The following is a 55,646-nucleotide window of genomic DNA, read 5'->3' on the forward strand; positions in this document are numbered from 1 at the left end:
CACGCCCCGCCCAAAGGTCTCTGGCCGCCTCGCGTCGTTCGACGGGCTCTTGATGGAAGCGGTCGGCCTCACCGTGCCGGTCGGCACCGTCTGCCAGGTCGGCGACCGCAATGCCGCGGTCGAGGCCGAAGTGATCGGTTTCCGCAACGGACGCACGCTGCTGATGAACCTAGGCGGCCCCGCCGCGCTCCTGCCGCAAGCCCCGGTCCGCCCGCTCGGCGCGCCGGGCGAGGCGGAGGTCGGCGCGGCGTTGCTCGGGCGTGTGGTCGATGGCACCGGCAAGCCGATCGACGGGCTGGGCCCGATCCGCGGTGCCGGGCGCTGGCCACTCGCGGGGAAGATGCAGTCGCCGCTCGATCGCGGGCGCGTGCTCGAGCCGCTCGACGTCGGCGTCCGCGCGATCAACGGGTTGCTCACCGTCGGCCAGGGCCAGCGGATCGGGATCATGGCGGGTTCGGGCGTCGGCAAGTCGGTGCTGCTCGGAATGATCGTCCGCGCCGCCGAAGCAGACGTCGTCGTCATCGGTCTGATCGGCGAACGCAGCCGCGAAGTCGCCGACTTCCTCGAAACCAAGGTCGCGGGCGCAGCGCGCGCGCGCTCGGTCGTCGTCGCGGTGCCCGCCAACCATTCGCCGGTGCTGCGCATCCGCGGCGCCTTGCGCACCCATGCGATTGCCGAGGCGTTCCGCGCCGAGGGCAAGAAGGTCTTGCTGATCATGGACTCGCTCACCCGCGTCGCGCACGCCGGGCGCGAGATCGGCCTCGCACTCGGCGAGCCTGCGTCCGCGCGCGGCTATCCGCCGTCCGCGATCGCGATGCTCCCCAATCTGATCGAACGCGCGGGCGTCGACGTCCACAGCGGCGGGTCGATCACCGCGATCTATACGGTGCTCGCGGATGGCGACGACGGCAACGACCCGGTCGTCGACAGCGCGCGCTCGATCCTCGACGGGCATATCGTGCTGTCGCGGCAACTGGCCGAACGCGGCGTCTATCCCGCGATCGACCTCGGTCCCTCGGTCAGCCGCGTGATGACCGACATCGTCGACAAGCCGCACCAGCGCGCCGCGCGCGTGCTGCGCCGCCACCTCGCGACCTATGAGGAGAATCGCGATCTCGTGCTGATGGGCGCGTATCGCTCGGGCGCGGACCCGGCGATCGACGCCGCGATCGCGTGCCATCCGGCGGTGCTCGAATATATCAAGCAGGACCCCGACGAGACCGTCTCGCTCGGCGATTCCGCGCTCGAACTGATCGGCGTGTTTGGCGATGCCTAAGTCCAAGCTCGACCGGCTGCTCCGCGTCCGCACGCTGCAGCTCGGGCTCGTCCAGGCCGACGAAGCGCGCGCGCGCGACAAGGCACACGCCGAGACGACGCTCCACGGCCGCATCGTCCAGCTGTCCGAGAATGTCGCGCCGACGGTCGCGCCGATCGGCGCATCCGCCTTGGGAGCCGCCGCGCATTTCCGCGAACGCCTCCACCGCTCCGCCGAAGCCGCCGAGGGCCGCCTGCGCGCCGCGCAAGCGGTCGCGACCCGCGCCGCCGAAGCCACGCGCGAAGCCCGCCGCGACCAGAGCGCGATCGAGAAGCTGATCGCGCGCGCCGATGCCGAGGCCGCGCTCAAGGAATTGCGCGAGATGGAGGCCATGCCACCGTCTCGCGTGATCCGGCACGATCCTTGCTGAACCGCTGACGGGTGCCGCTTCCGGCCCCGCTGGATGCCTGCATGACCGACCTGACCACCCTGCTGTTCCCGACCGCCACGGCGGCGTCTTCGCCAGCGCCCGCTGCGCCGGCGTCGGTGACGGGCGTGCCCGGGATGGCGGGGCAGTTCGCGCAGACGCTCGGGGACCTGCTGGCAGGCACGCCATCGGTCGCCGCACCCGCCGCCACCGCCACCGCCACCGTGCCGGCCGCCACAGCGCTACCGCTCCCCGTCTTGGGCTTGGTGGGACCGCTGCCCAACGGCAGGCTGCTGGCAGCCGGCACGTTCGACCGGCAACCGCTTGCCGACGACGGCAACGCAGTGCCTGCCGAACCCGCGTTCCAGCTTCTCGCCAACCCGGCATGGCGCGCGACCGTCGCCACGCCAGCCGCCCCGCCCCGCACGCCCGTATCGTTACGCACCGCGCTCGAGCGCGCCGCCGCCCAACTGGCAACGTCCACGCTCGCCAAGGCCGCACGCGGAGCGAACACGACCCCGACGGCAGACGCCCCTGCCGAGGATGCAGACCAGGCGTCTGTCCTATCCGACACGACGACGAACGATCCGGCGGCCCCGCCCCTCGACCTGCTGGCCAGCGTCCCCGTGATACCGACCGCGATGCTGCCAATCACCCCACTCCCACCCGAGCACACGACCGAGGCGGATGCGGCAATGGACTCATCCGGTCCGGTCGTGGCGACATCGATCGAGCACTCCCCCGGCAATCCTCCCTCCGTCGCGCACCCCATGGCCGCCTCGACCCGCGCGGGACGCCCGGCGTCGTCCGATCAGGCTATCCTCACCGCCCTTGGGGCGCTGCCCAATCCGGAGGGCGGCGGCATGGGCGAGGGCGCGGCCACTGTCGTACTGGCTACGCCGCTTCCAATCACGTCTCGGTCGACCCCGACCGCAACGCTGCCAGTGGCGGTTACCGCTGCACCGTCGCCCCCCCAAGCTCGGACTCCCACCACTGTCCCGGCCGCGACCGACGCGCTACCGCTTGCGACCGCAACGACGTCTGCGGCCCTGAACGGGCATACCCCCGCCGTCACGGCTGACATGCCCGCGCATGGCGAAACCGTGCCGGTCCGCGCCGACCGAAGCATTGTGCCGCCGATCGCCGTCTCCACCACCCCGCAACCCGCCGGGCAGGTCTTTGCCGCCGCACTGGCCTCCGCGACGACCTGGCGCGACCGCCCCGTCGCCGATCGCACCGACCCCACAGCGCCCACGCCCCCACTCGGCTTCACCACCGCAGTTGACCTTGGCAGCACGACGCCCGTCCAGCCGACCGGCACTGCCCAGCGTGCGCCGCTCGACCTCACGCAGGACAGCGGCGTGCAGCGGATGATCGACCATATCGAAGTGCTGCGCGACGACGCCGATTCGCGCGACACGCGGATCCGGCTCGTCCCCGACGCGCTCGGCAGCGTCGGCATCGCGGTGCGACAGGTCGGCGAGCGTATTCACGTCAGCTTCAGCGTCGAGCATGAGGCCACGCGCGCGCTGATCGCGGACGCGCAACCGCGCCTGACCGAACTCGCCGCCGAGCGTGGCGTGCGGATCGCGGGTAGCACCGTCGCGACCGACGCCAACCCAGGGTCGTCGCAATCGCCAGCACAGGGACAGGGCCAGCCCCAATCCCAGTCGCAACCGCAATCCCAATCGCAATCCCAGTCGCGCCCCAATGCCCCGCAGCAGCCGCCCCGCGCGGCCGCGCGGGGGCAGCGCGATCAAGAAACCCCCGAGGACCAGCGCCTCGCGTAACCCCCAAGGAAGCAGAGCATGAGTGAGATCGTCGAAGAGAAAGCGAAAAAGAAGAAGGGCGGGATGATGAAGATCATCCTGATCGTCGTCGGCCTGCTCGCGCTGGTCGGCGGTGGCATCGGCGGCACGTTGTTCGCGGTCAACGCCGGATTCATCGGCGGTGGCGGCAAGCATTCCGAGCCCGAAGGCCCGCGTCTCGTCCCCAAGAGCGAGCAGAAGCGCGTCGGCGAGGGTGGCGAAGGCGGCGAAGGCCATGCGACCGCGGCCAACAAGCCCCCGATCGGCACCGGCGGCGACAAATATGCCTCCAATTACTACGCGATGGAGAAGGAATTCACCTCCAACCTGCAGGACAGCGTCCATTTCGTCCAGGTCGGGGTCGCCGTGTCGACGCCTTACGACGATTCGGTGATCGAGAACATCAAGACCAACGAGATCGCGGTGCGCTCGTCGATCCTGATGGCGCTCGGCGACACCACCGAGGATCAGGTCTTCACCAGCGAGGGCAAGCGCCAGCTGGAGCGTCGCGTCGCCAAGGCGATCAACGATACTCTCAAGGAAAAGGAAGGATTTGGGGGGGTCGGTAACGTTTACTTTACCAGTTTTGTTGTTCAGTGACGCATGGTTAACGAGGCATCAGCAACGGCGGACGAACGCCGTGGACGGGCGCGAGGCACGGGCGCGGGCACTGCCAAGGGCGGGGGCGCGCAGCACGTCGCGCTCGGGGCCACCAACCTCAACCCGTTCGGCGACCTGCACACCGTCCAGCATCTGTCGGCGCGGCTCGCGCGCGGGGTGCGCGGGGTGTTCGAGCCGTTGCTGCGCCGCGAATGCCGCACCTGGGCCGAGCCGCTCGTCGTCCAGCGGCTCGCCGACTACCGCGCGGAACGCCCCGATGGGCTGACCGCGTGGCTGCCGATGGCGATGACGCTTGGCAGCCAGCCATCGGGGCAGCCCGCCGGCCAGGCGCTCGCCGTGCTCGACGGGCGGTTCGTGCTCGAATTGCTCGACTTGTTCTTCGGCGGCACCGGCCATGCCCCTGCGCAACTTCCGACCGAGTTCACCCCCGCCGCCGAGGTGATGGTGACTCAGCTCGGCAAGCTGCTCGCCGAACCGATGCGCGCCGCCTGGGAACCGCTCGCGCGGCTCAGCTTCACCCCCGGGCATGTCGAACTCAATCCGGCGATGCTCGCGAATCTCGACGCGGACGATGCGCTCGTCATCACGCGCTTCGGCATCGCGGTCGATACCGCCAAGCCGGTGTTCCTCGACCTGCTCTACCCGGTTTCCGCGTTAAAGCCGCACGGCCCATCGCTGACCGGCAAGGTCCACGGCAAGACCGCCGAACCCGATCCGAGCTGGCGCAATGGCCTGACCCGCGCGGTGATGGACGTGCGCTTCCCGATCCGCTCGGTCCTCGCCGAGCCGATGGTTTCGCTCAGCCTGCTGATGGGGCTGAAGGAAGGCGACGTGATCCCGATCAACGTCGGCTCGGACGTGCCCGTCATGGTCGGCGGCGACCGGCTCGCGCTCGGCACCGTCGGCACGTCGAACGGCAAGGCCGCGATCAAGCTCAACACGATTTGTTACGACATCGACAGCGACTTCAGGGGCGATTTGCAATGAGCGACATGAGTTCAACCCCGTCGAGCGGCTTCCCGCTCGATGCCAGCCTGGCCGCAAACTTCCGCTTGTTGCAGGATGTCGACGTCAAGCTGACGGTCGAGATCGGCTCGACCTCGCTGACGCTGCGGGAACTGCTCGCGCTCGGCGAAACCAGCGTGATCGAACTCGACCGCCAGGCGAACGAGCTGCTCGACGTGCTCGTCAACGGCACGCTGATCGGCCGCGGCGAAGTCGTGATGGTCGGCGATCGCTTCGGCGTGCGGATGACCGAGCTGGTTTCCCCTGAGAAGCGGGCCTGACGCGCGATGATGTGGTCCTATGTCCTCAAGCTCGTCATCCTGCTCCCGCTGGTCTGCGGGTTGATGATCGGTTGCCTGTATCTGTGGCGTCGGTTCGAGGCGCGGATGCCCGGGCAGCCCGCCAACCGGCTGCTCAAGGTCACCGAGACGATGATGATCTCGCCGACCGTGCGGCTCGCGGTGCTCGATTTCGAAGGGCGTCGGCTACTGGTCTCGGTCAGCCGCACCGGGATCACGCTGGTCGATCGCGGAGGTCCGTCGGCGTGATCACGAGCGTTCGTTTCGACTGGCGCAAGCTGATGCTCGTGGCGCTCGCGATCCTGTTCGCGGTCGTCCTGGCGCATCCCGCGCTCGCCCAGACCGCCGCCGCAGCGGCCGCACCCGTTGCCCCCGCCCCCGGCGTGGGTGACGCGGCGGATCGTGCGCTAAAGGATCTCGGCGGCGGCAACGCGCCGCTGTCGCTCAGCCTTCAGTTGCTGATCGTCATGGGGCTGCTGACGATCCTTCCCGGCATCCTGCTGATGATGACCAGCTTCACGCGGATCATCATCGTGCTGTCGATCCTGCGCCAGGCATTGGGACTCCAGCAGACCCCGCCCAACCAGGTGCTGGTCGGCCTGTCGCTGTTCCTGTCGTTCTTCATCATGGCGCCTGTCATCAGCCAGATCAACGCAGTCGCGATCCAGCCGTATTCCGAGAGCAGGATTGGGGCGACCGACATGATCAAGGCGGGCGGCGTCCCCCTGCACGCCTTCATGGCGAAGCAGACGCGCAAGAAGGACATCACGATGTTCGCCGGCATCGCCAAGAGCGGCCCGTACCAGAACGCCGCGGACATCCCCTTCTCGGTGTTGCTCCCCGCGTATGTGACGAGCGAGCTCAAGACCGCGTTCCAGATCGGTTTCCTCGTGTTTCTGCCCTTCATCGTGATCGATCTCGTCGTGGCGACCGTGCTGATGTCGCTCGGCATGATGATGCTGTCGCCGACGATCATCTCGCTCCCGTTCAAGCTGCTGCTGTTCGTCCTCGTCGACGGCTGGGCGCTGACGATGGGGTCGCTCGCCAATTCGTTCGTGAGTTGATCTGATGGACGCACAATATTTCCTGACGGTCGCGCATCAGACGATGTGGGTGCTGGCACTCGCCTCCGCGCCGATCCTGATCCCCGCTTTGCTCGCGGGGTTGCTGACCGGCATGATCCAGGCGGCGACGTCGATCAACGAGCAGACGCTGTCGTTCGTCCCCAAGCTGATCGTCGTCGGGATTTCGCTGCTGGTGTTCGGATCGCTGATCATCGGATTGCTGAGCGATTTCACGATCGGCATCTTCGAGCGGATTCCGGATCTGGTGCGATGATCGCCCGTGCCCGACCTCCGTTCGCCCTGAGCGAAGTCGAAGGGCTTGCACGCGCCCACCATCCGTTCGCCCTGAGCGAAGTCGAAGGGCCTGCGCAGCGCATGAGGCTTCGACTTCGCTCAGCCCGAACGGCGGTTGGGGTGACCGTCGCCAGCCCGGAGTGCCAATGGGCCCGCTAGGCCTCGGCCTCTCGATCGAGCCCCAGATGTGGGCGCTGATCTTCGTCATGGTCCGCATCAGCGCGGCGTTCATCGCGGCACCCGTGTTCAGTGCGGTGTCGATCCCGCTGGTCGTGCGCGTCTCGCTGTCGGGGGCGATCGGCGTGCTCGTGCTGGGGTCGCGGACCATCACCCCGCCCGAGCACATCTTCGCGCTCGCAACGATCCTGGCGGTCGCAGCCGAGGCGCTCGTCGGCCTCGCGATCGGCTTCATCCTGCAGATCGCCTTCGCCGCACCTGCGCTCGCCAGCGAATTGATCGGCACCTCGATGGGGATCGGCTTCGCCTCCGCGATCGACCCGCAGAACGGCAAGTCGACCCCGGCGCTCGGCCAGTTCTTCACGATGATGCTCACGCTGCTGTTTCTCAGCGTCAACGGGCACCTCGTGCTGGTCGAGATGATCGTCAGATCCTATGATGCGCTGCCCCCCGGCGCCGCGTGGCTCAAACCAGCGCAGCTCGAGAATATCGCTTTGTTCGGCGGCTATACGTTCCTTGCAGGACTCCTGCTCGCGCTGCCGGTCGGGTTCCTGCTGTTGTGCCTCAATCTGATCGTGGGGATGATCTCGCGCTCGGCCCCGTCGCTCAACCTGTTCGCGGTCGGCATGCCCGCCAGCCTCGCGGTCGGCGTCATCGCACTCGCAATGGCGTTTCCGACGATGGGGGATTACATGCTCGTGATCGTCCAGGAAGGCCTCGCCGCCGCGCAGACGCTGGTGCTCGGCTGATGTCGGAGGAAGGCGGCGAACGGACCGAAGCCCCGACCGCGAAGCGCAAGCGCGACGCGGTCGAGAAGGGCGACATCCTCAAATCCCGCGAATTCGCGACCGCGCTGATGATGCTCGCGGGCATGGCGTGGCTCGCGGTGATGGGGCCGTCGCTGGTGGGCGCGTGCAAGGAGATCATGGCGGCGAGCTTTTCGTTCGATCACCGCGACATCGAGGATTTCGAACCCTTCCGCCCGCTCGCGCAAAGCGGGTGGAAGGTCGCGCCCGCGCTCATATCGCTGTTCGCGATCAGCTTCGTCGCGGCGATCCTCAGCCAGGCGGGGCTCGGCCACATCGGGTTCAACGGCAGCCTGCTCGCGCCCAAGGCGTCGCGAATCAATCCGGCGTCGGGATTTAAGCGAATCTTCGGGCCGCAGGGGTGGATCGAACTCGGCAAGGCCTTGCTCAAGGTCGCACTGCTCGGCAGCATCGGCTGGTATCTGCTCGGCCAGGTCGCGCACATGTCGATGGGCCTGTCATCGAGCAGCTTCAGCACCGCGGTTGCCGCGCTCACGGGGACGTTCCTCACCGTGCTGTTCACGATGGCGTTCGGCATGGTCGCGATCGCCGGGATCGACGTTCCGCTCCAGCTGTTCCAGCGCCTCAGCAAGCTGCGCATGTCCAAACAGGCGATCCGCGACGAGAATAAGGAAACCGAAGGCTCGCCCGAAGCCAAGGGCGCTTTGCGCCAGCGGCAGCGCGAGATGTCGATGCGCAGCATGCGCAAGAGTGTTGGCGAAGCACATGTCATCCTCACCAACCCGACCCATTTCGCGGTCGCCCTGCGCTACGACCGCATGAACGACCAGGTCCCGGTGGTCGTCGCCAAGGGCCGCGGCGTGGTCGCGCTCGCAATCCGCGAACTGGGTGCGGAAACACAGATCCCGGTGCTCGAATATCCCGCGCTCGCCCGCGCGGTCTATTACACCAGCCGCGAAGGGCAGGAGGTCCGCGACGACCTGTATGTCGCGCTGGCGACCGTGCTCGCGTTCGTGTTCGGCCTCAACGCCGAGGCGGGTGGCCTGCCGCCGCCGATCTTCGTCCCCGAAACCGCGCGCTACGACGAGAATGGCGTGCAGCCGGCGTAAGGGGGCAGAAAAAGCGGAAAACCCCTAAAGTTTCCACCGCCCCCGCCGTTCTACCTTGAGAGCAGAGCGATGGGACCGACCACATGACGACCACGACCAGCGCCACCTCCACGACCGGCTCGACCACGATCGGCCAGTCGCTGCTCAACTCGCTCAACGCAGGCTCGGGCGTCGATACCGCAAGCCTCGTCGCCTCGCTCACCCAGGCGCAGTTCGCGTCCAAGAACCTGCAGCTCACCAAGCAGGACACCACGCTCACCGCGCAGATTTCCTCGGTCGCCAAGGTGCAGAGCGGCATCACCAGCTTCGCCACGGCCCTCACCACGCTGGTCAAGGGTGGCAGCCTCCAGACCCAGCCGACCAGCAGCGACACCAGTGTCCTCACCGCCAGCGCGCTGTCGGGTGCCAAACTGTCGGGCCTGTCGGCATTCGTCGAGGTAACCCAGCTTGCCACGGCACAGACGTCGACGAACACGACCAAATTCGCCAGCCGCTCCGCCGAGGTCGGCACCGGCACGCTGACGCTGACGCTGGGCACTGCACAGGACGCGGCCGTCTCCGGCCTGACCGGCGACACCAAGAGCTTCGCGATCACGATCGACTCCACCAACAACACGCTCGATGGAATCGCCAAGGCAATCAACGCCGCGAACAGCGGGACGACCGCGACGATCGTCACCGATACCGACGGCAAGGCGCGGCTGTCGCTCAAAGGGCCCACCGGCACCGACAAGGCGTTCACGCTCAGCGGCGATTCGACCGGACTGGCGCAGCTCAACGTCGGTGGCAGTGCGCCTGCCAGCACGATCACCGGATCCGCCGCCAACGCCAAGCTGTCGATCAACGGCACTCCGGTCGAACGCTCGAGCAACACGATCTTGGATCTGGTCGACGGCGTGAAGCTCACGCTCACGAGCGTCACCGCCGCGGGCAAACCGGTCGTGCTCGGCAGCGCGACGCCGACCGCGGGACTGACCCAGGCGGTCAACGATTTCGTCGAAACCTACAACCAGCTGCTCGCCGAACTGAAGACCGAGACCGACGCCGCATCGGGCCCGCTGCGCAACGATTTCAGCGCGACCAACCTGCTGCGCTCATTGCGCGGGATGACGCTGACCCCGCTTACCACCGGTGGCGCCGCAGGCGCACCCGACACGCTGTCCGGCATCGGGGTCAAGACCAACAAGGACGGGACGCTCAGCGTCGACGCGTCGCAGCTCACAGCCGCACTCACCAAGACCCCCGACGCGGTCGAGGCGATGTTCGCGGATGGCACCGGCGCGACCGGCGGCGGCATTTCCGCAGCACTCAACGCCATCTCCACCGCCGCGGTCAGCAGAAAGACGGTCATCAACGGCCGCACCGAGATCACCGGCCTCGTCGCCAGCACCGCGCTCTACACCGCCGCCAAGACCAAGGTTTCGGTCGCCGAGGAGAAGGTCACGTCCGACGCTGCGGTCTACAAGGAGCGGCTGACCAAGCAATATGCCGCCTCCGACGCGAAGGTCGCGGCGTATAAGGCGACCCAGACGCAGTTGCAGAACCAGATCGATCAGTGGAACAAGTCCTCATGACGCTCGCCTACGCGTCGCCCTTCGGCCGCAACCCCGAAGCGACCTATCGCCAGATCGAAGTCGCCGGCCAGACCGCCGAGGCGGATGGCCCGGCGCTGGTCCAGTTGCTCTACGATCAGGCGATCCGTGCGTTGCGCGGTGCCGCCTGGGCGGCGGAGAACAACAATTACAAGATGAAGAGCGACAAGGTGACGCGCGCGACCGCGATCCTTTTCGCGCTCGAAGCCGGGCTCGATTTCGACAATGGCGGCACGGTCGCCCCTGCGCTCGCCCGGCTGTATGCGGGCACGCGAATGACGGTCGTCAACGCCGCGGTCGGCAACGATCCTGCGCCGTTCCGCGACGTCGCGGACACGCTCGACGAGATCGGCCAAGCCTGGCGCACCGCGCGCGCGGCGTAGGGTCGGCGGGCTATCCCCTTACTTCGTCATTCCCGCGAAGGCGGGAATCCATTCAACGCCGCGCCCGTTCTGACAGGCCAGCCCGTATGGATCCCCGCCTCCGCGGGGATGACGGTGGTGGGGCTGATGGCGGACACGGAATGACGGCTACGCCTCGCCCCGCTACCCGAACCACCGTTTCACGCTGAAATAGCCGATGATCCCCACCGTGATCGCAATGCAAATGCCCCCGATCACATCGAACGCCCACGGCTCCTTGGCGAACGGCAACCCTTCGATGTTCATCCCGTAGAGCCCGGTCAGGAACGTCAGCGGCAGGAAGATCAACGCCACGATCGAAATCAGCAGCGAGCGTGAATCGATCTGTTCCGCGCGCAGATCGGTCAGCGCCTCGTGCATCAGCGCGGAGCGTTCGCGGATCGCCTCCAATTCCTCCGCCATCCGCGCGGCGCGATCGGCGGCGGAATTCAGATGCAGCCGATCATCGTCGTGCAACCAGTCGCACGGCAGCGCCGCCAGCTTCTCGAGCGCGGCGCGCTGCGGCTGGACGAAGCGGCGATAGCCGATCGCGGTGCTCCGCACCTTGGTCACCTTGCGGCGCAGTTCGAACACCTTGTCTGCATCCAGATCCGCCTCGCAATCGTCGAGCTGGTCGCCCAGCTCGCCCACCTCGGGGTCGAGCTCCTCGGTGATCGCGCTGGCGAATTCGGCGATCAGGTCGCCCGGGTCCGCGATCGTCCCGCCCTCGACCGACTTCACCACGTCGTCGACCGCGGTCAGCGTCCGCCGCGTCACCGAGAACACCCGGCCCGCGACCGCGTAGATCCGCACCGAAGCGAGCGGGTCCGACGCCGTCATTTCCTCGTTCGAGCGGCCGCGCAGGTTGAGGAACGCGCCCTCGCCCAACGCATCGCAGCGCGGGCGCGACTCGGTCGTGGTCAACACGTCGACGACATAGTCGGGCAGGCCCGCGGTCTCGCCGAGCCAGCTTTGCGCCTGCTCGTCGTTGCTCGTCAGGTGAATCCAGATCAGCTCGCCGGTCGCCTCCATCGCCGCGGCGATGTCGAGCCGCTCGGCCTTCCCTTCCGCCACCCGGTACGCAAACCCGCTCATGCCGGCGTGATCCAGATCGTCAGCCCCGCTTCGCCTTCGACCGGGGGCACCTCGGACACGACCCGCACCGCATCCGCGCGCGACCGGTCGAGGATCGCGGACGGCGTCGCCGCAGGCGCATAGATCCGGTCGGCGAGCGCCAGCGCACGCGCCTGCCCCAGCGTCAAATCGTCCGGGTCGTCCGACGTCAACCGGATCGTCACCAGCCGGTCGGGCGAGGCGGTCGCATCGACCAGCCACCCCGGCACCGCCTCGGGCGCCGCCGTCAGCGGATCGAGTGGCCCGCCTTGCGCAAACGCGCGCCCCAGCGCACGACGACGATCATCGAGCGCGGGCAGCACCAGCCGGATCGCGCCCCGCATCGCGTTCAATCGGTCGGCGAGCGGCCCCAGCGTCGCGGGCAGCATTGCCTCGAGCCGTTGCCGCAACGCCGCCGCCAGCCCCGCCGATGCGCCGCCCGTCCCGATCGCGATCAGCACCGGGCTGCGGTCGATGATCGCAGGCAGCGTAAAGTCACAATCGTCGGGCCGGTCGACCGCATTGACCAGCACGCCGCGCGCCTTGAGCCGGTCGATCGCACCGCGCGCCTCGGCATCATCCTCGATCGCCACAATCGCGAGCGACGCCGCGCTATCCTCCCCGACGATCACCGCGCCCGCACGCTCGAGCAAACGCCGCTTGGCATCCGCGGGTTCGCCCACACCGAGCAGCATCACCGGCCGCCCCGCCAGCCGGACGAACAGCGGAAGACTGTGGAGTGTCATGCGTTGGGCTTGAGCCATTCGGGTAGGCGTTCGGCGGCCAGGATCGTCTCGGGGTTGATCCGGTCCGCGACCACCGCGAAGCGATCGCCATCCACAAGAACCTCGGGCACCAGCGCCCGACTGTTATACGTGCTCGCCATCGTCGCGCCATAAGCGCCCGCGGTGCGGAACACCGCAAGATCGCCGCTCACCACTTCGTCGATGTCGCGCCCCATCGCGAAGGTGTCGCCGCTTTCGCACACCGGCCCCGCGATATTCGCCATCATCCGCCGCCCGTTCGGGCGCACCGCTGCGAAATCATGCCAAGCATCGTACAGCGCAGGCCGCGCGAGATCGTTCATCGCGGCGTCGACGATGACATAGGGGTTGGTGACGCCCGGCTTGACCCAGATGACCTTGGTCAGCAGCACGCCCGCATTGCCCGCGATCACGCGCCCGGGCTCGAACATCAGCGTCACGCCCCAGTCGCGCGTCACCCGCGCGACCATCGCGCCGAAGTCGGCGGGGCTCGGAAACACGTCGCTCTCGCGATACGGCACGCCGAGGCCGCCGCCGAGATCGATCCGGTCGATCAGGTGGCCTGCACCGCGCAACTCGGCCATCAGCGCGCCGACCCGACGATACGCCGCTTCCATCGGCGCAAGATCGCCCAACTGGCTGCCGATATGCACTGCGATCCCGCGCAGGTTGAGCCCGGGCAAGCCCGCCAGCCGCCCGAAGATCGCAGGCGCCTGGTCGATCGGCACGCCGAACTTGTTCTCGCGCTTCCCGGTCGAGATCTTGGCGTGCGTACCCGCATCGACGTCCGGATTGACCCGGATCGTCGCGTTCGCGGTTACGCCACGCTCGGTCGCGAGTTGCGCGAGGACGACGCCCTCTTCCTCGAGCTCGAGGTTGAACTGGCCGAGCCCGCAATCGAGCGCGCGGACCAGCTCCTCGCGCGTCTTGCCAACGCCCGAGAACACCACGTCCGCCGCCGGAATCCCCGCCGCCAGCGCACGCGCGAGTTCGCCGCCCGAGACGACGTCTGCACCGTACCCCGCATTGGCGAGCAGGCGGAGCACCGCGAGATTGGGGTTGGCCTTGATCGCATAGGCGAGGTGGACGTCGCCCGCCGCCGCCAGCCCCTCGCGGAACACGCGCGCATGCCGCTGGAAGGTCGCGGACGAATAGACATAGACGGGCGAGCCGACTGCCTCGGCGATCGCCGGCAGCGGCACGCCCTCGCAGTGCATCACGCCGTCGACGAGAGCAAAATGATCCATGAAATCAGCCGATCAATTGGGCGGGGGCAAATCGAATTCGTCGCCGCGCCGTTCCTGGGAATTCTTCAGCAGCTCATCGCTGCGTTCGGGTCGGGCCTGGTTGCTGGGAGTCAGCAACTGCGTGGGTGTCGGTGTCGCCTTGGCCCCATAAGGCGCGACCGGGAGCGGCTGCCCCTCCGCCGGTTTGAGCGCGGAGGACGCGCCACAGCCCGACAGCAGGAGCCCCACTGCAAACCCGCCCAGTGCAAACCCGAGAGCCAAGCGTTTCATCGATGCGATCCTTCCCGCGCCGCCGCCACCGCGGCGCGCACGTTGCTAGGGGCGGTGCCGCCGAAGCTGGTCCGGCTCGCGACCGAGGCATCGACGCTCAGCACGTCGAACACGCGCGCGTCGATCCGCGGGTCGATCGCCTGCAGATCCGCGAGCGACAGTGCATCGAGCATTACGCCCAGCGTCTCCGCGCGGCGCACCGCTTGCCCCGTGATGTGATGCGCCTCGCGGAACGGCACGCCCGCTTCGCGCACCAGCCAGTCGGCCAGATCGGTCGCGGTCGCAAAGCCCGATTCCGCGACTTGCCGCATTCGCTCGGTCTTGAAGGTCGCGCTCGCGACCATCCCGGTCATCGCCGCGATCGACAGTTCGAGCAGGTCGTGTGCCTCGAACACCGGCGGCTTGTCGTCCTGCATATCCTTGGAATAGGCGAGCGGCAGGCCCTTCATCGTCACCATCAGCGCGGTCATGCACCCGAGGATCCGCCCTGCGTGCCCGCGCACCAGTTCGGCGGCGTCCGGGTTGCGCTTCTGCGGCATGATCGAGCTGCCGGTCGACCATTGGTCCGACAGCGAGACGAAGCCGAACGGCTGCGACGCCCACAGCACGAATTCCTCGGCCAGCCGGCTGAGATGCAGCGAGCATTGCGTCGCGGCGGTTAGGTAATCGAGCGCGAAGTCGCGGTCGGATACGCCGTCGAGCGAATTGCGCGTCGGCCCGTCGAACCCGAGCGCCTGCGCGGTCATGGTCCGGTCGATCGGGAAGCCCGTTCCGGCAAGCGCCGCCGAGCCGAGCGGGCACAGATTGCCGCGCGCGCGTGCATCGGCGAAGCGGCTGCGGTCGCGCGCGATCATCTCGTGATACGCCATCAGGTGATGGCCGAGCGTCACCGGCTGTGCGCTTTGCAGATGCGTGAAGCCGGGCATCACGCTCGCGGCATGTTCCGCCGCGCGGGTCAGCAGCGCATCCTGGAACTGACCGAGCGCCGCGTCGACCTGGTCGATCGCGTCCCGCACCCACAGTTTGAAGTCGGTCGCGACCTGGTCGTTGCGCGAGCGTGCGGTGTGGAGCCGTCCCGCCACCGGCCCGATCGCCTCGGCAAGCCGCGCCTCGGTCTGCATGTGGATGTCCTCGAGGACCATGTCCTCGGTCACGCCATGCGCGGCATAATGCGCCGCGACCGTGTCGAGCCCTGCCGAAATCGTCGCGGCGTCGTCCGCGGAGACGATGCCCTGCTGCCCGAGCATCGCGACGTGCGCCTTGGATCCCGCGACATCCTGTTGCCACAGCCGCTTGTCGAACGGGATCGAGGCATTTATCGATCGCATGACCGCAGCCGGACCCTCGGCAAAGCGCCCGCCCCACATCGCATTGGATGTTTCGTTCATGTCTGCATCGACCATCTCTTCGTTCCGCTCGGCGATCGTCCCGGTCCTGCTGCTAGGGCTTGTTGCGGGTTGCGATAAGCAAGTCTCGGGCAACCGGCAAGCGGAGGCGACGCCGACGGCATCCGCGCCGGTCGCGGCAGCCCCCAAAGCCGACAAGATCGACCGCACCCACAAGGGCGATCCCGCGCCGTCGGTCAGCTTCGAAGGCCCCGACGGCAAGCCGATGACGCTCGCGCGGTTCAAGGGCAAGCCGGTGCTGGTCAACCTGTGGGCGACGTGGTGCGGGCCGTGCGTCAAGGAAATGCCGACGCTCGACGCGGCGGCCGCCGACATCACCGTCGCCGCGATCAGCCAGGACAAGGATCGCCCGACGATCGACGCGTATTTCGCGAAGAACGGGTTCAAGCGGCTCAAACCCTATCTCGACAAGAACGTCGCGCTCAGCGTCACCTATGAAGCGAGCCTGCCGATGAGCATCCTGTTCGATTCGACCGGCCACGAAGTGTGGCGCTCGACCGGCGGGATGGACTGGACGAGTGCTGAAGCCAAGGCGCTGCTGGCGGAGGCGAAGTAACACCGCGCCGATCCCTCCCGGAAGTAGCAGCGCGCTCCGCCCCCCCCGTTCGCCCTGAGCGAAGTCGAAGGGCCTTGCGCTACGCAGGGGGCTTCGACTTCGCTCAGCCCGAACGGGAGGGTTTGATCGTTTGGACTATATTACAAACAGCGCGAATCCCGCTCCGGAGCACCCGCCCCACGCGTCTTCCAAGCGCCACCCGGCGCGCGATACTTGTCCCCCGGCGACGTCTTGGCGATCAGGTTACACCCGGACGTGAACGCAAAGTCCTCGACCGTCGCATTGTTCGCCGCCGCTTCGCGCGTGTAGACCGACTTGCGCTGGATGTTGACGTGCGCGACCAGCGCCGCCAGCGCCGGCGTCGACGCACCGACCACGCCCAGATAGCCGTCGGGCTGCTCGCCGATCTGCCCGGCGGCGCGCGCGGCCTTCCAGTCGTCCTGCGCCAGCGCGACGCTCGCCGTTCCCAACAACACTGCCGCGGCGAGCATCGCCGCCATTTTCCACGTACGCATCAGAAAATCCCTGGGTTTGACTGGATCACCGTCTTGGCCTGATTGTCGAGCCGGTAGACGACCTCCTGCTTCACGTTGATGTTCAGGTTGATCTCGATCGGCTTGTCCGGCGCATTGATGCTGACACAACCCGTCAGCGCCATCGTCAGGCCCGTCATCGATATCGTCCATTTCATACGTGTGGTGGTCGGTCGTCCCATGTCCGTCGTCAATCCTGTTTCGCTCATGGCACGATCCTGCTTTCCGGAGGCTGAATAACAGGCGGCCCCACCGTGGGGGCTTTCGCCTGCTTGTCCTGTTCCAGCAGCAAACTCGGGAGGTTGCGCTCGATCAGGCGTTTGGGGTCGTAGAAACTCTGTGCCGAATCAATCAGCTGCCGGAAGGGCGCGCTGATCCGGATATTGAACACCAGCGGCAGCTTCTGGAGCCGGTCGAACAGGAAATTGCGCTTCGCTCCCTTGCCCTGGCTGATCCCCGAGAATTTGACCTGGGTCAGCATCTCGCCCGCCAAAGGCCCGTTCATCACCAGCGACAAATTGCGGTAGCGCAGCGCCTTGAGCGCCTGGAACGCATAATTGCCCCAGAATCCCAGGTCCTTTTGCGAAAGCTCGCCGACATAGGCGATCGACCCGCCGCCTTCCCGCACCACGAGTCGCCCGTCGGTGATTCGCCCGCCGGTCGCATCGAACACCATCGGCAACACCCCGTCGAACACGCCGGTCGCATCGAGGTTCTTGAAGTCGAACTGCTGGAGGAATTGCGCCGCTTCCATGCCGCTCACGTGGAAGGTCATGCGCCGCTCCTGCGCCGATCCGAAGTCGAGCACGGTCGGGTCGAGTCGCAGCGATCCCCCAGCGAACGGCCAGCGCCCGTCCTCGACCGCGATTCGCGTGCCGGGCAGCAACTGATAGCGAATCGTCCCGTCGGTCACCGCGACGCCGGGGTTGATGCTCTTGATCGTCACCAGCTGCCCCGGCGCGGTCGCCAGCGCGAGCAGATCGGTGAAGCGCAGCTCGCCCGCTATCCCCGTCACCGGACCGAAGGCGGCGGCGAGATCGGTGTTGGCGGTGCGGAACACGCCGTCGCTGGTCAGGTCCTGCGGGCTCCAGCGGATATGCCCTTCGCCCGTCACCGTCCCCACGACATCGGCCACCACGCCCAGCGTCAGCGGCGTGAGCAGCTCGGGCTGGAACTTCGGCCCGAACGTGAGTCCGGGCACGGTCAGATCGGCATGGCCGGTGCCGGGGGTGAGATCATGCACGATCGCGACATCGGCGAGCCGTACGTTCTGCGTCGGCTCGTACAGCGCACCGCCCGCGGTGATCCGGCCCGCCTTCAACGCCAGCGTCACGTCGCGCGCCGCCATCGGCCGGAACCGCGCGACCGCCGCCGCATCCGCGACCGCCATCGCCCCGTCGAGCGACAGCACCCCGCCCCCGAACCGCCAGCCGCCCGCCGCGCCCGACAGCACGAGCGGCACCGCCCCGATCTGCCCGCCCGCCCCCGTAAAGCGCCCGCCAAGCCCGCCCGCCGCAAAGCTTCCGGAGAGGTCGGCGATATCGAGCCTCGTCACGCGCTCGGGCGCGCCCAGCCGCAGCGCGACGCCGCTGACGCCGAACCGCCCGTCCGCGAGCGTCCAACCGGCATGGGCGAGCGCAAGCGACACCGGCGACGCGCCAAGGCTTCCCGCCAGCCGCGCGCTCCCGATCCGCCCTCCGCCGCTCAGCTTGCCGCCCGCAAGGCGCACCAGCGCGCCGTCCTGCGGGCACACCGTCACCGCCGAGCGCGGCAGGTCGAGCCCGTTGGTCCGCAGCCGCGCAAATCCTACGGCCGCACAAGCCGGATTGACCGTCAGCGCACCCCGACCGTCCCAGCGCGCATCGATCGGCAGCGCGAGCGCATCGACTCGCCCGTCGCCGATCGGTCCGCTCAGCGCGACGCGGGTCTCAATATGGCTCGCACCCTTGCCCCCGACCGAGAAGGTCACCGGCGCCAATTCCAACAGCGCATTCCCCGCCGCATACGGCGCGACCACCGCGCGCCCGACGATCGGCGCGTCCGGCCCGGCTTGCGCGATCGTCGCGCGCAGCGACGGAAGCCCGCCCCCGGAAACGACCGCATCGCCCTGAAGCCGCAAGCCGCCCGGCCAGCGATAGACGACCCCGCTATCGCCCGACACCGTCGCCTGCGCACCCGACGCACTCGCCACGTCGAGCCGCGACACGACGATCTGGCCGCGCTTGCCGTTGATGATCGCGGAGATCGCCGCCGTCGCGTCGATCGATTGCCCAGCGGCTTGCAACGCGTCCCCCAAGCGCGCAGCCAGCGGCCCGATCGGCGTTCCCGCCCCGACAGACCGCAACGGCGCGGCGCGCGCGAGCAATGCGGCGGGCACCGCAGCCCGGTTCGCGCGCACGCGCCCGTCGAACGCGAACCCGTCGTCGGCATAGCGATACCGGCCCGCGACGCCCGCCCCCGCGGCGCGGACATCGGACGCCGCGATTCCGCCCGACGCGAGATCGACCGAACCGGACACGTCATCCATCGATCCGGCGAACACGACCGGTCCGGTCACGCGATCGGCGTGCACGCCGCTGCCGGTGACCTCCCCCAGCGCCAGGTTCGCCTTTCCCTTGAAATGATCGAGCGTCAGCCCGAGCGCAAGCGTCAGGTCGACGCGTGCCTCGGCAACGCGCACATTATTGCACGTCCCACGCTCCATCGCGAGCGGCCCCGTCACGCTCGGCCGCGCCGCATCGATCCGCAGCGCGAGCGCCGCATCGAGCCCCGCAATCGTGCATCGCCCGAAGTCGAGCGCCGCCGCCCGCGCGCCGAGCGTGCCCTGGAACCCGTCGTTCAACCGCCCACGCCCCGCAACGCGTAGCGCCACCGGACCATAAGGCGTCGCCAGCGCGATCCGGCCATCGGCGATTTCCGCGCGGACAGCGGGTAGCGCGAACGGCTTGCCCGAGGGTGCCGGAAGCAGCCGATCGATCGCCCCGAACGAGACCTTCGCGTCCTTCAGCGTCGCGCGCAATGCGACATGCCCGGCGCGGATCGCCCCCACACCGACGCCCGTAAACCCCAGCGTGGTATCCACCTCGACCCAGTCCGCGACCAGATCGGGCCGCGCAGGGTCACCGATCCGCACATTGGTCAGCCGCTGCGTATGCAAGCCGATCTGCGCGACTTCATACCGCGCGGGCACCTTCGCGGCGCGCAGCGCATCGTCGATGAAATGCTCCGCGACGCGCTTGCGCTCGACCCACAGCACCGCCAGCAGCACGACGATCAGCAGCAGCACGCCAAGCAGAACCCGGCGCGCCACAGGACGACGCCGCGCCGTCGCCACGGGCAAGACCGATTCCTCGGGGATATCGTCCGTCACGCCGTCATCGTCACCCGCAGTGCCTGCCCCGAGACCTTAACCGGACGCGCCGGTTGTTCAACCGCCGTTGCGCTTTGCTTGCCATGCACAGCCACAGCATTGTTGACGGTGCGCGCCGTCGAAGGGCGCAGCGCCGCGCCAGCCGGAGTGCGAACGCGGCTGCTACTGCGCTCAGCCCGTACGGATGGAGGGACTACGTCGCGTACCTATAACCGACCGGTTCGGAACAACCGCCGAACGGCCGAAATTGGTGGAAGCTGCCGTTGCGGCAATGACGGTCCGGGGCGGAATTCCTCGTAACCCGTCCGTCATTCCCGCGTAGGCAGGAATCCATTAGCACCGTCTGTCCAATACTGCGCAGTCAGCCAGTATGGATCCCCGCCGTCGCGGCGATGACGGTAGGGGGAGGCCTGCCCCCTAAAATGTAGGCAACCGACGGATCAGGCTGAACGGCAAAAATTGGTGGTTAGCTGCTGCTCTGATCCTGCTGACGATCGGACTTCCACAAGCCTCGCCCAATCAGAGACACAGCAAGCACAAGCACCGCAATGACTGGTGAAAGAGCCAACGTCAGAATGTAGTCGACTTGAGGTTTGATCGACAGCGGAACATCGGAGAGCGACCCTCCGGGGACAAAGCTAAAAAGACCAATAATCGGCAACGCAGTTAGCAATAGTAGAAGGCCACCAACCTTCAGCTGCCCCCGACTCGCCTCGCGCTTTAAGCGAGCATCGGCGAACAATACGATAGCCAGCGTTGGCGCAAAAACCGTTAGACTGGTTAGCAGGGTCATACCTGTGTGCCTCGTTGCCATAACACTAATCTTAGCAGCAAAGCTCATAGTCCGCTATTGGGCGTTAGCAGCCAAGCCGCTTCATAAAACTACGGCCGAAAGTGAGAAACCCGCCTCTCCCCGTTCGCTTCGAGCGAAGTCGAGAAGCCGGGCACACTGCACGTGTCTCGACGGCGCTCGCCACGAACGGGCCAATGCGAAGAAGCCACCGCTATTTCGACCAGCGCACGAAGATCGCAGTCGGCAGCAGCAACCCGCGCGCTTCCTCGCGCACCGCCATCTCGCCGACCTCGACCGTCCCGCCAAGATCCGCCAACGCCTGCCGCACCAGTTCGCCGATCGCGAGCGCGGACATCCGCACCGCATAGACCGTCAGCACCAGGAACTTGCTCTCCGCATCGAGCAAAGCGCGGCAATCCGCGATCAGCGCCGGGAGATTCTCCTCCAGCCGCCACACTTCGCCCTCCGGCCCGCGCCCGAACTTGGGCGGATCGAGGAAGATCCCGTCGTAGCGCCGCCCGCGCCGCACTTCGCGCGCAGCGAACTTGGCCGCATCGTCGACCATCCAGCGGATCGGGCGATCCGCCATGTCGGACAGGAACGCGTTGGACTTGCCCGCCTCGACCGATTTCTTCGACGCATCGACATGCGTCATCCGCGCGCCCTTCGCCGCGAGCGCGAGCGTACCGACCCCGGTATAGCCGAACAGGTTGAGCACCTCGTCCCCCTCGGCCACGCCTCCGCGCATCCACGCCCATTGCGCGGCCATGTCGGGGAAGAAGGCGAGGTGCCGGAACGGCGTGTTCTGCGCGAGGAACAGCAGTTCCTCCCAGCGCACATGCCAGCCCCCGCGCGGCACGTCCTTCGACAGATGCCACTTGCCCCCGCCATCCTCATCGGACGCACCGATGAAGTCGCCATCGGCTTCCCAGCGATCGGACGCGGGCGCCCACATCGCCTGCGGCTCGGGCCGGATGAAGCGGAAGCGGCCATAGCGCTCGAGCTTACGGCCATGGCCGGAGTCGACCAGCCCATAGTCGGCCCAGGGTTCGGTAATGAGAGTAATAAGCGTCATGCGAAGTTCCTCCCCTCCCTGGAAGGGAGGGGTTGGCGGTGGGTCAGTATGAAGAGAGGGCAGGCTCCGCCACGAGCCGACCCACCCCCGGCCCCTCCCTTCCAGGGAGGGGAGACAGCGGCGTTGTGCCCTGCCGATACCGCCCGGCCAGACCGTTCAGCAAGAAGAGAGACAAGCGTCATGCGAAGCTCCTCCCCTCCCTGAAAGGGAGGGGCTGGGGGTGGGTCGGTGTGAAGAGAGGGCAGGTTCCGCCACGAGCCGACCCACCCCCGGCCCCTCCCTTCCAGGGAGGGGAGAGAGCGACACAGCAACGCGCTGTCATTTTGCCGTCGCCCGCTCGGCGATATACGCGGTCACCGCCTCGAACGTCCCCGGCAACGTGTCATAGCGTTCCTCGCGGTCGAACAAATCGCCGATCCGCGGCGGCAGGCCCGGGCGCTGCCCGGTCGCGCGCTCGACCGCGTCGCGGAACTTGGCGGGATGCGCGGTCGCGAGCGTGACGATCGGCACATCCGCAGGCAAATCAGCGCGGCGCGCGGCGGCAAGGCCGATCGCGGTATGCGGGTCCATCACCTGCCCGCTGCGCTCCCACGTCCGCCGCATCGCCAGCGCCATGTCGTCGAGATCCACGCTGTCGCTCGCGAACAGCGAGGCCGCGCCGTTGCGCTGCGCATTGGTCAGCTGCATCGCGCGCGACGCCTCGAACCCCTGCATCTGCGCGGTGAGCGCATGCCCGTCGCGCCCGCCGAGATCGAACAGCAGGCGTTCGAAGTTGCTCGACACCTGAATGTCCATCGACGGGCTCGGCGTCGGGATGACGCTCCGGCTCGAATAATCCCCGGTCGAAAGCGCACGCGCGAGGATGTCGTTGACGTTGGTCGCGACGATCAGCTTGGCGACCGGCAACCCCATCTTCGCCGCGACATAGCCTGCGAACACATCGCCGAAATTGCCGGTCGGGACCGAAAAGGCAACCGGTCGCTCGGGCGCGCCGAGCCGGACCGCCGAGTAGAAATAATAGACCACCTGCGCCATCAGCCGCGCCCAGTTGATCGAATTGACCGCCGACAGCGCGAACCTGCCCGAGAAGGCGTCGTCGTTGAACATCGCCTTCACCAGCGCCTGCGCATCGTCGAAGCTCGAATCCTCGAGCGCGATATTATAGATGTTGGGCGCGATCACGGTGGTCATCTGGCGCCGCTGGACGTCCGACACGCGGCCCTTGGGGTGGAGCATGAACACATCGACCCCGGCGCGCCCCGCGAGTGCATCGATCGCCGCCGACCCGGTATCGCCCGAAGTCGCGCCAATCACGGTCAATTGCTGGCTGGTTCCGGTTAAAAAGCGCTCAAACAGCAACCCGAGCAGCTGCAAAGCGACGTCTTTGAACGCCAGCGTCGGCCCGTGGAACAGCTCGAGCAACCAGTGCTGCGCATCCAACTGCACCAGCGGCACGACCGCGGCATGCGAGAAGCGACCGTAGGCCTCGGTGCACAATCCGCGGAGATCCTCCTCGGTCAGCGCATCGCCGACGAACGGGAGCATCACCTGCACCGCAGTCTCGACATAGGAAAGCCCCCGCATTCCCGCAATTTGCTCGGGGCTGAACGTCGGCCAGCTATCGGGGAGGTACAATCCGCCGTCGCTCGCCAGCCCGGCGAGGGTTACGTCACGGAAATCTAGTGCCGGCGCAGTGCCGCGCGTGCTGATGTAGCGCATGGGAACTGCGGTTAGCGGGATGCGTCCGACTCGGCAACCGTGCGCCGTCTCAGCGCAAGCGCATAGATTATTGCGGCAATCGCCGCGAAGACGAACCATTGTACCGCATAAGCGAGATGGTTGTTGGGTACCGCCGACAGATCGGGCTGCGGATTGGGGTCGAGTCCGGCCAGCGGCGGGTCTGCCACGAGCATCAGGGTCCGGGGTGCGGCACGCCCGAACATCCCCGCGATCAACGGCTGATGATCGGGCGCATGGCTGATATAGCCGGTGACGAGCCCACCCTTCCACGACGGCTTGGCGTGCGGATCCTTGCCGAACCCGAGCTGGACCGTGAAGCCCGGGCCTTCCGCGCCGGTGCTGCACCGCGCGATCTGACGCCAGCCGGTACCACCGCGCGCATTGCGCCCGCCCTCGACCGAGAAACTGGTCGGCGACAGGCACAAGGCACTGGAACGACGGAATAAAAGGGTGTCGTCGATTGGGATCGCCGGGAAGGCGACCGGCGGCAACACCGTGTTACGTGCATAATGCACCAGCATCGCGGCCTTCTCGGTACGGCGCTGGAGCTGCCACACGCCAAGTGCAACCATAGCCACGATTGCCAGCGCAACGAGGATCGTCGGAACGACAGGCACACGCTTCATGGTGGGGTGATCCGCCCTTCATGCGCCGCGTTGCGATATTCCGCTCCCAGCAACGCCGCCTTGGCGACGCGGAGCGACCCGACCACGCCGAACACCGTGATCGGCAACCAGATAATCAGTTGCAGCCAGATCGGCGGCCCCCACGCCAGCTGGATCCAGATCGCGACGCCCACGATCAGTGCGCCCAGCACCAGCGTGAGGATCGCCGCCGGCCCGTCGCCGACGTTGAACGCGTTATAATCCAATCCACACCGCGGGCATTTCGCAGCGAAATCGAGCCAGCCGCGAAACAGCCCCGGCGCGCCGCAGCGCGGGCAAAGCCCCTTCACCGCGGCGGCAATCTGGTCCGGCGCGACGAAGGTCTCGGCCCGCTCGGGCGGCATCACCCGCTATGGACCGGCGCGCCCCAGCCGCCCCAGACATAGACGGTAACGAACAGGAACAGCCAAACGACGTCAACGAAGTGCCAGTACCACGCCGCCGCTTCGAAGCCGAAATGCTGCTTGGGGGTGAAGTCGCCGCGGTACACGCGCACCAGGCAGACGATCAGGAAGATCGTCCCGATCATCACGTGGAAGCCGTGGAACCCGGTCGACATGAAGAAGGCCGCGCCATAGTTCAGCCCCTTGAACGGGAACGGCGCTTCCGAATATTCGAACGCCTGAATCGAGCTGAAGATCAGCCCCAGGATGATCGTCGCCCACAGGCCCTTCTTGAGCCCGTCGCGATCGCCATGGATCAGCGCGTGATGCGCCCAGGTGACGGTGGTGCCGCTGGTCAGCAGGATCAGCGTGTTGAGCAGCGGGAACTTGAAGGCGTCGATCACCTCCAGCCCCTTGGGCGGCCATTGGCCAACGCCATTGGCGACATCCGCGATCAGGCTGACCTTGCCGTCGAGCACCTGGATTCCCGCCGGAAACAGGGAGAAGTCGAAGAACGCCCAGAACCAGCCAACGAAGAACATGACCTCGGACGCGATGAACAGGATCATCCCGTAGCGGAGATGGAGCTGAACGACCGGGGTATGATCACCCGCGTTCGCCTCGATCACGACCTGACGCCACCAGCCGTACATCACCGCGAGCACGCCCGCGAGCCCGGCGTAGAACAGCAGCCCGCCGCCGACCGCGGAATGCATCCACATGATTCCGCCCGCCGCCATCGCCAGCGCCGCCATCGATCCGGCCAGCGGCCAAATGCTCGGTGGCAGGATGTGATAATCGTGGTTCTTGGCACCGGCCATGTTGCATCCCCGTCGTGTGATCGTTGGATCGATCGAATTTTTCGTACCCTAGCTTTTGGCTTTCGCCGAATCCACCGGGTAAAACGTGTAGCTTAGTGTAATCGTCTCGACGTCGCTCGCATCCGGATCCTGCAGGATCTTGGGATCGACGAAGAAGATCACCGGCATCCGCGCGGTCTCGCCCGGTTGCAGGGTCTGCTGGGTGAAGCAGAAGCACTGGATCTTGGTGAAGTACTTGCCCGCCTGTGCGGGTGTCACGTTGAACGTCGCGGTTCCCGTGATCGGCTTGTTCGACGTGTTGGTCGCGGTGAAGAACGCCATGTCGCGCGCGCCGACGTCGACCGTGTCATACGGGTTTTCGGGCAGGAACTTCCACGGCATGTGCGGCGCGACGTTGGTGTCGAAGTCGACCCGGATCTGGTGGTTCTTGATCGCCCCCGGCGCGACCGTCCCGCGCTGCGTCGTGCCGTTCAGGCCGGTCGCTTGGCAGAACATCCGGTACAGCGGGATGCTCGCCCAGCCGAGCCCGCTCATGAAGCAGATCCCCAGCACCGCGAGCAGCGCGGTACGCAGCTTGCGATCCATCCGGGCGATCCGACTGATCATTGGTGCGGCATCCCCGGCATCCCCGCCTTGATCTTGGCGATGCTGATCGCGAACACGAGGATCACGAATGCGAAGAGGATAATCGCCAGCGCCGTCGCGCGTGCACGCTGCCGCTTGCGGACGAGGGCTGCTTGCGTGGTCGGGTCGGGAAGCTCGTTCATGCCAGGCACCGATCGGTCGCAAGGGTCGCGAAGATCGCGAGGATATAGCCGATCGAATAAACGAACAGCCAGCGTTCGGCCTTCATCGTCGCCGGCGTTTCGGCGCGCTGGACGACGACCCAAACGGTGAGGCCCAGGAAAATCACCGACAAGACCGAGGCGACGATGCCGTAAAGCGACCCCGACAGCCCGAGCGGCCAGGGCGAGATCGCGGCGGCGGTCATCAGCACCGCGTAGAACAGCATTTGCGCGCGCGTCGTCTTTGCGCTCGCGACGACCGGAAGCATCGGCACGCCGCCCTTGGCGTAATCGTCACGGATCAGCAGCGCGAGCGCCCAGCTGTGCGGCGGGGTCCACAGGAAGATGATCGCGAACATCAGCAGCGGCAGCGCCGAGACCGAGCCCGTCGCCGCGACCCAGCCGATCAGCGGCGGAAACGCGCCCGCCGCGCCGCCGATCACGATGTTCTGCGGGGTCAGCCGTTTGAGACCGACGGTATAGACGAGCACGTAGAACAGGATCGACACCGCGAGCAGCACGGCAGCGGGGATGTTGATCGCAAGCCCCATCAGCAGCACCGAGAAAACCCCGAGCGCCACGCCGAACTGAAGCGCGGTCTCGCGCTCCATCTTGCCCGCGGGGAGCGGACGTTTGGCGGTGCGCTTCATCAGCGCATCGATGTCGGACTCATACCATTGGTTCAGCGCACCGGCAGCGCCCGCTGCGAGCGCGATCGCAAGGATCGCGGTGAAGGCAAGCACGGGCGGCAGCGAAGCCGGCGCGGCAAGCATCCCGCACAGCGCCGTGAACACGACCGAACGCATCACGCGCGGCTTGGTGAGCGCAAAGAAGTCGCGCCAGTCGGCAGGAAGGCTTGGGTTCGAAACGGTCACAACAGTCATTTACAAAGATCCTCCCCTCCCGCTCACGGGAGGGGCTGGGGGTGGGCTCGCGCTATCCCCTGGCGGAGTCGTTCGGAGCAGCGCGCGAGCTCACCCCTACCCCTCCCGCACGCGAGAGGGGAGAGAAAAGGTCAGTCGATCCGCGGGAGCGTCTCGAACTGGTGATATGGCGGCGGGCTCGACAGCGTCCATTCGAGCGTCGTCGCGCCTTCGCCCCACGGGCTGTCGCCGGCCTTCTTGCCCGACATCAGCGACATGATAACGTTGACGAAGAACACCACCATCGACGCGGCCATGATCATGTAGCCGATGCTCGCGACCCAGTTCCACTGCGCGAGCGCATCGGCATAGTCCGGCACGCGGCGCTGCATGTTCTGGAGGCCCAGGAAGTGCATCGGGAAGAACATCACGTTCACGCCCAGGAAGAACACCCAATAGTGCACCTGGCCGAGGAACTCGTTGTACATCTTCCCCGACATCTTCGGGAACCAGTAATAGAAGCCGCAGAACAGCGAGAACACCGCACCCAGCGACAGAACGTAGTGGAAATGCGCCACCACATAATAGCTGTCCTGCATGTAGTCATCGATGCCGCCGTTGGCGAGCACGACGCCGGTCACGCCGCCGACGGTGAACATGAAGATGAACCCGATCGCCCACAGCATCGGCGTCTTGAAGGTGAGCGAGCCACCCCACATCGTCGCGATCCACGAGAAGATCTTGATGCCGGTCGGCACCGCGATCACCATCGTCGCTGCGGTGAAGTACATCTTGGTGTTCACGCTGAGACCGGTCGTGAACATGTGGTGCGCCCACACGACGAAGCCGACCACGCCGATCGCGACCATGGCATACGCCATGCCGAGATAGCCGAAGACGGGCTTCTTCGAGAAGGTCGAGATCACCTGGCTGACGATGCCGAAGCCCGGCAGAATCATAATGTAGACTTCGGGGTGACCGAAGAACCAGAACAGATGCTGGTACAGCACCGGATCGCCACCACCGGCCGGATCGAAGAAGGTCGTGCCGAAATTACGGTCGGTCAGCAGCATCGTGATCGCGGCGGCGAGCACCGGAAGTGCCAGCAACAGCAGGAAGGCGGTGACCAGCACCGACCACACGAACAGCGGCATCTTGTGCAGCGTCATGCCCGGCGCGCGCATGTTGAAGATCGTCGTGATGAAATTGATCGCGCCGAGGATCGACGATGCGCCCGCAAGGTGGAGCGCGAGAATCGCCATGTCGGTCGACGGCCCCGGCTCGCCGTAGGTCGAGAGCGGCGCGTAGAGCGTCCAGCCATTGCCTGCACCGCCGAAGAACGGCGACGCCAGCAGCAGCGTGAAGGCGGGGATGAGCAGCCAGAACGACACGTTGTTCATCCGCGGGAACGCCATATCGGGCGCGCCGATCATGATCGGCACGAACCAGTTGCCGAACCCGCCGATCATCGCGGGCATCACCATGAAGAACACCATGATCAGGCCGTGCGCGGTAATCAGCACGTTCCACAGGTGAAGCGAATGATCGAGACCTTGCTCGCCACCGGGCAAGAAGCTCGCCCAGTACCCGAGATACTGGATGCCCGGATGCGCCAGCTCGGCGCGCATCAGGCCCGAAATGCCACCACCGATGATCCCCGCGACGATCGCGAAGATCAGGTACAGCGTCCCGATGTCCTTGTGGTTGGTCGACATGAACCAGCGCGCAAAGAACGACATCTCGTGCGTGTCATGCGCGTGGGCATCGTCATGATGCGCCTCGAAGGCGCTCGGGGTGAGAGCGGTGTCGGTCATGACTCAGTTCCCTGCGGAAGTGTTGGCGGGGATGGCACCGGCGACGGGGGCCTCGGCGGGTAGCGCCTCGGCCGCGGCATTGCCCACTTCGGTCGGCTCGCCAGTTTCTACGGCGGAAGGCGTTTTGGCGACTTCGGCGGCGGCTGCGCCGTTACCCGGCATCGTGCCACCCTTGGCCTTGACCCACTGCGCGAACACGGCCGGCTTCACCGCCTGCACGGTGATCGGCATATAGCCATGCCGCGCGCCGCACAGTTCGGAACAGACGCCGAAATAGACGCCCTCCTTCTCGATCGTGAAGCTCGTCTCGTTGAGGCGACCCGGGATCGCATCGAGCTTGATCCAGAACGCCGGAATTTCCCAGCTGTGGATGACGTCGTTTGAGGTAGTGATCAGCCGGATCGGCACGCCGACCGGCAGCACGACGCGCGTATCGGTCGCAAGCAGGCGCGGCCCGTCGATCGCAGTGCGCGCGCGCTCGCCCTTGCCGACTTCATTGGCTTCTTTCAGCATGTTCGACGTGATCGAGAAGCCCCCGTTGCCGGGGTATTCGTAAGACCAATACCATTGGTTGCCGATCGCCTTGAGCACAACCGCATCCTTCGGCGCGGGCTTGTACTGGGCCTGAAGCAGACCGATCGACGGCAAGGCAAGCCCGAGCAGGATCAGCACCGGAATGCCGGTCCACGCGACTTCGAGGATCGTATTGTGCGAGGTCTTGGACGCGACCGGGTTCTTGGCCCGGCGGAACCGCACGATCACCAGCCCGAGCAGGGCGAGCACGAACAGCGAAATGACGGTGATGACCGGCATCAGCAGCGCATTGTGGAACCACGCCGCCTGACGGCCGGTCTTGGTCACCTGCGGCTGGAGCGAGATATGGCCGGGGACGGGCTGGCCGATCGTCGGATCGATCGCCATTGCCGGTGCGCCATCGACCGCGAGCATCGGGTCGGTCGCTTCGGCGGCAACCGGCGCGGCAGCGGCTGCCGCGGGAGCCGCGACGAGCTCGGGTTTGGTGACGGTCACGACCGGAGCGGCTTGCGGCGCCGCCTGTACTGCGCCTGTACCAATCATCGCGAGGCCCGCCGCCATCACGATCGATTTCATCCCGATCATACGCATCCTCTGCATCTACCCTTTGCGACTCTGTCGGCTTTTCCGGACGACGACCAGGCGGGGATACGCCCTTTTCTTTTAGGGCTATAAGCGGACTAGGCCGATGCCTCAACCCGCGCGTGTCCTTTTTATGGCGCGATCGTTGCCTCCGTCTATCCGGGCGTCTATCCGCGCTCGTAATCAGGCCCGAAAATCACGCGCGCAATCACTGGACCGCATGCCATGACCGAAGACGATGTTCTCGCCGAATTCCGCGCTGCCGAGGCATTGCTGGAGGGCCATTTCATCCTGTCATCGGGTTTGCGCTCGTCGCGCTATCTGCAATGCGCGCGGGTCCTGATGGACCCGGCACGCGGCGCACGGCTGGCCGAGGCCCTCGTCGCGCGGCTTCCGGCGGATGTCCGCGCGCAGATCGCCGCGGTCGTGTCGCCCGCGATGGGCGGCGTGATCGCCGGGCATGAGATGGGCCGTGCACTCGGTGTCCCGGCGATGTTCCTTGAACGCCCCGAGGGCACGTTCGAGCTGCGCCGCGGTTTCCGCCTCGATCCGGGCACCAAGGTCTTCATGATGGAAGACGTCGTCACCACCGGCCTGTCCTCGCGAGAGGCGATCGCGGCGATCGCCCGGGCGGGCGGCGAGACGGTGGCGGCGGGCGCGCTGGTCGACCGGTCGAACGGCACCGCCGATCTTGGCGTTCCTTTCTATCCCTTGATCCGGCTCGACGTGCCGACCTACAGCGCCGACGCGCTCCCACCCGAGCTCGCCACGATCCCCGCGATCAAGCCCGGCAGCCGCGCAGCATGACGCAGGTGCTCCGCCTGGGGGTCAACATTGATCACGTCGCGACCGTGCGCAACGCGCGCGGGTCGGGCTATCCCGATCCGGTACGCGCTGCCTTGCTCGCGGCCGAATCGAGGGCTGACGGCATCACCGCGCACCTGCGCGAAGACCGGCGGCACATCACCGACGACGATATCGCGCGCCTCTCCTCCGAATTGACGATCCCGCTCAATCTCGAGATGGCGGCGACCGACGAGATGCTCGCGATCGCGCTGCGGCACCGTCCGCACGCCGCGTGCATCGTCCCCGAAAAGCGCGAGGAACGCACCACCGAGGGCGGGCTCGATGCGGCGGGGCAGTTCGCGATGCTGGCGCCGCTGGTTTCGCAACTGGGTGCCGCCGGGATCCGCGTCTCGCTGTTCGTCGAACCCAGCGCCGCGCAGATCGATGCCGCGCTCCGGCTCGGCGCGCCGGTCGTCGAACTCCACACCGGGCGCTATTGCGATCTGGAAGGCGAGGCGCAGGCCGACGAACTCCGCCGCATTGCGGATGCTGCCGCGCTTGCCGTCAAGAACGGGATCGAGGTCCATGCCGGCCACGGGCTGACGCTCGCCAATGTCGCACCGATCGCGGCGATCCCGCAGATCCGCGAGCTCAATATCGGCCACAGCCTGATCGCCGATGCAATCTTCGTCGGTCTGGGCGACGCGGTCCGCGCGATGCGCGACGCGATAGATGCGGCACGGTGAGCGGCACCACATTCTCCCTCTCCCCCCCGGGGAGAGGGAGAGCCATGATCATCGGTTTAGGCTCGGACCTTTGCAACATCGAGCGGATCCAGGCGTCGCTCGACCGCTTCGGCGCCCGTTTCGAGAACCGCGTATTCACCCCCATCGAACGCACCAAGGGCGACAGCCGACCGTTCACCAAGGCAGGTACGCTCGCCAAGCGGTTCGCGGCGAAGGAGGCCTTTTCCAAGGCGGTCGGAACCGGCTTCAAGCGCGGGGTGTTCATGCGGGACATCGGCGTCGTCAATGCTCCGTCCGGCGCGCCGACCTTGCATCTGCAGGGCGGGGCACAGGCAATACTTGACGCGTTGACGCCTGACGGTCACGTCGCGCGAATTCATTTGACGATGACCGACGATCATCCCTGGGCGCAAGCTTTCGTGATCATCGAAGCGGTTCCGAGGGACAAGACATGAGCGAGGAGCTGGCCCTGAGCGCAGACGAGACCAAGGCGCGCGCAGACGCCAGGGATGCATCCGCCACCCCCGGCGGACCGCAGACCAAGAAACCCGGCACCGACTGGGCGTCGGAAATCCGCGGCATCTTCTGGTTAGTCCTGGCGGTCCTCGGTTTCCACAGCTTTATCGCCAAGCCGTTCTACATCCCGTCCGAATCGATGCTCCCGGGCCTGTTGGTCGGCGATCAGCTCGTCGTCAGCAAATTTCCGTACGGATTCTCGTTCGTCTCGCCGACCTTCCACTTGCTGCCGTTCATCCCCGGCCGCCTGTTCGGGCATTTGCCCGAGCGCGGCGACGTGGTGATCGTCACGCCCCCGGGGACCAAGACCGATTACATCAAGCGATTGATCGGGCTCCCCGGCGATCGTCTGGAAGTGCGCGACGGCACCGTCATCCTCAACGGCGTGCCGGTGAAGCGCGGCCCGCTGCACTATGTCGACATCCCCAATTACGGCAACACCCCGCTCCCCTCGCCCGAAAGCGGCGTGACGTGCGATTCGAGCCAATATGACGATGCGCTTCAAACCGGCGCGAACGGCAAGAGCACTTGCCGCCTCCCCCTGGTCACCGAGACGCTGCCCAACGGGCGGCACTACGACACGGTCGATCTTGGTGCGTATCCCGGCGACAACTACCCCGCCGTCACGATCCCGGCGAACCACGTCTTCCTGATGGGCGACAACCGCGATCGTAGCGCCGACAGTCGTTTCCCCCTGTCCGAACAGGGGCTCGGCGGACCGGTGCCGTGGGAATATCTCGGCGGTCGTGCCGAGTTCATCACCTTTTCGAAGACCGGGCTTGGCTCGTGGAATCCGCTGACCTGGGGTCAGTCGTTCCGGGGCGGACGCGCTGGCACCTCCTTGCATGCGAGCCGTAGTGAATGAGTGACTCCCCGAGTGCTGGCATGGTCAGCGAACCGGCGCCCAACGAACTGCGCGATCCGTTCGTCCGCAAGGAGCTGACCCGCGCGACGGTATGGCTCGGCACGGCAGGGACGATCGCGCTCGTTGTGCTGCTGGTCCATCCGCTGCTGATCATCTTCGGCGGGCTGGTCTTCGCCTCGATGCTCGACGGCGGCGTCCGGCTGCTCGGACGCGTGTTGCCGATCGGGCGGTCGTGGCGGCTGTTGATCGTCGTGCTGCTGACCGTGGCGTTCCTGGTCGGACTGGTGTGGCTGACCGGGGTCCAGGTCACCGCGCAGTTCGCACAGTTGCAGCAGACCCTGATCACCCAAGCGACACGGACCGTAAGCTGGGCGACCGCCAAGGGGATCATGCCCAAACAGGTCGACATCAACGGAATGATGCAACAGGTGCTCGGGTCGTTCGGGCAGTTGACGTCGTACCTCGGCATCGCGTTCGGCGCGCTGGCCAGCCTGGTGATGGTGCTCGTGATCGGCCTGTTCGTCGCGATCGAGCCACGGCTGTACGGGCGCGGCGTCGAGTGGATGATCCCGACCGACATGCGCCCCCGCTTTGCGGGCACGATCACGGAAATGGCCAAGACGATGCGCCGTCTGCTGGCCGGACGCCTGTTCGGTATGGCGTTGGAAGGCGTGATGACCGGGGTTGCACTGGCGATCGCGGGCGTGCCGATGGCGCTGGTGCTCGGCATCCTGACCGGCCTGCTTGCCTTCATCCCCAATCTCGGCGCGATCGTCAGCGGTATCCTGATGGTCGCGGTCGGCTTCAGCGCGGGGATGAACACCGGGCTCTACGCGATCGGCATCTACGTCTTCATCCAGGCGCTGGACGGCTATGTCATCATCCCGATGGTCGCCAAGAAGACCGTCGACCTGCCGCCAGCGCTGACACTGTCGTCGCAGATCCTGGCGGGCACGCTGTTCGGGCTGCTCGGGCTGACGCTCGCCGATCCGATGACCGCGATGATCAAGGTCGCGCTTGAGCGGAGTTCGGAAGCCGAAGAGCAGGCCGACGCGGCATGACGCCGGTCCTGTACGATTACTGGCGCTCGTCGGCGGCATATCGTGTCAGGATCGTCCTCAACCTCAAGCAGGTCGCCTATGACAGTGTCGCGATCGACCTGACCACGGGTGCACAGCGTGACCCCACCTATGTCGCGCGCAATCCACAGGGGCTCGTCCCCGCGCTCGATATCGGCGGCGCCATGCTGACGCAGAGCCTCGCGATCATCGACTATCTCGATACCGCTTATCCGGCCACGCCGATGCTGCCGCACGAACCGCTCGCGCGGGCCCGTGTCTTCGCGCAGGCCTTGTCGATCGTCGCGGATCTCCATCCGATCGACAATCTGCGCGTGCTGAACCGGCTGACCGATCAGTTCGGCGCGGATCAGGCGGCACGCGAGGCCTGGTACGTCCATTGGATCGAGATCGGCCTGACGGCGCTCGAAGCGATGACCGCGGATGGAACGGGACCGTTCCTGGGCGGAGACACGCCCAATCTCGCGGATGTCTGTCTCGTTCCGCAAATCTACAATGCCCGGCGTTTCGGCGTTTCGCTCGATCCCTTCCCCCGACTGCTCGCCGCCGACACCGCCGCCGCTGCGGTCACCGAGATTGCCGCCGCACACCCGGATCGGGTCAAGCCGGTCGGCTGAGGCCCTGTTCTATCCGGCGCTCGAACCGGCGTTCGAGCACCGCTTGATCGAACAGATCGAGATACGCCGCCGCGGCGTTCTCGCCCGGTTGCGGCACCGGGTTCGGGCGCGACCGCCCCGGTTCCAGCCAATGTTCCAGCGCGGCAACCAGCCCCGCGGCATCGCCCGGCTGGACGACACTGCCGACCGCCGCGCTCGTCACGATCTCGCGAACCGCCACGCTCGAATCGGTCGCGACCACTGGCGTCCCCACCGCAAGCGATTCGCGCAGGACCCCGGGCACGCCCTCGAAATCCGACACCAGCGCGAGTGCGGTCGCCCGCGCGATCGTCGGGGTCGGGTCCGCGACATGACCGGGCAGGATCACCCGGCGATCGAGGCCGTGCGCAGCGACTCGCGCTTCGATCGTCGCGCGTTCGCTGCCTTCGCCAAGGATCATCAGCGACACGTCCCGTTGGTCGATATGCGCAAACGCATCGATCAATCGGTCCCAGCGCTTCTGCGGGGCAAGCCGCCCTACCCCCAGCAGAAAACGCCCCGATGGAATCGCGGGGACAGCACCCGGTATAGCACCGTGCGTAGCGGCGTGTGGCGGCGGATTCGGGATCACGCTGATCCGGTCGCGCGCGATCCTCATCATCACGCTCGCCTCGTCCGCCATCGCGGGGCTCATCGCGACCAGCCGGTCGACGAAGCTCGGATGCCATTTCAGCCACGTGCGATACGCCGCCGCGACCGGCGCGTTGTGATCGCGCCGCACCAGCGCATTGGAAACCTTCGCGACGATCGGCGGACAGTGCGTCCCGAGCCGCAACCGCGTCCACGCCGCCAGCGCGGTATAATGATTGCCCGGACAGAATAGCACGTCGGGATCGATCTCCTCCGTCAACGCAGCGATCGCGGACATGCCGATCATCGTCTTCGTACCGACCATGCGCACTTCGACGCCTGCAGGGATATCGCGCGCAAGCGGGCCTGCGACATCGCCGACCACTAACGTCACCCGACGCCCCTGCTGCGTCCACGCGCCCGCCAGGCGCAACAACGTCTTCTCGACGCCACCGCCGTCGAGCGTCTGCGCAAAAGCAAGGATATGTGCAGCGGGCGCAGGCGGGGACAACATGACAGGATGTTTAAAACACCGCTGTGTCGCAAATGTTTCCCTGCTGATCCTCATTAATGCACGGCCGGTAAACCATCATACGTTATGACGGTCCCGTCGCAGCCGATTTGCGGCGCCGCATGGTTCGGGGTAAGGGCGCGCATCGATCGCCCTGATCCCCTGATCGGCGTACAAGCGGACACTTTCGCCACGTGAACAAATTGACGACCGGGCCGGGCATAGAGGCAGCGACGGGAACACCTGCCGCTCCCCTCTCCATACCGACGCTGCCGGGGATCGCCGGCGCCCCCGATCTTGCCGGCCTCGAGCCGATGACGCGCAAGCGGCGGCGCTGGCCAGCCTATCTCGGGGCAGCAGCGACGCTGTTCATGATCGGGTGGCTCGGGCTCAAGCTGCATGCGATGGGGGTCGACAACCTGTGGTCGGCGATGCCGCGCAACCCGTTGTTCTATCTGTTTTTCGCGCTGCTCTACGTGGCGCCGGTGACGGGCGATTTCATCATCTTCCGCCGCCTGTGGGGCATCCCCGCATCAGGCTATGTCGCGCTCGCCAAGAAGCGGATCGCGAACGACGTGCTCAATTATTCGGGCGAGGCGTATTTCTACGCCTGGGCGCGACAGCGTTCGTCGATGGTCGCGGCACCGTTCGGCGCGGTCAAGGACGTCAGCATCCTGTCCGCGATCGCGGGCAACATGGTGACGCTCGCGATCATCGCGCTCGCTCTCCCGCTCGGCGTCGGACTGATGACCGAATCGCAACTCCACACCGCGATCTGGTCGGTCGTCGGCGTGTTCGCGATGTCGCTGCCGTTCCTGATCTTCTCCAAACGCGTCTTTTCGCTGCCGCGCCGGACATTGTGGTGGATCTTCGGGGTACATTGCCTGCGGTTGATCGCGGGATCGGTGCTGACCGCCTTTGCCTGGCATTACGGCCTGCCGATCGTGCCGGTCGGCATGTGGCTGCTGCTGTCGGCGGCGCGGATGATCGTCGGGCGGTTGCCGCTCGTGCCGAATAAAGACCTTCTTTTTGCCACCTTCGCCACCCTATTGATCGGGCAGGACGCGCAGCTGTCCGTGTTGATCGCGGTGACGGCGGCGCTGCCCCTGCTGGTTCACGTCGCACTGGTCGCGGTGTTCGGGCTGGTCGATCTGATTAGGAAATCCTGACGATGGTGCTGAGGCTGGTGATGACGACGGTTCTCGCGGGCATGTCGCTCGCGGCGGCCCCGGCGTTTGCGGCGCAAGCGGCGATCGGCAGCGACGCGGCGGCCTGCGCCGGCGGCGGCCCCGCGATCCGCGTGACGGTCGACGGGCTCAAGGACCGTACGGGCGAACTCAAGCTCGAACTCTATCCCGCGACCGAGGCCGATTTCCTCAAGGACGATCGCGACTTGATCAAGGAAGGCAAGTTCTTCCGCCGCGTGCGTCTGCCCACGCCCGCCACCGGGCCGGTCGTGCTGTGCATCCGCGTCCCCACGCCCGGACCCTATGCGCTGCTGTTCACGCACAATCGCGACGGCCGCAACAAGTTCAACTTCTGGGCCGATGGCGCAGGCTTCCCGAGCAACACCAAACTCGGCCGGTCGCGGCCGAAGGTGACGCAGGGGCGGATCGTCGTTCCGGAGGGTGTTGTATCCATCGATATTCACGCGCAATATCTGCGCGGCCTCGGCGGTTTCGGGCCGATCCAGGGCGACTGATCCGATGCGCATCGTCGACGTCAACGAATTCTACTCCCCCACCGGCGGGGGCGTGCGGACGTATATCGACCGCAAGATGGGGATCATGGCCGATCTCGGGCATGAACTCATCGTCATCGCACCGGGCCGGGTGCCGAGCATTGAGGAACGCCCGGGCGGCGGGCAGGTCATCACGGTGCAGACTGGGCACCTTCCGCTCGACGCCAATTACGGCATATTCTGGGAAGGCGCACCCGTCACGCGCCTGCTCGACCAGTTGCAACCCGACGTGGTCGAAACGTCATCGCCATGGCGCCTCCCTTGGGTCGTCGGCCAATGGCAGGGGAATGCGGTCAAATCGTTCTTCATGCACAACGACAATATGGCGGCCTATGCGCTGCGTTGGCTGGAGGGGCTTGCGCCGCAGGAACGGATCGAGCGCGCGTTCAACTGGTACAGCCGCTACATGGACAGTTTCCTCGTCCATTTCGACGCGGTCGTCACCAACGGCCCCGCGCTCGAGAAGCGGCTGAAGAACCGCGGCGTGCGGATCGATGCGTCGATGCCGCTGGGGATCGAGCGCGGGCATTTCTCGCCCGAGCTACGCGACGACCGGCTGCGCGCGGCGCTGCTCGCGCAATGCGATCTGCCGCCCAATGGGCATCTGTTGCTCGGGCTCGGACGGCATCATCCCGAGAAGCGCTGGCGGCTGGTGATCGACGCGGTCGAGCGCGCCGGCGCGGACTTGCCGGTCGGGCTGATGCTGCTCGGCACCGGCGTGGAGAGCGCCAAGATCGAGGCGCGGATTGCGGGGTCGCCGCATATCCGGATGTTCCGCCCGGTCTATGACCGTGAGCGGCTCGCGCGGATCGTCGCGAGCTGCGACGCGCTGATCCACGGGTCGGAAGCCGAGCCGTTCGGGCTGGTCGCGTCCGAAGCGATGGCGGGCGGATTGCCGCTGATCGTGCCCGACACCGGCGGCTGCGCCGAAGTCGCCGATCCGCTGTCGTCCGAATTCTACACCGCGCGCGATGCCCAAAGCGCGGCGAGCGCGATCCACCGGCTGTTCGCGCGCGACCAGCGCGTGTTGCGCCGCGCGGCGCTGGTCGCGGCGACGAAGGTGCGCAGCGACCGCGAACATACGATCGAGCTGATGGACTATTACCAGGGGCTGGTCGACGCGAAGCGCGCGGGGAAGCTGCTCAGGGCCGCCTGACGTAGAGCCGGAGGCGCGGGGACGCGACCGGAACCGCGCGATAATCATGCGCGATCGCCCAGTTTTCGAGGCGCGCGTCGAGTGCGGGGTTGCCGCTGCTCCATTTGGCCTCACCCCCGACGAGGATCGCGGCGGGCAAGCGTGAACCATTCCCTACCCCATCCTCTGAACGCTTCCCCGGCGAAGGCCGGGGCCCAGTAGCGGAGGTCGAGGTGGGTGAGCGCAACGCCCGATACCCCTCCGGTCGCAACTGGGCCCCGGCCTTCGCCGGGGAAGCGCTGACTGGAGGCATCGCCAGCGCCCCTAGCCGATCCCCGGACAAGAGGTGCAACCCCGCCTCCGCCCCCGGCGCAACCAGCGCATGGCTGCGAAAATAGAACGGTCCGGTGGCAAAGCGCACGTCCGGCAACCGCCCCGTCGCGGCCAGAAACTGCGGCGACAGCGTCGCCACCGGCCCCGCCACCCCCGCCCGGTCGAACGCAGCTCGCAATGCGCGCCCATCCCGCAGCGCCGCCAGCATCGGCACCCGCCCCGTTCCACCGCCCCCACCAACAATCAGCCCCGCGACGGTCGGCGCAACCCCCGCACAGACGAACACCACCGTCACGATCCGCACCCACCGCACCGGCGGTCGCGCTTGCCACGCCAGCGCGAGCAGCACGAACAACGGCGGCAGGAGCGGGAGCAAATATTGCCGCCACGTCGGAAACGGCAGCACCGCGGCAACCAGCCCCGCCCCCGCCAGAACGGCAAGAACCGGCACCCGCTGCCATCCCCCGCGCACCGCCAGCACCAGCGCGATCAACGCCGGCCCGAGCGCAAGGAACTTGAGCACATCAACCGCTTTCGCCGTCCACGTCAGCTTCCACGGTGTAAGACGGTAATATTCGGCGGGAGCACGCGCCGGAAAGGTGAGCGTACCGAACACGAACCCCGCAGGCGCCTGCGCCCAGGTCCAGCCGACCAGCGCCACGATCGGCAGCGCGCCCGCCAGCACCGCCAACGGACGATGCCGCCGGTCGACCAACGCATACAGCCCATAGCCAATAGCGGGCAGCGCATAGGACACCTTTGCCGCCGCCGCCGCCGCCAGCAGCAAGCCCGTCAGAACCGCCCCGATCGTACTGCCCCGCCCGTCGCGCGCCCGCACGATCAGCACCATCGCGACCCCCAGCAGCGCGGCGGGCAAGGCATCGTTGCGCGCGGTTGCAATGCTGAACAGAAAACAGTCGCACGTCGCGAACAGCACCGCGCCGACCAGCGCAGCGCGCGGCGTCGCCCCCGCCTCGCGGCTCGCGCGCCAGACGCATCCGACCAGCAGCGCGCCGAGCACCACGTTCGCCAACCGCAACACCAGCCACGCAAACGCACCCGCAAACCACGCCAGCGGCGCAAACAGCAATGGTTGCAGCGGCGTCTGGAGATAGGCGTAATCGCGGTACGGCAGGTCGCCGTGCGCGCTCAGCACCGCTGCCGCGACATATTGGCTTTCGTCGTGATCGATCGGTCGCAACAGCGCGAGCAGCGCAAACAGCACCACTACCGCGGCCAGAAGCCGGACGGGCAGACCGATACGCACGGGAACGGTTGGCTCCATCGCGCCGCCGGGTAGCACGCACCCCCGATAGTGTCACGCGCACGCCATATCTTCAGGGCAGGAGCGGCTTTCCGGGACAAGCATAGAGACTCACCATGACCGTTCAGATCGATCGTCGCTCGCTGTTGCTCACCGGTTCGCTCGGCCTGGGTGCCTTTGCGGTGCCTGGCTTCGCGCAGAGCCCCAATGTCACGCAGGCGCGCGGCTTCACCCATTCGGTCGCGAGCGGCGAGCCCGGCAGCGACACGATGCTGTTGTGGACGCGCTACGTCCCTGCAACCGGCGACACCGCGGAACTCCGCGCTGAAATCGCCGAGACTCCCGATTTTGCGCGGATCGTCTCGGGGGGTTCGCAGATCACGGGCGTGTGGCGCGACTTCACCGCGAAAATCACGGTCGACAATCTCAAGCCCAACACGCGCTATCACTACCGCTTCGTCGCCCCCGACGGCAGCTTCTCGCCGGTCGGGACGACCAAGACGCTCCCGGTCGGCCCGGTCGATCGCTTCCGCACCGTCACCTTTTCCTGCTCGAACATGCCGTACGGCTTTTTCAACGCCTATGCCCACGCCGCCGCACGCGACGACATCGACCTCGCGATCCACTTGGGCGACTATTTCTACGAATATGAGACCGGCGATTATCCCGCGGTGAAGGACCAGGTCGCCGGCCGCGTCCCGCTCCCCGCGGGCGAGTTGCTCCATCTCGCGGATTACCGGTTGCGGTACGGCAGCTATCGCAGCGATCCCGACTTGATGGCGCTTCACGCGAAGCATCCGATGATCGTCCAGTGGGACGATCACGAATCCTCCAACGACAGTTGGGAAGGCGGCGCGCAGAACCACCAGCCGAACGAAGGCGACTGGAATGCCCGCCGCGCCGCGTCGATCCAGGCGTATCGCGAGTGGATGCCGGTCTCGGACGAGCCGTGGAAATCCTACGAGATCGGCACGCTTGCCACGCTGTTCCGCACCGAGACCCGGCTGCTCGCGCGCACCAGGCAGCCCGATGTCGCGCCGCTGTTCGAGGCGAGCGATCCCGGCAGCGCGCTGAAGGCGTTCCGCGACGGCGCATGGATGGACCCCGCGGTCACGATGATGGGGTCGCAGCAGGAAAGCTGGCTTGCCCATGCGATGGCGCAGTCGGTGCGGCAGGGACAACAATGGCAGATCGTCGGCTTTGGCACGATCATGGGCCAGACCGTGATGCCTGCGCAGGCGATGAGCTGGCTCTCCCCCGATTCCCCCGAACGCGCGCGCAACTATCTGCTTTCCGGTGTTGCCGCGGCCAAGGTCGGGTTGCCGTTTAATTACGACAATTGGGGCGGCTATCCCGCTGCTCGTGCGCGTTTCCTGCGCAAGGCGCAGGGCCTCGGCGCGAACCTCGTCGTGCTGTCGGGCGACAGCCACAATGCCTGGGCCTATGATCTCGGGCAGGACGGCAAGCCCGCCGGGGTCGAGTTCGCCGGCCACGCGGTCACCTCGCCGGGCTATGAAGCCGCGAGCAAGACCGACCCCAAGGTGATCGCCGCCGCGCTGGTCAAGGCCAACCCCGAACTCAAATGGTGCGACACCAGCCGCCGCGGGTACATGACGATGACGCTGACCCCCGCGACCGTCAGCAACGACTGGATCATGGTCGACACGATCAAGACGAAGAACCCCGCCGGCCGGATCGGCCATACGGCGACTGTCGCACGCGGGCGCAATATCATGGCGTGACGGTTGCCGTCGTGCGCGCCCTGCGGCACACCGGGGTCAGGCCCGGGGGGCGGCCGCGGGGGGCACACGGATTGCGCGTAACGATCAAGGATGTGTCGCGACTGTCGGGCGTGTCGATCAAGACCGTCTCGCGCGTGCTCAACAACGAACGCTATGTCGGCGCGGAAACCCGTGCGCGCGTCCAGGCGGCGGTGGCGGAGTTGAAGTTCCGTCCGAGCACCGCCGCACGCTCGCTCGCCGGGCGGCGCAGCTTCCAGATCGCGCTGATCTGCGACAATCCCAGCCCTTATTATGTCTATGAGATGCAGTCGGGCATCCGCGATCGCTGCGTGCTCGACGGGGTGCGGATGATCGCGCAGCCTTATGATCGCAACGCCACCACCTTGCTCGACGAACTCGAAAGCCTGGTCGACGCGACGCACGTCGATGGGCTGATCCTCACCCCGCCGGTGTCGGACAATCCCGATGTACTCGACCTGCTCGCGCGCAGGGGCGTGCGGTTCGTGCGCGTCTCGCCGGGGAGCGACCCCGCGCTCGGGCCGGCGACCTTCATCGACAATGCGGCGGCGGCGGCGGTGATGACCACGCATCTGCTGTCGCTCGGGCATCGCCGGATCGGGTTCATCGCCGGGCATCCCAGCTATGCGACGAGCGCACGGCGCTTGCGCGGCTACACGCACGCGCTGGAGGCGGCGGACGTGGCGTTCGATCCCGCGCTGGTGCGCGAGGGCAGCTACGACTTCGCTTCGGGCGCGGCGGCGGCGGCGGTGCTGCTCGACCTGCCACAGCCGCCGACCGCGATCTTCGCGTCGAGCGACGACATGGCGGCGGGTGCACTGACCACCGCGCATCGCCGCGGGTTGAAGGTGCCTGAGCAGCTGTCCGTCGCCGGGTTCGACGATACCGAGATGGCCGGGTTCGTCTGGCCCCCGCTCACCACGATCCGCCAGCCGACGCGGCAAATGGCGTATCAGGCGGCGGACTTGCTGCTCGCGCCGGTCGATGCGGAGGCGCCTGCAGAGCAGCGCGAGTTGCCGTTCGAACTGGTGGTGCGGGAATCGACCGGGGTGGTGGCTGGCTGAGGGGACTGCATGGCCGACGGAACGTCTTCCCCCTCCCGCTCGGGCTGAGCGCAGTCGAAGCCCCACGCACAGTGCAAGTCCTTCGACTTCGCTCAGGATGAACGGGCTGGGGTAAGGCGTGCCCCCCCTCCTACCTCCGTTCTGGCTGAGCGAAGTCGAAGCCCCGCGCACCGCGCGAGCCCCCTCACCCGATCAGAAAAACCGCCGCCCCCAGCGCAAACGCAAACGCCGCCACCGTAGCAATCAGGATCACCAACAGCGGCTTCGGCCCCGCCTCGAGCAATTGCGCCAGCGGCGAGCGGATCGCGGTCGCGGTCACCGCCGCCGCGAGCATCGCCGCCGCCGCCTTTTCCGCGCCCGTCGCCACGATCGGCGGGATCACCCCGAACGAATTGATCCCTGCGAGCACGAAGAACCCGACCACGAACCACGGCACGCCAGGCCCCTTGGCCTTGCCCGCCCCGCCGTTCGGATCGAACCGCGCCAGCCCCACCGCGACCACCGCCAGCACCGGCGCGAGCAACGCGACGCGAGTCAGCTTGACGATCGCCGCAATCCCGCCCGCACCGTCGCTGTACGAATAGCCCGCGCCCAACGCCTGCGCGACGTCATGGATCGCAGCACCAAGCAGGAACCCCGCCTTGAGGTCGCTCATCTGGAGCGCATGCGCGACCAGCGGGTACAGCATCATCGCCGATGCGCTCATCGCCGAGATGCCGACCAGCACCAATGTCAGCTGCGCCTGCGTCGTGCGCTTCTCCCCCAGCGTCGTCGCCAGAGCCATCGCGGCGGACGCGCCGCAAATCGCGACCGACCCGCCAGCAAGCAACCCGAACGCGGTATCGAACCCGAACCGCCGCGCCGCGAACACCCCCACCGCCATCGTCAGCACGACGATCCCGACGACGCACAGCAACGCGACCGGCCCGAGCGCGACGATCTGCCCGAAGGTAATCCGGACACCAACGAGCACGATCCCCCAGCGCAGCAACGAGCGCGACGCGAACGCCAATCCAGGCGTCAGCCGCGAATCCGCGCTCAGAAAATTGAGCGCGAGCCCGATCAGCAACGCCATCAGCGTCAGCGGCACGCCGTAATGATCCGACAGGAACCCCGCGGCGAGCGTCCCCATCACCACCACCACCAGCCCCGGCAGATATCCCCGCCAGTCGCGCTTGGGGCTCGCCGAAGCGTCGCCGTACAGGTCGCCGTAGAGATCGGCCGCCATCGGCAGCGGACGGTTCGGTTGCCTGGATGCCATTGCGCTTCACCGCCCCTTTTGCGTTCCCCCGGGCTTGTCCCGGGGTTCCCCGTGCCGCACACCGCACCGTCGTGTCTTGCGGCGCAGTGACCCCAGGGACAAGCTCCGGGGTGACGGAATGCGATCGGTCTAGCCGAACCCGGCGATATCTGACACCGTTGTCGCACCAAAAGATCAGGAGGGAACGCTCATGGCAATGCGAGGCGGGTCGGCCCGGTGGATCATCGTCGCGATGGTGTTCGTCGCGGTGATGCTCAATTACGTCGACCGGCAGATCCTCGCGCTGCTCAAGCCCACGTTGGAGGCGCAGTTCCGCTGGTCCGACCAGGACTATGCCAATATGGGCACCGCCTTCCAGGTCGCGACCGCATTCGCGTTCCTCGGCACCGGCTGGTTCCTCGACCGGGTGGGCTTGCGGATCGGCTTCGCGCTCGGGGTGCTGGTGTGGAGCCTCGCGGGCATGGCGCATGCCTTTGCCACCACGGTCCCCGCCTTCTTCGCTGCGCGCATCCTGCTCGGGATCGCGGAGTCGGTCGGCACCCCCGCCGCGGTCAAATCGGCGGCGACCTATTTCAACCACAAGGACCGCCAGATCGCTTTGGGGATCGGCAATACCGCGCCCAACATCGGCGCGATCGTCACGCCCTTGTTCATTCCGGCACTCGCGCTCGCTTATGGCTGGCAGTCGGCGTTCCTCGTCGCGGGCGGGCTCGGGCTGATCTGGGTCGTCGTGTGGTTCTCGATCAGAATCCAGCCGGTCGCGCTTGATGCGGTCGCGCCCGCCCCCGTTCCGTGGCTCAAGGTGCTGTGGACGCGCGGGACTCTGGCGATCGCGATCGCCAAGGTGCTGTCGGATCAGGTGTGGTTCTTCATGCTGCTGTGGCTGCCCGATCTGTTCCATCGGCTGTTCGGGATGGAACAGGGCAAGCTCGGCTTGCCGGTGGCTTTGGTCTATGTGCTCGCGGCCTGCGGCGCGCTGACCGGCGGGTTCCTCCCATCACGGCTGATGGCGGCGGGGTGGAGCGTCGATCGCGCGCGCAAGGTCACGATGCTGGGGTATGCGCTGCTCGTGCTGCCGGTGGTGTTCGTCCAGAGCGTGTCGAGCCCGTGGTCGGCGGCGTTGCTGCTCGGGCTCGTACTGTTCGCGCACCAGGGGTTTTCGACCAACGTGTTCGGGGTGGTGACCGACATCACGCCCGCGCGCTCGGTCGGCTCGCGCATCGGAATCGCGGCGTTCTGCGGCAATCTGTGCTCGATCGGAATGATCCAGTTCCAGGCTTATGCTTTGGCGCAAGGCTGGGGCTATGCGCCCGCGCTGGCGATCTGCGCGGGGTCGTATCTGGCGGCATTGCTGGCGATCCACCTGCTGATCCCGCGGATCGTGCCGATCGACGAGAGCGAACGCGGGGATGGGCTGGTGGTGGCGCATTGAGGGGCTTTCATATGCCCCTCGCCGTTCGCTCTGAGCGCAGTCGAAGGGCTTGCGCTGCGCAAGAGGCTTCGACTTCGCTCAGCCCGAATGGCTAGACACTTCGGGTGCCCCCCTTCCGTTCCCCCTGAGCGCAGTCGAAGGGCTCGCGCTGCGCAAGGGGCTTCGACTTCGCTCAGCCCGAACGGTTAGATACTTCGGGTGCCCCCCTTCCGTTCGCCCTGAGCGCAGTCGAAGGGCTTGCGCTACGCAAGGGGCTTCGACTTCGCTCAGCCCGAACGGTTTGTGGGAGCGCCCGCACCAAACCCCACTGTTTTCCCGCAAAGGCGGGAGCCTAGAAGCCACGCGCCCCGCCTGTAACCCTAGGCTCCCGCCTCCGCGGCAGAACAAGGCGCAGAACCACTGATCCTCCCCGGCACGGGGAGGGGGACCATGAGCATTCAGCGAATGGTGGAGGGGTGCCCGCCACACGCGTTCCGCTTGCGGAGAGCCCCCTCCACCACCAGCCTGAAGAAGGCTGGCGGTCCCCCTCCCCGTACCGGGGAGGATCAAAAGATCAGAACGTCACCCGCCCGGTCACCCCGAAATACCGGTCCGCATCGCGCGGGATCTGGTAGCGATACGCCTGCCCCGGCCCGCCGTTGATGATCGATGCGGCGAAGCTCTGGTCGAGCAGGTTGCGCACCTGGAAGGTCAGCTTGTACCGGTCGTCCGGCGTCGCCAGCCCGACGCTCAGATTGACCAGCCCGTACGCCCCGATCGTCCCGAGCCGCCGCTGCACCGCATCCGCCGAGAACAGCGACAACTGGCTGCTCTGATACGACCCCTGCGCTCCCAGGAAGATATCCGCGAACCCGCCGGTCCGCACGCGGTAATCCGCACTGAGGTTGCCCTTCCACTTCGGCGCGAAACCCAATGGCGTCCCCGCCGGCACCACCGCCGCCCCCGGGGGCGCGTTGAACTGGTCGACATGCGCGTCGGTGTACGCGACGCCGCCGGTGAAGCTCAGGTCACGGATCGGGCGGAAGGTCGCGTCGAGCTCGCCACCGCGGGTCGACACGTCGCCCGCATTGGTGAAGCGCGTGACCACCACGCCCGCCACCAGATCGGGGTTGTTCGCCTGGAAGTTGCGGTACTTGGCGTAATAGGCCGCGAGGTTGAGCGTCAGCTTGCCGTCGAAGAAGGTGTTCTTGAGGCCCAGTTCATACGCATCCGACGTTTCGGGCGCGATCGTGTTGGTGCCCGTAGCGGTCAGGTTGTAGAAGACGTTGAACGCCGGCCCCTTATAGCCGCGCGCAAAGGTCGCATACGCCGTCGACCCGCGGTTGATGTCGAACTGGACGCCCGCTTTCCCCGACAGATTCTCGTTGGTCGCCTTGGCGCGGAACGGAATGCCGTTGGAGACGCCCCCGCCCCGACCGCCGTTGAACACACCCTGGTCGAAATTCGGGTTGATCCCCGGTCCGGCAAGCGCGGTCACGCGCGAATGAAACACGTCAAGCTGGTCGATCGTGTAGCGCAAGCCCCCGATCAGCCGGAACCGCTCGGCAAGATTGATCGTGCCCTGCCCGAACAGTGCCATGTTCTTGAACACCGACCCGAAATTGGCGGTGCCGCTTGGCCGGGTGGTGGCGGGCGCACCCGCGCTGCCGCACGGCACCAACGGGTTCGGCGTCGTCCCCGGCGTCGTGTTGCACACGACATCGTTGCGCGTGAAGATCCGCTCGCTCGCCGCGCGCGAATAATAGGCACCCAGCACATAGGTCAGGAACTGGTTGCCGGGCGAGGTCAGCCGCAGTTCCTGGCTGAACGTGTCGCCGGTCTGCGGCCCGAAATCATGCAGCTGGTTGAACCCGACATACGCACCCGGCAGGAAATCGCCGTCGCGGATCTCGGTGTTCTTGTAATTGCGATAGGCGGTGATCGAGGTGACGGTCTGCGTCCCCGCGGTCAGATCCGCCTGAAGCGAGAAGCCGTAGCCCGTCTCCTTGGTCCGCGTGACGAGATCCTGCGCGATCGAGCGCGTGTCGGTGCCGCGCGGGGTCGGCAGCACGCCCGACGATGGGTTGGTGACGACAGCACCGGTCGCGGTGTTGATCGGCCCGGTCGCGATCACCTCGCCGCAGCAATCGTCGTCATTGCGGTGATAATCCGCGATGAAGGCGAGCTTGACGTTCGGCCCGGCATCCGCGTCCACCTGCAAGCGGCCGCCATAATGTTCGAACCCGTTGACGATCTTGTTCACGGCGGTGTTGCGGATGTTGCCGTCGTAATTGGTGTAATACCCCGTCAGCCGCGACCGCACGCTGTCGCCCAGCGGCACGTTGATCGCCGCGCGACCGCGATATTCGCTGTCGGTAAAGAATCCCGCCTCGAGATAGCCGCCGAAGGTTTGCGTCGGTTTCTTGGAAATGATGTTGATGACGCCCGCGCTCGCGTTCTTACCGAACAACGTGCCCTGCGGCCCGCGCAGCACCTCAATCTGGTCGACGTCGACGAGATCCCCGAACGCCTCGCCTGCGCGCGCGAACACGACGCCGTCGACCACGGTCGAGATCGACGGCTCGCCCGCGATCGAGAAGGTCGACGTGCCGACCCCGCGCAGGAACAGCGACTGGTTGAGCGTCGTCCCCGACTTGAGGAAGTTGAGCGTGGGAACAAGATATTGCGCGCCCTCGAGGCTGACCTTGCCCTGGCTCGCCAGCGCATCGCCCGAGATGACGCTGACCGCTACGGGGACGTCCTGCAACCGCTCGGAGCGTTTCTGCGCGGTGACGATGATGTCGCCGGGGGGCGCGTCGTCATGGGCGTTGGGCACCGGCGCGGTCGATTCGGCGACCGGCGCAGGTGCTGCGGTCTGCGCCCAGAGCGGAGTCGCGGCGAACAGCGCGAAGCCTGCGGCCCCCGCCAGATAGCGTCCCTTGGTCATCATCATTCCCTCCCTGTACGGTAATCCCACTTCTTTGGTGGGTATTGCTCTTTTGCGGTCCCGGACACCGCTGTCAGTCTTGCCCGGCGTAAAGCTGTGCTTGTCGCGTCCTGACCGTCCGACTTCGCGCGAAACGAACGGGAGGGGGAGTGGGCTTAAAGTATCAGAACCCCAGCTCCTTCATCTCCACCACGCGCTTCTCGCGCGCGCTGATCTCCGCCGCGGTGCCGATCGCGACCGCGAGCATCCCGTCGCGCGCGGTCACCTCGACCGGCCCTGCCCCGCGCACCGCTGCGTTGAACCGCTGATGCTCGTAGAAGGTCGAGCCGTGATGGCTCCCCGCATCGAGTGCGGCCTGATCGACCTCGACGACACGCCGCGTCGCCTGCTTGGGATTGCGGAACCCCACGCGCGGCGAATGGACCAACGCGCCCTCGGGAATCAGCACGTCGAGCCGCGCCTGATCGCCGACCGCGGTGATCTCTTCCTGGTTCTCCGCCCCGTCCGCGAACATCGACAGGTCGAGCATCGCGCGGACGCCGTTCGCGAAATCCACCGTGGTGTAGCTGTTGTCGATGATGTCGGGCCGCTCGCCGCCGTAGGTCTCGTCGAGATGGTTCACGTCCATCGCACCCGAACAATAGACCCGCACCGCCTCGCTTTGCGTGATCAGCCGCATCAGATCGAAGAAATGGCAACATTTCTCGACCATCGTGCCGCCGGTGTTGCGGTTGAAGCGGTTCCAGTCGGCGACTTTCACGAGGAACGGGAAGCGATGCTCGCGGATCGACAGCATCTGCAACCGGCCGATCGCACCGGTCCGGATTTCCTCGATGAAGGCCGCGGCGGGGGGCATGTAGCGATATTCCATCGCGGTCCAGAACACGCGGTCGCTGCGTTCCGCGCGGTCCACGATCCACCGGCAATCGTCGAGCGTCGTCGCAAGCGGCTTCTCGCACAAGATATGCAGCCCGGCATCGAACAACGGTTCGAGCACGCTGCGATGCGTGAAATTGGGGCTTGAGACGATCACCGCATCGCACAGCCCGCTCGCCGCCAGCGCCTCGACGGAATCGAACGCCGTCGCCGCCCCCGCCCGATCGCCGAGTGCGTCGCGCGCCCAGCCGAGCGACCCTTCCGCCGGATCGGCGAGCGCCGTCACCACCGCACCCGGCGTGATGGCGAGGTTGGTGATATGCTCCACCCCCATCATGCCGGTGCCGACCAGTCCGTATCGCACTTGCTCGACCAAGGCGTTCACCTCTATATGACAACGATGTCTGAGATCATCCTTACACCCGAATTGCGTCCCCTCGGCAAGAGCGGATTGCTGGTCAGTCCGATAGCCTGGGGGATGTGGCGCTTCGGCCAGTCCAGCGTGACGGAAGGCCGCGCGCTGATCGACGCGGCGTTCGCGGCGGGAGTGACGCTGTTCGACACGGCGGACATCTATGGATTCAATGGGTCAGACGGTTTCGGCGACGCCGAGACGCTGCTCGGCAAGGTCTTCGCCGAGGACGTGGCCCTGCGCGATCGCATGTTCCTCGCGACCAAGGGCGGCATTCGCCCGCCGCTCCCCTATGACCAGAGCACCACTTATCTGACCGAGGCGCTCGACGCGTCGCTGACGCGACTCGGAGTGGAGAGCGTCGATCTCTACCAGATCCACCGCCCCGATATCCTGACCCACCCGCAGGAAGTCGCCCGTTCGCTCGAGAACATGGTGTCGTCGGGCAAGGTCCGCGCGATCGGCGTGTCCAACTTCACGATCCCGCAGATCCGCGCGCTCGAAGCCTTCCTCACCATCCCGCTCGCGAGCCTCCAGCCCGAACTGTCGCCGCTCGAACTCGGCCCGATCGAGACCGGCCTGCTCGATCTCGCGATGGAACGCGACCATGCAGTGCTCGCCTGGTCGCCGCTCGGCGGCGGACGGATCGGGTCGCCCGAGGATGACCGCTCCAAGGCGGTCGCCGCCGCGCTCGACGTCGTTGCTCAGCAGGCCGGCGTTTCCCGCGCCGCCGCTGCCTATGCCTGGATCATGGCGCACCCCGCACACGCGATCCCGATCGTCGGCACGCAGAACGTTGCCCGCATCGCGGAGATCGCCGACGTCTATAAGGTCCGCTTCACCCGCCAGAGCTGGTACGACGTGCTGATCGCCTCGCGCGGGGAACGCCTCCCATGAGCACGACCCGCCCCCCGTGCGAAGTCAGCTGGTTCTCCGCGCTGTGCGATGATGACTATGAATTCCTCGGCGTCCCCGATGCCAAGCTCAAGTCGAGCTGGGAGCATTGCCGCGACATCGTGTTGCAGGCGGAGACCGGCGGGTTCGACAATATCCTGCTCCCCTCGGGCTATGCGCTGGGGATCGACACCACCGCCTTTGCCGCAGCGATCGCGCCGATGCTCAAGCGGATGGCGCTGCTGATGGCGGTCCGCGTCGGCGAAAGCTGGCCGCCGCAACTCGCGCGCCAGATCGCGACGATCGACCGGCTGCTCGGCGGGCGGCTAACGGTCAACATCATCTCGTCCGACATGCCCGGCGAAACGCTCGACTCGGCCCCGCGCTATGCGCGCACGGTCGAGCTGATGCGGATCCTCAAGACGATGCTCAACGGCGAGCCGCTCGACCATGACGGCGAATTCTGGAAGCTCAAGCTCGACCCGCCCCGGATCGGCACCGTCTCGGGCAAGGCCCCGTTGCTCTATTTCGGCGGCCTCTCGCCCGACGCCCGCGATGCCGCCGCGCGCGAAGCCGACGTCTTCCTGATGTGGCCCGACCGGCAGGAAGCGGTCGCCGCGATCATCGCCGACATGACGGCACGCGCCGCCGCTTACGGGCGCACCCTCAAATTCGGCTACCGCGCACACGTCATCGTCCGCGACACCGAAACCGAGGCGCGCACCGCCGCCGACCGGCTGCTGTCCAAGCTCGACGCAGCAGAAGGTGCCGCGATCCGCGCCAAGTCGCTCGATTCGACCTCCGCCGGAGTCGCGGCGCAGGCGGCCCTGCGTGAGACTGCCGCGGACGACGGCTATGCCGAGGCGAACCTGTGGACCGGGGTCGGGCGCGCGCGCTCGGGCTGTGGCGCGGCGATCGTCGGGGATCCCGATCAGGTCCTCGCCAAGATCAACGCCTATCGCGACATGGGGATCGAGGCGTTCATCCTCTCGGGCTATCCGCACGCCGCGGAAGCGGACCTGTTCGCGCGGCATGTCCTGCCCAACATCGACCACGGGCTGCTGTCGGCGCGCTGATCCCCCGAGCGTAAAGCCCGCATTCGTTACGGATCCGGTCATGCTACGGTCCCCGCACATTCGCGGGGGGCGACTCGACATGGCGGTCAAAGGCATCGGCGGAATCTTCTTCCGCGCGGGCGATCCGGACGGGGTGGCCGCCTGGTATCGCACGCATCTCGGCATCGGTCCGGGATGCTCGGCCGATCCGGCGGCACCCCCCGATCCGTGGTCGTGGACGACACTGGGCGGCCCAATGGTGTTCGCGCCCTTTGCCGCGGATACCCAGTATTTCCCGGCGGACCAGCCGTGGATGCTCAACCTGCGGGTCGACGCCCTCGATACGATGATCGCCACGCTCGAAGCCGCCGGGATCGCGGTGGAGACGCGCCCCGAATGGGACCAGTCCGGGGCGGGTCGGTTCGCGCGAATCCATGATCCCGTAGGGACTCCGATCGAACTGTGGGAGCCACCGGCGTAACCCCGCAAAAGCGCGGTTGCCGTCGCGCCTGTCCTACATCACGCGCTTTCGCCAAGCGTAGCGCCGCTCTGTCGCATCGTCGTCTCTTGCCCCCTCCGCCGCACATAGAACGCGGCGTAATAAGAAACGATTCCGCCTAACCTTCCGCGCGTAGCGGAACTGCGAAGCGACGCCCTTCCACCGCGCTGCGCCGCACCAGCGCGATCAGCTCCATCACCGCAAGCGCCTGATCGGCGGTCACATTCGGCGCGGCTCCACGCCGGATTGCGTCCGCCACATCCTTATAACAACCCCGCCAGTCGCCACGCTCGCTCGGTACGCGCCGCGCGGTCCCGTCCGCCCGCGTCAAAGTGCCATAATCCGCTTCGGCATCGACGCCATAGCCCGCGTCCAGTGGCGATCCTCCGCCGCGCAGCACCGCTTCCTGCGGGTCGATCCCGTATTTGACGAAACTGCCGTCGGTCCCATGCACCGCAAAGCGCGGACGCGGGGCCGCGACCAGCGATGCGGTCGACACGATCACCCGCCGCGCAGCATAATAGAGCGTCGCCTCGACATAATCCTCGGTCGGCGCGCCGTCGCGCTGCACCGCAAGATCGCCGCTAACCGCCTCGGGCATGCCGAACAGCTGCACCGCCTGATCGATCAGATGCGGTCCGAGATCGTTGAGCAACCCCGCCCCCGCGGTCTCGCGCCACCCCTGCTTGATCTTCGGCCGAAACCGGTCCCAGCGCAGTTCGGCGAGCGCCACCTCGCCCAGCGTGCCCGTATCGAACAAGCGACGAACCGTCAGGAAATCCCCGTCCCACCGCCGGTTGTGGAACACCGACAGCATTCGCCCGCGCTCCCGCGCCAGCGCGATCAGGGCGGCCCCATCGGCAGGGTCGGTCACGAACGGCTTGTCCACCACGACATGCTTGCCCGCCAGCAAAGCCGCCTGCGCGATCGACGCGTGCTGCGCATCGGGCGCAGCGATCACGACCAGGTCGATCGCCGGATCCTCGAGCATCGCCGCCACCGTGGGGTACACCGCTGCCCCCGGACACGCCCGCGCCACCGCATCCGTCTGCGACGAGACGACCGCAACCAGCGTGAGCCCCTCGACCGCGGCGATCAACGGCGCATGGAAACACCGCCCCGCCAGCCCAAAGCCGACCAGCCCGACGCGGATCGGCGCATCCCTTCGATCAGCGCCGGACATCGAGCCCGCCGGCAAGATACGCATCGATGTCCGCCTGACGGAACAGCGACGCATCCCCCGGCAGCGAATGCTTGAGCGCAGCAAGCGCAAGCCCCGTTCTCGCCGCCGCCGCAGCATCCTCGCCGCGCCGCATGGCGTGCAGCACGCCTGCAGCAAAAGCATCCCCGCCGCCGATCCGGTCGACGATCCCGGCGAGCACGACCTCGTCGGTCTGCGCCGAATCGGTCCGCGTATCGACTCGCGCCGACAGCCGGTTGAGGTCGACATGCTCGACATGCCGCGCGGTCGAGGCAATCGTCTGCAACCTGGGGAAAGCCGCGAACGCCGCGTCGACCGCCTCGCGCCGCCGGTCCTCGCCGTCGCTTTCGAACGTGCGGCCAAGCAGCAGCGCGATGTCGCGGTGGTTGCCGAACAGCAGATCGGCCTGTTCCACCAACCGCGTCAGGATCCCGCGCGGGTCGCTGTCCCAGCGTTCCCACAGCTTGCCGCGCCAATTGCCGTCGAACGAGACGGGAATGCCCCGCGCCGTGGCGGCCTCGGCTGCGGAGATCGCGCTTTCCGCGGGAACCGGGCCGAGCGCAGGGGTGATCCCCGACAGATGCAGCCGGTCGACCCCGTCGAGCAAGCGGTCCCACTCCCACGCCGCACACGGCGTTTCGGCGAAGGATGAATAGGCGCGGTCGTAGATCACTTCGGTCGCGCGCATTCCGGCGCCGGACGACACGAAATACAGCCCCATCCGCTCGCCGCGCAGCTGGATGCCGCGCGTATCGACCCCGGCCCCGCGCAAGGTCGTGATCGCCGCGCGCCCGAGATCATTGTCGGGCACCGCCGAGACGATACCGACGTCATGCCCGAGCCGCGCCAGCGCGCTCGCGACATTGGCTTCGGCGCCGGCGAGCCACACGTCGAGCTTGGGCGTCTGCATCAGCATTTCGCGCCCGGGGGGCGACAGGCGCAGCATGATTTCGCCGAAGGCCAGGAAGGTCATGATGTCGTCCTTTGTTCAATTTCGGTTCGCGACGCGCCTATCCGTCATCCCCGAGGAGGCATGGCCTCTGCGATACCGTAGGTGTTCTCCCGCGCAGGCGGGAGTCCAGGAGTCGCAAGAACTGCAAGCCATTGTTCTGCTTGGCTCTGGATTCCCGCCTTCGCGGGAATGACAGCGTCAGGATCGGGAGCCACCCCCTCACCCCGCCGCATCGATCCGATACGCCCGCCGCACCAGTCCGCTCGTCAGCTCGTGCGCCAGATCGGCCGCTTCCCAATCCGCGATCCGATGTTCCGCCACCAACCGCGCGAGAAAGCCGCAATCGACCCGCCGCGCGACGTCATGCCGCGCCGGGATCGACAGGAATGCGCGCGTATCGTCGTTGAAACCGACGGTATTGTAGAAGCCCGCGGTCTCGGTGGTCATCTCGCGGAAGCGCCGCATCCCCTCGGGGCTGTCGTGGAACCACCACGCCGGGCCGAGCTTGAGGCACGGATAATGCCCCGCCAGCGGCGCCAGTTCGCGTGCATAGACGCTCTCGTCGAGCGTGAAGAGGATGATCGACAGCTCGGTCGACGTGCCGAACCGGTCGAGCAAGGGCTTGAGCGCGTGGACATATTCGGTCCGCACCGGAATATCCGCCCCCTTGTCGCGCCCGTGGCTGGCGAACAGCCCCGCATTGTGGTTGCGGAAAGAACCGGGGTGGATCTGCATCACCATCCCGTCCTCGACCGACATCGCCGCCATTTCGGTCAGCATCTGCGCGCGGAACAGCTCGGCATCGGCGGGGGTCCAGCTGCCGCCCACGATCTTGCCGAACAATGCCTCGGCCTCCGCCGGGGTCAGATTCGCGGTCACGGCGGTCGCATGGCCATGATCCGTCGCGGTCGCCCCCGCCGCGCGGAAGTCGGCGCGGCGCTTGCGGTGCGCGGAGAGATAGCCCGACCAGCTATAGACG

At 66.9% G+C, this 55,646-nt stretch carries 56 protein-coding genes (2 of these 56 running past the window's edge); 29 read left to right on the forward strand and 27 right to left on the reverse strand.

Annotated features, from left to right (window positions below; all coding sequences use genetic code 11):
- From AC3WJR_RS14565 to AC3WJR_RS14625, 13 genes are all read left to right on the forward strand, one after another.
- On the forward strand, positions 1-1,276 hold the 3' portion of the coding sequence (locus tag AC3WJR_RS14565; protein ID WP_492725671.1) for a FliI/YscN family ATPase. It extends 53 nt beyond the left edge of the window; the window shows 1,276 of its 1,329 coding nt (coding positions 54-1,329); its start codon lies off the left edge, out of view; its stop codon occupies positions 1,274-1,276.
- On the forward strand, positions 1,269-1,685 hold the full coding sequence (locus AC3WJR_RS14570) for a hypothetical protein (RefSeq protein ID WP_354278935.1): 417 nt from the start codon (positions 1,269-1,271) through the stop codon (positions 1,683-1,685). The genes AC3WJR_RS14565 and AC3WJR_RS14570 overlap by 8 nt, the downstream gene beginning before the upstream one ends.
- A 41-nt stretch (positions 1,686-1,726) precedes the next feature.
- Positions 1,727-3,472 (forward strand): flagellar hook-length control protein FliK, encoded by a 1,746-nt coding sequence (locus AC3WJR_RS14575; RefSeq protein ID WP_492725672.1) that lies wholly within the window; start codon positions 1,727-1,729, stop codon positions 3,470-3,472.
- A gap of 18 nt (positions 3,473-3,490) precedes the next feature.
- Positions 3,491-4,090: a flagellar basal body-associated FliL family protein gene (locus AC3WJR_RS14580; RefSeq protein ID WP_354278933.1), complete on the forward strand. Its 600-nt coding sequence runs from the start codon at positions 3,491-3,493 to the stop codon at positions 4,088-4,090.
- A gap of 3 nt (positions 4,091-4,093) precedes the next feature.
- The gene (locus AC3WJR_RS14585; RefSeq protein ID WP_354278932.1) at positions 4,094-5,098 is read left to right on the forward strand and encodes a flagellar motor switch protein FliM; all 1,005 of its coding nucleotides are present in this window, start codon (positions 4,094-4,096) and stop codon (positions 5,096-5,098) included.
- On the forward strand, positions 5,095-5,397 hold the full coding sequence (gene fliN / locus AC3WJR_RS14590; RefSeq protein WP_010161280.1) for a flagellar motor switch protein FliN: 303 nt from the start codon (positions 5,095-5,097) through the stop codon (positions 5,395-5,397). Before AC3WJR_RS14585 ends, fliN begins: the two co-directional genes overlap by 4 nt.
- A 6-nt stretch (positions 5,398-5,403) precedes the next feature.
- Entirely contained in the window at positions 5,404-5,664 is a 261-nt protein-coding gene (locus AC3WJR_RS14595; protein WP_277970522.1) for a FliO/MopB family protein, read from the forward strand.
- A 32-nt stretch (positions 5,665-5,696) separates the two neighbouring features.
- Entirely contained in the window at positions 5,697-6,479 is a 783-nt protein-coding gene (gene fliP, locus AC3WJR_RS14600) for a flagellar type III secretion system pore protein FliP (RefSeq protein WP_492726167.1), read from the forward strand.
- Between the two features lie 4 nt (positions 6,480-6,483).
- A complete protein-coding gene (locus AC3WJR_RS14605) occupies positions 6,484-6,753 on the forward strand; it encodes a flagellar biosynthetic protein FliQ (protein ID WP_354278930.1) in 270 nt (89 codons plus the stop codon).
- 166 nt (positions 6,754-6,919) lie between these two features.
- Positions 6,920-7,699 carry a flagellar biosynthetic protein FliR gene (gene fliR / locus AC3WJR_RS14610; RefSeq protein ID WP_492725673.1) on the forward strand — a complete coding sequence of 260 codons (780 nt, stop codon included), beginning with the start codon at positions 6,920-6,922 and terminating at the stop codon, positions 7,697-7,699.
- Positions 7,699-8,826, forward strand: coding sequence for an EscU/YscU/HrcU family type III secretion system export apparatus switch protein (locus tag AC3WJR_RS14615; protein WP_492725674.1), 1,128 nt, complete (start codon positions 7,699-7,701; stop codon positions 8,824-8,826). Before fliR ends, AC3WJR_RS14615 begins: the two co-directional genes overlap by 1 nt.
- 83 nt (positions 8,827-8,909) lie before the next feature.
- Complete coding sequence (fliD, locus tag AC3WJR_RS14620; RefSeq protein ID WP_492725675.1) at positions 8,910-10,400, forward strand: flagellar filament capping protein FliD; 1,491 nt, start codon at positions 8,910-8,912, stop codon at positions 10,398-10,400.
- Positions 10,397-10,801, forward strand: a complete 405-nt coding sequence (locus tag AC3WJR_RS14625) for a flagellar export chaperone FliS (RefSeq protein ID WP_492725676.1) — start codon at positions 10,397-10,399, stop codon at positions 10,799-10,801. The genes fliD and AC3WJR_RS14625 overlap by 4 nt, the downstream gene beginning before the upstream one ends.
- A gap of 162 nt (positions 10,802-10,963) precedes the next feature.
- Here the strand turns inward: AC3WJR_RS14625 and AC3WJR_RS14630 are convergent, their stop codons facing one another.
- From AC3WJR_RS14630 to argH, 5 genes are read right to left on the reverse strand one after another with little or no spacing between them, the layout of a single operon-like run.
- The gene (locus AC3WJR_RS14630; RefSeq protein ID WP_492725677.1) at positions 10,964-11,914 is read right to left on the reverse strand and encodes a zinc transporter ZntB; all 951 of its coding nucleotides are present in this window, start codon (positions 11,912-11,914) and stop codon (positions 10,964-10,966) included.
- Positions 11,911-12,678, reverse strand: a complete 768-nt coding sequence (locus AC3WJR_RS14635; protein WP_492725678.1) for a precorrin-2 dehydrogenase/sirohydrochlorin ferrochelatase family protein — start codon at positions 12,676-12,678, stop codon at positions 11,911-11,913. Before AC3WJR_RS14635 ends, AC3WJR_RS14630 begins: the two co-directional genes overlap by 4 nt.
- Positions 12,675-13,943: a diaminopimelate decarboxylase gene (gene lysA / locus AC3WJR_RS14640; RefSeq protein WP_492725679.1), complete on the reverse strand. Its 1,269-nt coding sequence runs from the start codon at positions 13,941-13,943 to the stop codon at positions 12,675-12,677. Before lysA ends, AC3WJR_RS14635 begins: the two co-directional genes overlap by 4 nt.
- Positions 13,944-13,955: 12 nt before the next feature.
- On the reverse strand, positions 13,956-14,213 hold the full coding sequence (locus tag AC3WJR_RS14645) for a hypothetical protein (protein ID WP_492725680.1): 258 nt from the start codon (positions 14,211-14,213) through the stop codon (positions 13,956-13,958).
- Complete coding sequence (argH, locus tag AC3WJR_RS14650) at positions 14,210-15,580, reverse strand: argininosuccinate lyase (RefSeq protein ID WP_492726169.1); 1,371 nt, start codon at positions 15,578-15,580, stop codon at positions 14,210-14,212. Before argH ends, AC3WJR_RS14645 begins: the two co-directional genes overlap by 4 nt.
- Positions 15,581-15,599: 19 nt before the next feature.
- Here argH and AC3WJR_RS14655 point away from each other — a divergent pair, with 19 nt between their 5' ends.
- Positions 15,600-16,175 (forward strand): redoxin family protein, encoded by a 576-nt coding sequence (locus AC3WJR_RS14655; RefSeq protein WP_131532774.1) that lies wholly within the window; start codon positions 15,600-15,602, stop codon positions 16,173-16,175.
- A gap of 140 nt (positions 16,176-16,315) precedes the next feature.
- Here the strand turns inward: AC3WJR_RS14655 and AC3WJR_RS14660 are convergent, their stop codons facing one another.
- The 14 genes from AC3WJR_RS14660 to coxB form a co-directional block, all read right to left on the reverse strand.
- The gene (locus tag AC3WJR_RS14660; RefSeq protein ID WP_492725681.1) at positions 16,316-16,690 is read right to left on the reverse strand and encodes a YdbL family probable chaperone protein; all 375 of its coding nucleotides are present in this window, start codon (positions 16,688-16,690) and stop codon (positions 16,316-16,318) included.
- Positions 16,690-16,866 (reverse strand): YnbE family lipoprotein, encoded by a 177-nt coding sequence (locus AC3WJR_RS14665; protein WP_354278921.1) that lies wholly within the window; start codon positions 16,864-16,866, stop codon positions 16,690-16,692. The genes AC3WJR_RS14660 and AC3WJR_RS14665 overlap by 1 nt, the downstream gene beginning before the upstream one ends.
- Before the next feature lie 47 nt (positions 16,867-16,913).
- On the reverse strand, positions 16,914-20,078 hold the full coding sequence (locus AC3WJR_RS14670; RefSeq protein WP_492725682.1) for an intermembrane phospholipid transport YdbH family protein: 3,165 nt from the start codon (positions 20,076-20,078) through the stop codon (positions 16,914-16,916).
- Positions 20,079-20,544: 466 nt separating this feature from the next.
- A complete protein-coding gene (locus AC3WJR_RS14675; RefSeq protein ID WP_492725683.1) occupies positions 20,545-20,871 on the reverse strand; it encodes a hypothetical protein in 327 nt (108 codons plus the stop codon).
- A 211-nt stretch (positions 20,872-21,082) separates the two neighbouring features.
- Positions 21,083-21,946, reverse strand: coding sequence for an RsmD family RNA methyltransferase (locus AC3WJR_RS14680; protein WP_492725684.1), 864 nt, complete (start codon positions 21,944-21,946; stop codon positions 21,083-21,085).
- Between the two features lie 318 nt (positions 21,947-22,264).
- A complete protein-coding gene (gene thrC, locus AC3WJR_RS14685) occupies positions 22,265-23,665 on the reverse strand; it encodes a threonine synthase (protein ID WP_492725685.1) in 1,401 nt (466 codons plus the stop codon).
- A gap of 11 nt (positions 23,666-23,676) precedes the next feature.
- A complete protein-coding gene (locus tag AC3WJR_RS14690) occupies positions 23,677-24,312 on the reverse strand; it encodes an SURF1 family protein (protein WP_492725686.1) in 636 nt (211 codons plus the stop codon).
- Positions 24,309-24,695, reverse strand: a complete 387-nt coding sequence (locus AC3WJR_RS14695) for a DUF983 domain-containing protein (protein WP_492725687.1) — start codon at positions 24,693-24,695, stop codon at positions 24,309-24,311. The genes AC3WJR_RS14690 and AC3WJR_RS14695 overlap by 4 nt, the downstream gene beginning before the upstream one ends.
- On the reverse strand, positions 24,695-25,555 hold the full coding sequence (locus tag AC3WJR_RS14700) for a cytochrome c oxidase subunit 3 (RefSeq protein ID WP_277970543.1): 861 nt from the start codon (positions 25,553-25,555) through the stop codon (positions 24,695-24,697). Before AC3WJR_RS14700 ends, AC3WJR_RS14695 begins: the two co-directional genes overlap by 1 nt.
- Positions 25,556-25,603: 48 nt before the next feature.
- On the reverse strand, positions 25,604-26,161 hold the full coding sequence (locus AC3WJR_RS14705) for a cytochrome c oxidase assembly protein (RefSeq protein ID WP_354278916.1): 558 nt from the start codon (positions 26,159-26,161) through the stop codon (positions 25,604-25,606).
- Positions 26,158-26,322: a cytochrome c oxidase system small membrane protein gene (locus tag AC3WJR_RS14710; RefSeq protein ID WP_492725688.1), complete on the reverse strand. Its 165-nt coding sequence runs from the start codon at positions 26,320-26,322 to the stop codon at positions 26,158-26,160. The genes AC3WJR_RS14705 and AC3WJR_RS14710 overlap by 4 nt, the downstream gene beginning before the upstream one ends.
- Entirely contained in the window at positions 26,319-27,224 is a 906-nt protein-coding gene (locus AC3WJR_RS14715) for a heme o synthase (RefSeq protein ID WP_492725689.1), read from the reverse strand. Before AC3WJR_RS14715 ends, AC3WJR_RS14710 begins: the two co-directional genes overlap by 4 nt.
- 131 nt (positions 27,225-27,355) lie before the next feature.
- Positions 27,356-29,017 carry a cytochrome c oxidase subunit I gene (ctaD, locus tag AC3WJR_RS14720; protein WP_277970547.1) on the reverse strand — a complete coding sequence of 554 codons (1,662 nt, stop codon included), beginning with the start codon at positions 29,015-29,017 and terminating at the stop codon, positions 27,356-27,358.
- Positions 29,018-29,020: 3 nt separating this feature from the next.
- Positions 29,021-30,136: a cytochrome c oxidase subunit II gene (gene coxB / locus AC3WJR_RS14725; protein WP_492725690.1), complete on the reverse strand. Its 1,116-nt coding sequence runs from the start codon at positions 30,134-30,136 to the stop codon at positions 29,021-29,023.
- Positions 30,137-30,358: 222 nt separating this feature from the next.
- Here coxB and pyrE point away from each other — a divergent pair, with 222 nt between their 5' ends.
- From pyrE to maiA, 6 genes are read left to right on the forward strand one after another with little or no spacing between them, the layout of a single operon-like run.
- Positions 30,359-30,940 (forward strand): orotate phosphoribosyltransferase, encoded by a 582-nt coding sequence (pyrE, locus tag AC3WJR_RS14730; protein WP_492725691.1) that lies wholly within the window; start codon positions 30,359-30,361, stop codon positions 30,938-30,940.
- Positions 30,937-31,665, forward strand: a complete 729-nt coding sequence (locus AC3WJR_RS14735) for a pyridoxine 5'-phosphate synthase (RefSeq protein WP_492725692.1) — start codon at positions 30,937-30,939, stop codon at positions 31,663-31,665. The genes pyrE and AC3WJR_RS14735 overlap by 4 nt, the downstream gene beginning before the upstream one ends.
- 44 nt (positions 31,666-31,709) lie before the next feature.
- Complete coding sequence (acpS, locus tag AC3WJR_RS14740) at positions 31,710-32,120, forward strand: holo-ACP synthase (RefSeq protein WP_354278910.1); 411 nt, start codon at positions 31,710-31,712, stop codon at positions 32,118-32,120.
- Positions 32,117-33,046, forward strand: coding sequence for a signal peptidase I (gene lepB / locus AC3WJR_RS14745; protein WP_354278909.1), 930 nt, complete (start codon positions 32,117-32,119; stop codon positions 33,044-33,046). Before acpS ends, lepB begins: the two co-directional genes overlap by 4 nt.
- On the forward strand, positions 33,043-34,107 hold the full coding sequence (locus tag AC3WJR_RS14750; protein WP_492725693.1) for an AI-2E family transporter: 1,065 nt from the start codon (positions 33,043-33,045) through the stop codon (positions 34,105-34,107). The genes lepB and AC3WJR_RS14750 overlap by 4 nt, the downstream gene beginning before the upstream one ends.
- Entirely contained in the window at positions 34,104-34,742 is a 639-nt protein-coding gene (gene maiA / locus AC3WJR_RS14755; RefSeq protein WP_492725694.1) for a maleylacetoacetate isomerase, read from the forward strand. The genes AC3WJR_RS14750 and maiA overlap by 4 nt, the downstream gene beginning before the upstream one ends.
- On the opposite strand, the gene AC3WJR_RS14760 is transcribed toward maiA, so the two are convergent.
- Positions 34,726-35,865: a glycosyltransferase gene (locus tag AC3WJR_RS14760; protein ID WP_492725695.1), complete on the reverse strand. Its 1,140-nt coding sequence runs from the start codon at positions 35,863-35,865 to the stop codon at positions 34,726-34,728. The two genes, maiA and AC3WJR_RS14760, sit on opposite strands and share 17 nt — an antisense overlap.
- A 191-nt stretch (positions 35,866-36,056) precedes the next feature.
- On the opposite strand from AC3WJR_RS14760, the gene AC3WJR_RS14765 reads away from it, so the two are divergent.
- The 3 genes from AC3WJR_RS14765 to AC3WJR_RS14775 are packed head-to-tail and all read left to right on the forward strand — an operon-like array spanning position 36,057 to position 38,759.
- A complete protein-coding gene (locus AC3WJR_RS14765) occupies positions 36,057-37,031 on the forward strand; it encodes a hypothetical protein (protein ID WP_492725696.1) in 975 nt (324 codons plus the stop codon).
- A 20-nt stretch (positions 37,032-37,051) separates the two neighbouring features.
- A complete protein-coding gene (locus AC3WJR_RS14770; RefSeq protein ID WP_492725697.1) occupies positions 37,052-37,564 on the forward strand; it encodes a DUF2141 domain-containing protein in 513 nt (170 codons plus the stop codon).
- A 4-nt stretch (positions 37,565-37,568) separates the two neighbouring features.
- A complete protein-coding gene (locus AC3WJR_RS14775) occupies positions 37,569-38,759 on the forward strand; it encodes a glycosyltransferase (protein WP_354278904.1) in 1,191 nt (396 codons plus the stop codon).
- On the opposite strand, the gene AC3WJR_RS14780 is transcribed toward AC3WJR_RS14775, so the two are convergent.
- Positions 38,746-40,356 carry a DUF2029 domain-containing protein gene (locus AC3WJR_RS14780; protein WP_492726172.1) on the reverse strand — a complete coding sequence of 537 codons (1,611 nt, stop codon included), beginning with the start codon at positions 40,354-40,356 and terminating at the stop codon, positions 38,746-38,748. The two genes, AC3WJR_RS14775 and AC3WJR_RS14780, sit on opposite strands and share 14 nt — an antisense overlap.
- Positions 40,357-40,451: 95 nt before the next feature.
- On the opposite strand from AC3WJR_RS14780, the gene AC3WJR_RS14785 reads away from it, so the two are divergent.
- Positions 40,452-42,077 carry an alkaline phosphatase D family protein gene (locus AC3WJR_RS14785; RefSeq protein WP_492725698.1) on the forward strand — a complete coding sequence of 542 codons (1,626 nt, stop codon included), beginning with the start codon at positions 40,452-40,454 and terminating at the stop codon, positions 42,075-42,077.
- A gap of 71 nt (positions 42,078-42,148) precedes the next feature.
- Positions 42,149-43,159: a LacI family DNA-binding transcriptional regulator gene (locus AC3WJR_RS14790; RefSeq protein ID WP_492725699.1), complete on the forward strand. Its 1,011-nt coding sequence runs from the start codon at positions 42,149-42,151 to the stop codon at positions 43,157-43,159.
- A gap of 184 nt (positions 43,160-43,343) precedes the next feature.
- Here the strand turns inward: AC3WJR_RS14790 and AC3WJR_RS14795 are convergent, their stop codons facing one another.
- The gene (locus tag AC3WJR_RS14795) at positions 43,344-44,387 is read right to left on the reverse strand and encodes a YeiH family protein (RefSeq protein WP_492726174.1); all 1,044 of its coding nucleotides are present in this window, start codon (positions 44,385-44,387) and stop codon (positions 43,344-43,346) included.
- A 223-nt stretch (positions 44,388-44,610) separates the two neighbouring features.
- On the opposite strand from AC3WJR_RS14795, the gene AC3WJR_RS14800 reads away from it, so the two are divergent.
- Positions 44,611-45,852 carry an MFS transporter gene (locus tag AC3WJR_RS14800; RefSeq protein WP_492725700.1) on the forward strand — a complete coding sequence of 414 codons (1,242 nt, stop codon included), beginning with the start codon at positions 44,611-44,613 and terminating at the stop codon, positions 45,850-45,852.
- A 553-nt stretch (positions 45,853-46,405) separates the two neighbouring features.
- On the opposite strand, the gene AC3WJR_RS14805 is transcribed toward AC3WJR_RS14800, so the two are convergent.
- The gene (locus tag AC3WJR_RS14805; protein WP_492725701.1) at positions 46,406-48,784 is read right to left on the reverse strand and encodes a TonB-dependent receptor; all 2,379 of its coding nucleotides are present in this window, start codon (positions 48,782-48,784) and stop codon (positions 46,406-46,408) included.
- 157 nt (positions 48,785-48,941) lie between these two features.
- Positions 48,942-50,018: a Gfo/Idh/MocA family protein gene (locus tag AC3WJR_RS14810; RefSeq protein ID WP_492726176.1), complete on the reverse strand. Its 1,077-nt coding sequence runs from the start codon at positions 50,016-50,018 to the stop codon at positions 48,942-48,944.
- Between the two features lie 36 nt (positions 50,019-50,054).
- Between AC3WJR_RS14810 and AC3WJR_RS14815 the strand changes: the two genes are divergently transcribed.
- The 3 genes from AC3WJR_RS14815 to AC3WJR_RS14825 are packed head-to-tail and all read left to right on the forward strand — an operon-like array spanning position 50,055 to position 52,496.
- Positions 50,055-50,963 (forward strand): aldo/keto reductase, encoded by a 909-nt coding sequence (locus AC3WJR_RS14815; RefSeq protein WP_492725702.1) that lies wholly within the window; start codon positions 50,055-50,057, stop codon positions 50,961-50,963.
- The gene (locus AC3WJR_RS14820; protein ID WP_492725703.1) at positions 50,960-52,036 is read left to right on the forward strand and encodes an LLM class flavin-dependent oxidoreductase; all 1,077 of its coding nucleotides are present in this window, start codon (positions 50,960-50,962) and stop codon (positions 52,034-52,036) included. Before AC3WJR_RS14815 ends, AC3WJR_RS14820 begins: the two co-directional genes overlap by 4 nt.
- A 40-nt stretch (positions 52,037-52,076) precedes the next feature.
- The gene (locus AC3WJR_RS14825; protein ID WP_492725704.1) at positions 52,077-52,496 is read left to right on the forward strand and encodes a VOC family protein; all 420 of its coding nucleotides are present in this window, start codon (positions 52,077-52,079) and stop codon (positions 52,494-52,496) included.
- A 136-nt stretch (positions 52,497-52,632) separates the two neighbouring features.
- Here AC3WJR_RS14825 and AC3WJR_RS14830 read toward each other — a convergent pair whose 3' ends face one another.
- The 3 genes from AC3WJR_RS14830 to uxaC form a co-directional block, all read right to left on the reverse strand.
- Entirely contained in the window at positions 52,633-53,721 is a 1,089-nt protein-coding gene (locus AC3WJR_RS14830; protein WP_492725705.1) for an oxidoreductase, read from the reverse strand.
- Positions 53,684-54,688 carry a sugar kinase gene (locus tag AC3WJR_RS14835; RefSeq protein WP_492725706.1) on the reverse strand — a complete coding sequence of 335 codons (1,005 nt, stop codon included), beginning with the start codon at positions 54,686-54,688 and terminating at the stop codon, positions 53,684-53,686. The genes AC3WJR_RS14830 and AC3WJR_RS14835 overlap by 38 nt, the downstream gene beginning before the upstream one ends.
- Before the next feature lie 198 nt (positions 54,689-54,886).
- Positions 54,887-55,646: the 3' portion of a glucuronate isomerase gene (gene uxaC, locus AC3WJR_RS14840; protein ID WP_492725707.1), read on the reverse strand. The gene runs 665 nt beyond the window's last position; 760 of the gene's 1,425 nt are visible here — the last part of the coding sequence; its start codon lies beyond the right edge, outside the window; its stop codon occupies positions 54,887-54,889.

It is taken from the genome of Sphingomonas sp. FW306-05-A (genome assembly GCF_058782275.1).

Bases quoted from the DNA above. Each gene is read 5' to 3' on its own strand.
- AC3WJR_RS14570 (WP_354278935.1), top strand. From the start codon at position 1,269: ATGCCTAAGTCCAAGCTCGACCGGCTGCTCCGCGTCCGCACGCTGCAG.
- AC3WJR_RS14575 (WP_492725672.1), top strand. From the start codon at position 1,727: ATGACCGACCTGACCACCCTGCTGTTCCCGACCGCCACGGCGGCGTCT.
- AC3WJR_RS14580 (WP_354278933.1), top strand. From the start codon at position 3,491: ATGAGTGAGATCGTCGAAGAGAAAGCGAAAAAGAAGAAGGGCGGGATG.
- AC3WJR_RS14585 (WP_354278932.1), top strand. From the start codon at position 4,094: ATGGTTAACGAGGCATCAGCAACGGCGGACGAACGCCGTGGACGGGCG.
- fliN (WP_010161280.1), top strand. From the start codon at position 5,095: ATGAGCGACATGAGTTCAACCCCGTCGAGCGGCTTCCCGCTCGATGCC.
- AC3WJR_RS14595 (WP_277970522.1), top strand. From the start codon at position 5,404: ATGATGTGGTCCTATGTCCTCAAGCTCGTCATCCTGCTCCCGCTGGTC.
- fliP (WP_492726167.1), top strand. From the start codon at position 5,697: ATGCTCGTGGCGCTCGCGATCCTGTTCGCGGTCGTCCTGGCGCATCCC.
- AC3WJR_RS14605 (WP_354278930.1), top strand. From the start codon at position 6,484: ATGGACGCACAATATTTCCTGACGGTCGCGCATCAGACGATGTGGGTG.
- fliR (WP_492725673.1), top strand. From the start codon at position 6,920: ATGGGCCCGCTAGGCCTCGGCCTCTCGATCGAGCCCCAGATGTGGGCG.
- AC3WJR_RS14615 (WP_492725674.1), top strand. From the start codon at position 7,699: ATGTCGGAGGAAGGCGGCGAACGGACCGAAGCCCCGACCGCGAAGCGC.
- fliD (WP_492725675.1), top strand. From the start codon at position 8,910: ATGACGACCACGACCAGCGCCACCTCCACGACCGGCTCGACCACGATC.
- AC3WJR_RS14625 (WP_492725676.1), top strand. From the start codon at position 10,397: ATGACGCTCGCCTACGCGTCGCCCTTCGGCCGCAACCCCGAAGCGACC.
- AC3WJR_RS14630 (WP_492725677.1), bottom strand. From the start codon at position 11,914: ATGAGCGGGTTTGCGTACCGGGTGGCGGAAGGGAAGGCCGAGCGGCTC.
- AC3WJR_RS14635 (WP_492725678.1), bottom strand. From the start codon at position 12,678: ATGACACTCCACAGTCTTCCGCTGTTCGTCCGGCTGGCGGGGCGGCCG.
- lysA (WP_492725679.1), bottom strand. From the start codon at position 13,943: ATGGATCATTTTGCTCTCGTCGACGGCGTGATGCACTGCGAGGGCGTG.
- AC3WJR_RS14645 (WP_492725680.1), bottom strand. From the start codon at position 14,213: ATGAAACGCTTGGCTCTCGGGTTTGCACTGGGCGGGTTTGCAGTGGGG.
- argH (WP_492726169.1), bottom strand. From the start codon at position 15,580: ATGTGGGGCGGGCGCTTTGCCGAGGGTCCGGCTGCGGTCATGCGATCG.
- AC3WJR_RS14655 (WP_131532774.1), top strand. From the start codon at position 15,600: ATGTCTGCATCGACCATCTCTTCGTTCCGCTCGGCGATCGTCCCGGTC.
- AC3WJR_RS14660 (WP_492725681.1), bottom strand. From the start codon at position 16,690: ATGCGTACGTGGAAAATGGCGGCGATGCTCGCCGCGGCAGTGTTGTTG.
- AC3WJR_RS14665 (WP_354278921.1), bottom strand. From the start codon at position 16,866: ATGAAATGGACGATATCGATGACGGGCCTGACGATGGCGCTGACGGGT.
- AC3WJR_RS14675 (WP_492725683.1), bottom strand. From the start codon at position 20,871: ATGACCCTGCTAACCAGTCTAACGGTTTTTGCGCCAACGCTGGCTATC.
- AC3WJR_RS14680 (WP_492725684.1), bottom strand. From the start codon at position 21,946: ATGACGCTTATTACTCTCATTACCGAACCCTGGGCCGACTATGGGCTG.
- thrC (WP_492725685.1), bottom strand. From the start codon at position 23,665: ATGCGCTACATCAGCACGCGCGGCACTGCGCCGGCACTAGATTTCCGT.
- AC3WJR_RS14690 (WP_492725686.1), bottom strand. From the start codon at position 24,312: ATGAAGCGTGTGCCTGTCGTTCCGACGATCCTCGTTGCGCTGGCAATC.
- AC3WJR_RS14695 (WP_492725687.1), bottom strand. From the start codon at position 24,695: ATGCCGCCCGAGCGGGCCGAGACCTTCGTCGCGCCGGACCAGATTGCC.
- AC3WJR_RS14700 (WP_277970543.1), bottom strand. From the start codon at position 25,555: ATGGCCGGTGCCAAGAACCACGATTATCACATCCTGCCACCGAGCATT.
- AC3WJR_RS14705 (WP_354278916.1), bottom strand. From the start codon at position 26,161: ATGATCAGTCGGATCGCCCGGATGGATCGCAAGCTGCGTACCGCGCTG.
- AC3WJR_RS14710 (WP_492725688.1), bottom strand. From the start codon at position 26,322: ATGAACGAGCTTCCCGACCCGACCACGCAAGCAGCCCTCGTCCGCAAG.
- AC3WJR_RS14715 (WP_492725689.1), bottom strand. From the start codon at position 27,224: ATGACTGTTGTGACCGTTTCGAACCCAAGCCTTCCTGCCGACTGGCGC.
- ctaD (WP_277970547.1), bottom strand. From the start codon at position 29,017: ATGACCGACACCGCTCTCACCCCGAGCGCCTTCGAGGCGCATCATGAC.
- coxB (WP_492725690.1), bottom strand. From the start codon at position 30,136: ATGATCGGGATGAAATCGATCGTGATGGCGGCGGGCCTCGCGATGATT.
- pyrE (WP_492725691.1), top strand. From the start codon at position 30,359: ATGACCGAAGACGATGTTCTCGCCGAATTCCGCGCTGCCGAGGCATTG.
- AC3WJR_RS14735 (WP_492725692.1), top strand. From the start codon at position 30,937: ATGACGCAGGTGCTCCGCCTGGGGGTCAACATTGATCACGTCGCGACC.
- acpS (WP_354278910.1), top strand. From the start codon at position 31,710: ATGATCATCGGTTTAGGCTCGGACCTTTGCAACATCGAGCGGATCCAG.
- lepB (WP_354278909.1), top strand. From the start codon at position 32,117: ATGAGCGAGGAGCTGGCCCTGAGCGCAGACGAGACCAAGGCGCGCGCA.
- AC3WJR_RS14750 (WP_492725693.1), top strand. From the start codon at position 33,043: ATGAGTGACTCCCCGAGTGCTGGCATGGTCAGCGAACCGGCGCCCAAC.
- maiA (WP_492725694.1), top strand. From the start codon at position 34,104: ATGACGCCGGTCCTGTACGATTACTGGCGCTCGTCGGCGGCATATCGT.
- AC3WJR_RS14760 (WP_492725695.1), bottom strand. From the start codon at position 35,865: ATGTTGTCCCCGCCTGCGCCCGCTGCACATATCCTTGCTTTTGCGCAG.
- AC3WJR_RS14770 (WP_492725697.1), top strand. From the start codon at position 37,052: ATGACGACGGTTCTCGCGGGCATGTCGCTCGCGGCGGCCCCGGCGTTT.
- AC3WJR_RS14775 (WP_354278904.1), top strand. From the start codon at position 37,569: ATGCGCATCGTCGACGTCAACGAATTCTACTCCCCCACCGGCGGGGGC.
- AC3WJR_RS14780 (WP_492726172.1), bottom strand. From the start codon at position 40,356: ATGGAGCCAACCGTTCCCGTGCGTATCGGTCTGCCCGTCCGGCTTCTG.
- AC3WJR_RS14785 (WP_492725698.1), top strand. From the start codon at position 40,452: ATGACCGTTCAGATCGATCGTCGCTCGCTGTTGCTCACCGGTTCGCTC.
- AC3WJR_RS14795 (WP_492726174.1), bottom strand. From the start codon at position 44,387: ATGGCGGCCGATCTCTACGGCGACCTGTACGGCGACGCTTCGGCGAGC.
- AC3WJR_RS14800 (WP_492725700.1), top strand. From the start codon at position 44,611: ATGGCAATGCGAGGCGGGTCGGCCCGGTGGATCATCGTCGCGATGGTG.
- AC3WJR_RS14805 (WP_492725701.1), bottom strand. From the start codon at position 48,784: ATGATGATGACCAAGGGACGCTATCTGGCGGGGGCCGCAGGCTTCGCG.
- AC3WJR_RS14815 (WP_492725702.1), top strand. From the start codon at position 50,055: ATGTCTGAGATCATCCTTACACCCGAATTGCGTCCCCTCGGCAAGAGC.
- AC3WJR_RS14820 (WP_492725703.1), top strand. From the start codon at position 50,960: ATGAGCACGACCCGCCCCCCGTGCGAAGTCAGCTGGTTCTCCGCGCTG.
- AC3WJR_RS14825 (WP_492725704.1), top strand. From the start codon at position 52,077: ATGCTACGGTCCCCGCACATTCGCGGGGGGCGACTCGACATGGCGGTC.
- AC3WJR_RS14830 (WP_492725705.1), bottom strand. From the start codon at position 53,721: ATGCGTATCTTGCCGGCGGGCTCGATGTCCGGCGCTGATCGAAGGGAT.
- AC3WJR_RS14835 (WP_492725706.1), bottom strand. From the start codon at position 54,688: ATGACCTTCCTGGCCTTCGGCGAAATCATGCTGCGCCTGTCGCCCCCC.